The sequence below is a fragment of the Methylobacillus methanolivorans genome (assembly GCF_054588515.1).
Genome location: NZ_BAAILT010000001.1, coordinates 1 through 57,671, shown reverse-complemented (window position 1 = coordinate 57,671; position 57,671 = coordinate 1). Strand labels below are relative to the sequence as shown.

Annotated in this window: 50 protein-coding genes, 1 tRNA gene, 1 pseudogene and 2 riboswitches (1 of these 54 running past the window's edge); of the genes and pseudogenes, 23 read left to right on the top strand and 29 right to left on the bottom strand. The window is 51.6% G+C overall.

Annotated elements, in window-relative coordinates; genetic code table 11:
• The 12 genes and pseudogenes from LG202_RS00260 to LG202_RS00205 all read right to left on the bottom strand — a co-directional run.
• Positions 1-128, bottom strand: the 5' end (the start) of a protein-coding gene (locus LG202_RS00260) for a transglutaminase family protein (RefSeq protein ID WP_230346440.1). It extends 3,163 nt beyond the left edge of the window; 128 of the gene's 3,291 nt are visible here — the first part of the coding sequence; it begins with the start codon at positions 126-128; the stop codon falls past the left edge of the window.
• Positions 129-290: 162 nt separating this feature from the next.
• Entirely contained in the window at positions 291-611 is a 321-nt protein-coding gene (locus tag LG202_RS00255; protein WP_230346439.1) for a hypothetical protein, read from the bottom strand.
• Between the two features lie 59 nt (positions 612-670).
• The gene (locus LG202_RS00250) at positions 671-1,204 is read right to left on the bottom strand and encodes a hypothetical protein (RefSeq protein WP_230346438.1); all 534 of its coding nucleotides are present in this window, start codon (positions 1,202-1,204) and stop codon (positions 671-673) included.
• 68 nt (positions 1,205-1,272) lie between these two features.
• Positions 1,273-1,938, bottom strand: a complete 666-nt coding sequence (locus tag LG202_RS00245; RefSeq protein ID WP_230346437.1) for a hypothetical protein — start codon at positions 1,936-1,938, stop codon at positions 1,273-1,275.
• A 156-nt stretch (positions 1,939-2,094) separates the two neighbouring features.
• A riboswitch (cyclic di-GMP riboswitch) is annotated at positions 2,095-2,186 on the bottom strand.
• Positions 2,187-2,854: 668 nt separating this feature from the next.
• Positions 2,855-3,556: a transposase gene (locus LG202_RS00240; RefSeq protein WP_230346436.1), complete on the bottom strand. Its 702-nt coding sequence runs from the start codon at positions 3,554-3,556 to the stop codon at positions 2,855-2,857.
• Positions 3,557-3,594: 38 nt separating this feature from the next.
• Positions 3,595-4,239, bottom strand: a pseudogene (locus LG202_RS00235) (transglutaminase family protein); the annotation flags it as partial.
• 420 nt (positions 4,240-4,659) lie between these two features.
• Entirely contained in the window at positions 4,660-5,760 is a 1,101-nt protein-coding gene (locus LG202_RS00230; protein ID WP_230346435.1) for a hypothetical protein, read from the bottom strand.
• Between the two features lie 75 nt (positions 5,761-5,835).
• The gene (locus tag LG202_RS00225; RefSeq protein ID WP_230346434.1) at positions 5,836-6,561 is read right to left on the bottom strand and encodes an REP-associated tyrosine transposase; all 726 of its coding nucleotides are present in this window, start codon (positions 6,559-6,561) and stop codon (positions 5,836-5,838) included.
• A 177-nt stretch (positions 6,562-6,738) separates the two neighbouring features.
• A complete protein-coding gene (locus LG202_RS00220; RefSeq protein ID WP_230346433.1) occupies positions 6,739-6,945 on the bottom strand; it encodes a hypothetical protein in 207 nt (68 codons plus the stop codon).
• Between the two features lie 416 nt (positions 6,946-7,361).
• On the bottom strand, positions 7,362-7,721 hold the full coding sequence (locus LG202_RS00215) for a protein kinase family protein (protein WP_230346432.1): 360 nt from the start codon (positions 7,719-7,721) through the stop codon (positions 7,362-7,364).
• Complete coding sequence (locus LG202_RS00210; protein WP_230346431.1) at positions 7,718-13,954, bottom strand: two-partner secretion domain-containing protein; 6,237 nt, start codon at positions 13,952-13,954, stop codon at positions 7,718-7,720. The genes LG202_RS00215 and LG202_RS00210 overlap by 4 nt, the downstream gene beginning before the upstream one ends.
• A gap of 27 nt (positions 13,955-13,981) precedes the next feature.
• Positions 13,982-15,661, bottom strand: coding sequence for a ShlB/FhaC/HecB family hemolysin secretion/activation protein (locus LG202_RS00205; protein ID WP_230346430.1), 1,680 nt, complete (start codon positions 15,659-15,661; stop codon positions 13,982-13,984).
• 193 nt (positions 15,662-15,854) lie between these two features.
• Positions 15,855-15,949, bottom strand: a riboswitch (cyclic di-GMP riboswitch).
• A 213-nt stretch (positions 15,950-16,162) separates the two neighbouring features.
• Between LG202_RS00205 and LG202_RS00200 the strand changes: the two genes are divergently transcribed.
• The gene (locus LG202_RS00200) at positions 16,163-16,489 is read left to right on the top strand and encodes a YnfA family protein (RefSeq protein WP_230346429.1); all 327 of its coding nucleotides are present in this window, start codon (positions 16,163-16,165) and stop codon (positions 16,487-16,489) included.
• 71 nt (positions 16,490-16,560) lie between these two features.
• Positions 16,561-17,541, top strand: a complete 981-nt coding sequence (locus LG202_RS00195) for a trypsin-like serine protease (RefSeq protein WP_230346428.1) — start codon at positions 16,561-16,563, stop codon at positions 17,539-17,541.
• Positions 17,542-17,562: 21 nt separating this feature from the next.
• Here LG202_RS00195 and phoR read toward each other — a convergent pair whose 3' ends face one another.
• Both phoR and phoB read right to left on the bottom strand, forming a co-directional pair.
• Positions 17,563-18,891: a phosphate regulon sensor histidine kinase PhoR gene (gene phoR / locus LG202_RS00190; RefSeq protein ID WP_230346427.1), complete on the bottom strand. Its 1,329-nt coding sequence runs from the start codon at positions 18,889-18,891 to the stop codon at positions 17,563-17,565.
• A 37-nt stretch (positions 18,892-18,928) separates the two neighbouring features.
• Positions 18,929-19,615 (bottom strand): phosphate regulon transcriptional regulator PhoB, encoded by a 687-nt coding sequence (gene phoB / locus LG202_RS00185; RefSeq protein ID WP_230346426.1) that lies wholly within the window; start codon positions 19,613-19,615, stop codon positions 18,929-18,931.
• Positions 19,616-19,798: 183 nt separating this feature from the next.
• Here phoB and LG202_RS00180 point away from each other — a divergent pair, with 183 nt between their 5' ends.
• From LG202_RS00180 to LG202_RS00155, 6 genes are all read left to right on the top strand, one after another.
• Positions 19,799-21,412 (top strand): OFA family MFS transporter, encoded by a 1,614-nt coding sequence (locus LG202_RS00180; protein WP_230346425.1) that lies wholly within the window; start codon positions 19,799-19,801, stop codon positions 21,410-21,412.
• A 21-nt stretch (positions 21,413-21,433) separates the two neighbouring features.
• Positions 21,434-22,024: a DNA-3-methyladenine glycosylase I gene (locus tag LG202_RS00175; RefSeq protein ID WP_230346424.1), complete on the top strand. Its 591-nt coding sequence runs from the start codon at positions 21,434-21,436 to the stop codon at positions 22,022-22,024.
• 70 nt (positions 22,025-22,094) lie between these two features.
• Positions 22,095-22,544 carry a 6,7-dimethyl-8-ribityllumazine synthase gene (gene ribH / locus LG202_RS00170; protein ID WP_230346423.1) on the top strand — a complete coding sequence of 150 codons (450 nt, stop codon included), beginning with the start codon at positions 22,095-22,097 and terminating at the stop codon, positions 22,542-22,544.
• Positions 22,541-23,023, top strand: a complete 483-nt coding sequence (gene nusB / locus LG202_RS00165; RefSeq protein WP_230346422.1) for a transcription antitermination factor NusB — start codon at positions 22,541-22,543, stop codon at positions 23,021-23,023. Before ribH ends, nusB begins: the two co-directional genes overlap by 4 nt.
• 216 nt (positions 23,024-23,239) lie before the next feature.
• Positions 23,240-23,941, top strand: a complete 702-nt coding sequence (locus LG202_RS00160; RefSeq protein WP_230346421.1) for an FHA domain-containing protein — start codon at positions 23,240-23,242, stop codon at positions 23,939-23,941.
• A gap of 32 nt (positions 23,942-23,973) precedes the next feature.
• Positions 23,974-25,599, top strand: coding sequence for an HD domain-containing phosphohydrolase (locus LG202_RS00155; RefSeq protein ID WP_230346420.1), 1,626 nt, complete (start codon positions 23,974-23,976; stop codon positions 25,597-25,599).
• An 18-nt stretch (positions 25,600-25,617) separates the two neighbouring features.
• Here the strand turns inward: LG202_RS00155 and LG202_RS00150 are convergent, their stop codons facing one another.
• The 5 genes from LG202_RS00150 to LG202_RS00130 form a co-directional block, all read right to left on the bottom strand.
• A complete protein-coding gene (locus LG202_RS00150; protein WP_230346419.1) occupies positions 25,618-26,364 on the bottom strand; it encodes a UDP-2,3-diacylglucosamine diphosphatase in 747 nt (248 codons plus the stop codon).
• Positions 26,365-26,377: 13 nt separating this feature from the next.
• A complete protein-coding gene (locus tag LG202_RS00145; protein WP_230346418.1) occupies positions 26,378-26,869 on the bottom strand; it encodes a peptidylprolyl isomerase in 492 nt (163 codons plus the stop codon).
• Positions 26,866-27,501, bottom strand: coding sequence for a peptidylprolyl isomerase (locus LG202_RS00140; protein ID WP_459724176.1), 636 nt, complete (start codon positions 27,499-27,501; stop codon positions 26,866-26,868). Before LG202_RS00140 ends, LG202_RS00145 begins: the two co-directional genes overlap by 4 nt.
• A 77-nt stretch (positions 27,502-27,578) precedes the next feature.
• The gene (locus LG202_RS00135; protein ID WP_230346416.1) at positions 27,579-28,793 is read right to left on the bottom strand and encodes a L,D-transpeptidase family protein; all 1,215 of its coding nucleotides are present in this window, start codon (positions 28,791-28,793) and stop codon (positions 27,579-27,581) included.
• A gap of 10 nt (positions 28,794-28,803) precedes the next feature.
• The gene (locus LG202_RS00130) at positions 28,804-29,889 is read right to left on the bottom strand and encodes a nuclear transport factor 2 family protein (RefSeq protein ID WP_230346415.1); all 1,086 of its coding nucleotides are present in this window, start codon (positions 29,887-29,889) and stop codon (positions 28,804-28,806) included.
• Between the two features lie 145 nt (positions 29,890-30,034).
• On the opposite strand from LG202_RS00130, the gene cysS reads away from it, so the two are divergent.
• The 9 genes from cysS (at position 30,035) to LG202_RS00085 (ending at position 40,448) form a co-directional block, all read left to right on the top strand.
• Positions 30,035-31,402: a cysteine--tRNA ligase gene (gene cysS / locus LG202_RS00125; protein WP_230346414.1), complete on the top strand. Its 1,368-nt coding sequence runs from the start codon at positions 30,035-30,037 to the stop codon at positions 31,400-31,402.
• Positions 31,403-31,458: 56 nt separating this feature from the next.
• The gene (locus LG202_RS00120; protein WP_230346413.1) at positions 31,459-31,743 is read left to right on the top strand and encodes a hypothetical protein; all 285 of its coding nucleotides are present in this window, start codon (positions 31,459-31,461) and stop codon (positions 31,741-31,743) included.
• Positions 31,744-31,999: 256 nt separating this feature from the next.
• Positions 32,000-33,301 carry a TolC family protein gene (locus LG202_RS00115; RefSeq protein WP_230346412.1) on the top strand — a complete coding sequence of 434 codons (1,302 nt, stop codon included), beginning with the start codon at positions 32,000-32,002 and terminating at the stop codon, positions 33,299-33,301.
• A gap of 32 nt (positions 33,302-33,333) precedes the next feature.
• The gene (locus tag LG202_RS00110) at positions 33,334-34,470 is read left to right on the top strand and encodes an efflux RND transporter periplasmic adaptor subunit (protein WP_230346411.1); all 1,137 of its coding nucleotides are present in this window, start codon (positions 33,334-33,336) and stop codon (positions 34,468-34,470) included.
• A gap of 3 nt (positions 34,471-34,473) precedes the next feature.
• The gene (locus LG202_RS00105; RefSeq protein ID WP_230346410.1) at positions 34,474-37,575 is read left to right on the top strand and encodes an efflux RND transporter permease subunit; all 3,102 of its coding nucleotides are present in this window, start codon (positions 34,474-34,476) and stop codon (positions 37,573-37,575) included.
• A 17-nt stretch (positions 37,576-37,592) separates the two neighbouring features.
• Positions 37,593-37,928: a P-II family nitrogen regulator gene (locus LG202_RS00100; protein ID WP_230346409.1), complete on the top strand. Its 336-nt coding sequence runs from the start codon at positions 37,593-37,595 to the stop codon at positions 37,926-37,928.
• A gap of 437 nt (positions 37,929-38,365) precedes the next feature.
• The gene (locus LG202_RS00095; RefSeq protein WP_230346408.1) at positions 38,366-38,776 is read left to right on the top strand and encodes a hypothetical protein; all 411 of its coding nucleotides are present in this window, start codon (positions 38,366-38,368) and stop codon (positions 38,774-38,776) included.
• A 38-nt stretch (positions 38,777-38,814) separates the two neighbouring features.
• The gene (locus LG202_RS00090) at positions 38,815-39,828 is read left to right on the top strand and encodes a quinone-dependent dihydroorotate dehydrogenase (protein WP_230346407.1); all 1,014 of its coding nucleotides are present in this window, start codon (positions 38,815-38,817) and stop codon (positions 39,826-39,828) included.
• Positions 39,829-39,830: 2 nt separating this feature from the next.
• Positions 39,831-40,448, top strand: a complete 618-nt coding sequence (locus tag LG202_RS00085; RefSeq protein ID WP_230346616.1) for a glutathione S-transferase — start codon at positions 39,831-39,833, stop codon at positions 40,446-40,448.
• A 56-nt stretch (positions 40,449-40,504) separates the two neighbouring features.
• Here LG202_RS00085 and clpA read toward each other — a convergent pair whose 3' ends face one another.
• The 7 genes from clpA to tgt form a co-directional block, all read right to left on the bottom strand.
• On the bottom strand, positions 40,505-42,796 hold the full coding sequence (gene clpA / locus LG202_RS00080) for an ATP-dependent Clp protease ATP-binding subunit ClpA (protein WP_230346406.1): 2,292 nt from the start codon (positions 42,794-42,796) through the stop codon (positions 40,505-40,507).
• A gap of 20 nt (positions 42,797-42,816) precedes the next feature.
• Positions 42,817-43,128, bottom strand: coding sequence for an ATP-dependent Clp protease adapter ClpS (gene clpS, locus LG202_RS00075; protein ID WP_230346405.1), 312 nt, complete (start codon positions 43,126-43,128; stop codon positions 42,817-42,819).
• A 108-nt stretch (positions 43,129-43,236) separates the two neighbouring features.
• The gene (locus LG202_RS00070; protein ID WP_459724046.1) at positions 43,237-44,502 is read right to left on the bottom strand and encodes an HlyC/CorC family transporter; all 1,266 of its coding nucleotides are present in this window, start codon (positions 44,500-44,502) and stop codon (positions 43,237-43,239) included.
• A 46-nt stretch (positions 44,503-44,548) separates the two neighbouring features.
• Positions 44,549-45,487, bottom strand: coding sequence for a protein translocase subunit SecF (gene secF / locus LG202_RS00065; protein WP_230346403.1), 939 nt, complete (start codon positions 45,485-45,487; stop codon positions 44,549-44,551).
• A gap of 36 nt (positions 45,488-45,523) precedes the next feature.
• On the bottom strand, positions 45,524-47,353 hold the full coding sequence (gene secD, locus LG202_RS00060) for a protein translocase subunit SecD (RefSeq protein WP_230346402.1): 1,830 nt from the start codon (positions 47,351-47,353) through the stop codon (positions 45,524-45,526).
• 65 nt (positions 47,354-47,418) lie between these two features.
• Positions 47,419-47,739: a preprotein translocase subunit YajC gene (gene yajC, locus LG202_RS00055; RefSeq protein ID WP_230346401.1), complete on the bottom strand. Its 321-nt coding sequence runs from the start codon at positions 47,737-47,739 to the stop codon at positions 47,419-47,421.
• A gap of 89 nt (positions 47,740-47,828) precedes the next feature.
• Positions 47,829-48,941, bottom strand: coding sequence for a tRNA guanosine(34) transglycosylase Tgt (tgt, locus tag LG202_RS00050; RefSeq protein ID WP_230346400.1), 1,113 nt, complete (start codon positions 48,939-48,941; stop codon positions 47,829-47,831).
• 171 nt (positions 48,942-49,112) lie between these two features.
• On the opposite strand from tgt, the gene pssA reads away from it, so the two are divergent.
• Positions 49,113-49,925 carry a CDP-diacylglycerol--serine O-phosphatidyltransferase gene (gene pssA / locus LG202_RS00045; RefSeq protein WP_230346399.1) on the top strand — a complete coding sequence of 271 codons (813 nt, stop codon included), beginning with the start codon at positions 49,113-49,115 and terminating at the stop codon, positions 49,923-49,925.
• A 16-nt stretch (positions 49,926-49,941) separates the two neighbouring features.
• Here pssA and LG202_RS00040 read toward each other — a convergent pair whose 3' ends face one another.
• On the bottom strand, positions 49,942-51,342 hold the full coding sequence (locus tag LG202_RS00040; RefSeq protein WP_230346398.1) for a C13 family peptidase: 1,401 nt from the start codon (positions 51,340-51,342) through the stop codon (positions 49,942-49,944).
• A 244-nt stretch (positions 51,343-51,586) separates the two neighbouring features.
• Between LG202_RS00040 and LG202_RS00035 the strand changes: the two genes are divergently transcribed.
• Positions 51,587-53,119: a 2-isopropylmalate synthase gene (locus LG202_RS00035; protein ID WP_230346397.1), complete on the top strand. Its 1,533-nt coding sequence runs from the start codon at positions 51,587-51,589 to the stop codon at positions 53,117-53,119.
• Between the two features lie 65 nt (positions 53,120-53,184).
• The gene (rnk, locus tag LG202_RS00030) at positions 53,185-53,601 is read left to right on the top strand and encodes a nucleoside diphosphate kinase regulator (protein ID WP_230346396.1); all 417 of its coding nucleotides are present in this window, start codon (positions 53,185-53,187) and stop codon (positions 53,599-53,601) included.
• Between the two features lie 67 nt (positions 53,602-53,668).
• Here rnk and LG202_RS00025 read toward each other — a convergent pair whose 3' ends face one another.
• A complete protein-coding gene (locus tag LG202_RS00025) occupies positions 53,669-54,337 on the bottom strand; it encodes an energy-coupling factor ABC transporter permease (RefSeq protein WP_230346395.1) in 669 nt (222 codons plus the stop codon).
• Between the two features lie 96 nt (positions 54,338-54,433).
• Between LG202_RS00025 and LG202_RS00020 the strand changes: the two genes are divergently transcribed.
• Entirely contained in the window at positions 54,434-55,096 is a 663-nt protein-coding gene (locus tag LG202_RS00020; protein ID WP_230346394.1) for a histidinol-phosphatase, read from the top strand.
• Positions 55,097-55,111: 15 nt separating this feature from the next.
• Here the strand turns inward: LG202_RS00020 and LG202_RS00015 are convergent, their stop codons facing one another.
• On the bottom strand, positions 55,112-55,921 hold the full coding sequence (locus LG202_RS00015) for a cytochrome C assembly family protein (RefSeq protein ID WP_230346393.1): 810 nt from the start codon (positions 55,919-55,921) through the stop codon (positions 55,112-55,114).
• Positions 55,922-56,021: 100 nt separating this feature from the next.
• Here LG202_RS00015 and ffh point away from each other — a divergent pair, with 100 nt between their 5' ends.
• Both ffh and LG202_RS00005 read left to right on the top strand, forming a co-directional pair.
• A complete protein-coding gene (gene ffh / locus LG202_RS00010; protein ID WP_230346392.1) occupies positions 56,022-57,374 on the top strand; it encodes a signal recognition particle protein in 1,353 nt (450 codons plus the stop codon).
• Between the two features lie 149 nt (positions 57,375-57,523).
• Positions 57,524-57,599: transfer RNA gene (locus LG202_RS00005), tRNA-Lys, on the top strand.
• Positions 57,600-57,671 lie beyond the last annotated feature (72 nt).

The following is a 57,671-nucleotide window of genomic DNA, read 5'->3' as shown; positions in this document are numbered from 1 at the left end:
AGCGAGTAAGACAACACCGGCGTACGCGCATGCGCCGCAGGCTTCAGCCTGACCTCGTGCGGTGAGAGATTAACCAGGCGATCGAACTTGTAACTCGTTTTGTGATGCAACGCGACACGAATCGCCATAACGGGAAGGCCTTCAATTCATCGGGGATGAAAAGACTCTAGCACAATCGATACCAGCTGAAATGGCGTGATCAACGGCAGGGCGGCGTTGATCACGCCACCATGAGAAATCGTCAAGATTTGGTGCAGATGGATGCCATGCGTTGATGCATGGGCGCTAGATCAGTGCGGATGAACAGGTTGCCCGGTACATTTTCCTGAATAATCAATGACTTTTCCTTGGCTATCAATATTGACGCGTAATAAATCGCTAGATTCCACTGGCGACTCCTTGTTTTGCCAGCCCAGGATTTTTGCCTCGATTGTTCCGCTCTTGATGGAAAGGCTCTGAAAGTAAGGTTCACCCATCAACTTAACAAGCTCAGTTTCGGTCATGCCAACTCTTAAATCCGGGACTTTATTGCAATTGATGTGGGGGAAGATTCCACAGCCGGTGAGTATCGCTAACGTCGATAAGATGAAATAATTCAGCGGTTTTTTCATGATGAAGTTTCTGGTGATCAAGTGGTGATGAATGGCTGGAAAACACGGAGGTCTAGCGACTAACGGCTCTTGTTACAAGGTGGAAGCGCTTTTACTGGGATGACAGTCTCCTCCCCATGGGTATCGATGCGACTCACGACCAGCCTGCACGATAGGGGAACGCTGCTACCAAATGTAAGCTTGGGAATTACCCCTACATTGGCAAACAAAACCTGGTATTTGGCACCTGGCTCAGGGGTAAATGACGCGATGATAGGCCCACAATTGGCATGATAAGCGGGATCGTTGAAGCGATGCAGGCCCTGCACGGATATTTCCTTGTTCGCCGGTACATTAATCTTGATGGACTTATTCGATTTGTCATACAAGAAAATGGAGTCATCGTAGAGTAAATACCCCACTGTTTTATAGTCGCGGCACACATTTTTTTCTGCATCTTCGATATCGACTGAGAAGTGGGTATGCAATGTAAAGTTTGATGAAAATGACACCTCAGCATGCGGTGTTGATGTGTCAGAAAATCGATAAGTTGGGGCAGGAGTTTTACATGCAGTCAAACTGAATAAAACAAGGAAAATGATATTCCTCTTCATGGTATTGTTGACCTATATTTACATTTTTCGGTAGGCTAATATTGCCCACCTGAGTGAAGAAGACTGGCTTAATATTTGAGGTTGGCACTTGCCATCTTCGTGGAGAGTGGTAGCCCAGAAAATGCAATAAAGTCGTTAAAGCATTTATCCACAATCGTTGTGGCAGCCTCATTCACTTTCGCATAAGCATTGGCTTTCCAAGCATCAAGCTCCATCTTCTCCTTGGCAGAACCTGCGCAATGCATGACAGCCAGTACCTTGAACTTGTCACCCTGTTTTTCTTTGATGAGGAAGTGCATGCCATAGTTCAGCGCATAATCTTGACTGGTGAGCATGGAAATATAGCCTAGCTCCCATAATGATCCAGAGATTGAAATATGAATCTCCTGGCTTTTTTCTGTGGATGATACGTTCTCAGGATTGAAATAATCAGACACTTTCTTTGCCAATGCCAAATCAGCACCATGGCCAGAACCTACTTTGTAGGTTTGTGGTAAGGATTGATATAACTGTTGGCTGAATTGCTGAGAAATTTGCATATTATTCTGCAACTGCTGCATATTCCCCGCATTTCCTCCGCTACCCAATACACTACCTGCGACAGAAGAAACCACAACACGGCTATCCGTTAATTTCTGCCGCAATTGCGAGCTGGAAACAGTCGGTGTTGTTGAGCAAGCGCCCAACAAAATCGTTGATAAAGTAAGCATGCCAAGTAATTGGAAGTCACGCATGATGAGGTATCCCCTTTGATATGAAATAGTAATTAAGCGTTGTTAATTGCTAAGGGGGCAAGTGCCGGGACGGATTGCCCGATCAAGTGCTGGCTCATCACCTGGCCAGTCTGGATGCCTCGGGCCGGATAAAAACCGACGAAGCTGTAGACTTAATATGGCGGTTCCGCTGTCATAGTCGTGTGATGCGACCTTAGACCGGTGACTTTGCGCCCTTAACCTTTCGATTAAGGTTGCCCTTAACATTTGTTAGCTATTTTTATCCTTTAAATGACGACATGTCAATTAGAGAATAGTAGAAAAATAATAGGATGAAGCCCACGTAGAGCGTATTCATAATTAGCATCCTGAAACACTGCAATTAGATATACATCCGCTAAGAATTAATTCAATCATCGTAATGATTAAAAAGAACAATATTTTCATTGCACGTCTTTATTATCTTGACTTGTAGAGAGACTTACTTCCAATATCTGTAAATTGGGAATCTGTAATATAGAAAAGGGTTCAAAACTACCTACCTTCCTTGACCAAATTGCCTAGCACAGCCAATTAGTAAGAAAATGACTATAGCAAACAGAATAACCTTGGAATGTTTTCTCACTAAGTATGTCCCCTACTATTTAAGTTGTATAGGAGCCACGGAAAGATTGGCATGGAATTTGTGCGGAAATTTGAGTGGTTAAATCTTCAATGTCCGCATGATTCAAAAAAACATCTAAATGAGCATCCATTTATTATTATGGTAAGTGTAATGATGGTGAGTAATAATAGAATATTATTTGGTTTCATAGTTGAAATTTTTGAATTTAAGGTTTGTGAAGTGTAAAAATTGTATTCCATATTTCTGGTGGTAGAAGATAATTGGGGTCAGATAATTGGGGTCAGAGTAAAATAACGTATGACTAGGCTTAAATTAGCACTCCTCTCTGCGCCAGCCAATAGGCCTACCTCTTTTCTGAGGACGTTGCCGTCTTCCAGTCAGACGTTCAACTTCTTGTTTAAATCTATCCTGTCCCAAAGCCATGCCTGTATTCGCAGCCAAGCGTATATCATCCAGTAATTGGGTCTCCACGTGGCTTTTAAACAAGCCTCGATAATTCTGCGTTCTTTCAAACTGGTCAGCGCCCAAGCGCATATATATATCATGTGGTGTGCACAGTGAAGAAACTTTTCCCAGTGCATTGATTTGATAACTAGACCATGGATAGCTTGCCGGATCTTCCACCATATTTGCCCTGACTGGATTGATCTCTATGTAGCGATATAACGCTAAAAGATACCTCTCGGCTTCTACAAGGCAGGACTTGTACCGACCCTCCCACAAGGTGCCTGACCGCTTGTATGTGTAGTTAAAATAGCGCACATATTGACGGCCGATTGATTGCATCATTTGGCTAATGCCATTTTCCGCTTTAGGTGTACATAACAAATGTACGTGATTCGTCATTAATACCCAGGCATGGACTGCTACATCAAATTTCTTCGAGTATGCTTTTAGCCAACTTAAATAGGCTGAAAAATCATCCTCACTTGCAAAACAGGTTTGACGATTATTACCTCGCTGAATGATATGTTGTGGGATACCTACTGGACAAACCCTCGGTAGTCTTACCATACTTCCTCCAAATTATTACTCTGACCCCAATTATTATTGATATCCGGTGCGAGCTGGATCAGGTAGCCTGAGACAAAACGCGCTGCCAGCCCGAGATGGCGCAATATCTGCACCAGCAGCCAGGCACTGTCGCGGCAAGAGCCAAGCCGCTTGGTCAATGTTTCCTCTGGTGTCTGTACTCCAGGCTCCATGCGCACCGTATAGCCAATATCAGCCTGCAAGCGCTGATTGAGCGCCACCAGGAAATGCGTGATGTTCATCTGCTGGCTCAACGCCTGCTGTGCCGAGGCTACCCAATCCAGCAGCAGCGCGCAGGCAGGCTCAGGCTTCAGGTAAGCGCCAAGCTCATGTTCCAGTTGCTCGGTATAGCGGAAAGGAAACTGCTCGGCATACTTTTCCACAAAAAAGTCGAACGGATTGATCACCGTCATATCCGCCACAAGATCGACCGTAAACGCCAGTTCGCGCACCTTTTCGGGGAATACATGGCGCGCAATGTAATTGCCGTAAGGGTCTTGCTGCCAATTGATGAAGTGCTTTTCCGGCATTACCGATAGCGAGTAGGACAAAATCGGCGTACGTGCGTGGGCTGCGGGTTTCAGCCTGACTTCATGCGGGGAGAGATTGACCGGGCGATCGAACTTGTAACTCGTTTTGTGATGCAACGCGACACGAATCGCCATAACGGGAAGGCTTTCAATTCATCAGGGATGAAAAGACTCTAGCACAATCAATACCAGCTTGATTTTTCCGAATGCCTGAAGTCGTATCTAGTCTTGATGATAGGCGCTTCATACACGCTAGTGAAGGCACCCCCTTGAAGTTTTATATCAATCGTGTGAATTTCATGCGTTGCAGACAATTTACTATTGAAAATAGATGTCTTTGAGAGCTTATGTACGTCGATAGTCCATTAATGTTAAATATTTTATTTCATGTGGCGTACAGCAAGCGGGTACATCTTACTGTTGGCATGAGGTTAACATTTTATTCCACTTTTATTTTGCACCGCTTATCCAGCCAGGACCAAAGCATGCCGACAATAATATTGTAATTAAGAGTGTCAAAATGATTACGTGTATTTTTCTCATGAATTATCCTAGCTAAGGAGTATTCTTTATTGCTTGAACGATTGTAAGCCAAACCTCAGGTGGCAGTAAAACACTCATGGCTAAAGGAGTGGCGAGGCCAACATTCGTAATATTTGTTACATCTCCAACTTTTCCTACCAAGGTTTTATCAAGATTTTTCCCATTCCCAAGTTTGTCATACCATATAAATGAGTTTAATACGTCATGTGTTCCTGCGTATGCTTCTGCAAGCTGATCTAAAAATGATCCTTGATCATATTCAAATTTTATTCCAGCTAAAACCATGTGTCCTTTATCTCCTTGATGGCTACCCATCGGGCTCTTCCACTCTTGATGTTGCTCTATAAAGGTACTCATACTAACTGTATTTCCATCTTGATCCCGGGGTGTGAAAAGTATTGTTCCATCAGAATTTTCCTTGTATCCACTTTTTGTAGGATTATCATCCGGGGCTTTCTCACATCGCCCATCCGCACACCAATCAGATAAGATAATTCGCCCACCTGCAATTTTATAATTATCCCCATTCACTCCCACACTATTGCCTGAAACATTATTAATACAATTACCTTGCTCATCGCAAAGTCCATTGAATGTCTTTGAATCCTCAATCATCTTCTGCCGCATTACATCAGCAGCCCACGAAAGTGATTCCTTGGTGACGGCGGAGGTGAGCTCTGCAGAGCCGCCACCGATTGCAGCGATGATGATATTGGCAGCTCTTCGATAATTGCCGTTACCATTCCAGTTTTCATAATCAGATTTTGCTTGCGGATTATTCAGTATCGATTGAGCTGATTCCAGTGTCATCCCGGAGGACTCCAAGACTGCTAGCCGATTGAGCTCGTATTCCGTTAGGATATTATTCTCCGCACGATTTTTGATCAGCTCGTAATCTTTGGCATCCTGATATGGTTGCGTCTTGCTAGCTGCATAGGTGGCCAATGCCCGCGGAGCCTCCTGATTGAATGCCTGAGTAATCTTCACCTGAGCTTCAATCTCCTTTTGTACTTTAGCTGCATCAAAGATCGGCGTAATGCTATTGGCCGTACTATTTCCGTCACTGTCTACTGCATTGCCGTTTATATCAACATGCACATCTTGATTGAGCAACGCGATGGTGGTGGCAGCGTCCGTACCAGACTTTGCTTGCTGCCCTGCGTCATCTGTAATAGGAAATCAATAGGGTCAGACTCGATTGATTTTCTTGAATTGTTGTTTAAACGCATCTGATTTCCTATCGCCACCTTTTGCCAGCTTGTCAGTTCTTCGGTTAAGTTGACTCTCAATCTTTTGCTTGAAAGAATCACTCCCTAACACCCACGCCTTGTTCGTCGCCTCTCTAATCTTCTCCAAACTCAGCTCATCTGTTTGCCCTTTAAACAAATCTCGATAGCCTGCCTGTCTTTGTGTGGCATCTTGCCCCAACCCATCGTACAGTGGATGCGGGCTAATCAGTGCATCGTATTGTCCAAGTGCATTCGCACGATAGCTACTCCACGGGTATTCCGAGGGGGAACTCACCATCTGGGCACGTACTGGGTTAAGTTCGATATAACGGTAACAAATCAACGCATATTGTTCACTGTCTATCAGGCTGGCTTTGTAGCGACCTTCCCATAAAGTCCCCGTGCGCTTGTAGGTGTAGTTGAAATACTGCACATAATATCTCCCCAGCATTTGCATCAGTTTGGAGATGCTGTCTTGTTTGTGCGGTGTCAGCAGCAAGTGGATGTGATTGGTCATCAACACATAGGCATGAATGTCACACTGGTGCTTCTTGGCTGCGTCGGCCAGCTTATCTAAAAAGAAGCGATAATCGTCATCCGCCAGAAATACCGGATCACGGTTATTGCCACGAATAATGACATGTTGCGGATGTCCAGACAGCACAAATCGGGGCAAACGAGCCATTTACTAGCAAACCTTCATGAAGATTTAAAATTAAAGCAGAAGTAAAGAAGCTCATAGCATAACAGCAGATAATCAATCGAGTCTGACCCTATTGATTTTGCTATTGATTTTGCGAAGGAAACAATTGGTGTAGATAATTTAGTGAAACTTCAGAACAGAATGGCCGGGTCATTCAGGTTAATCGCAGAATTTCCCATAAGGTGTCCGGTCAGTGATGGATTTTTGATTGGGATGTTCTAAGCGAATTGTTTTGGCTTGTAGTCTGAGTGGCGAAGCATCATTTTGTTGCCCCATCGCCTCTAATGCCATGGCAGTTTCATCCAGAATATCGACATAACTGATCGGCCCGACTTTAGGAATATTATGAAGTGCTAAGTCAGGCATCGCTTTTTGGTAGTAGCTAGCGGCCTCTGAAAATTTCTTCTAATCCAGGTTTAGTCTGGCTAGTTCGACCAAGCTCATATAAAGTGGTCCTCCTGTTTGCTTATCCAAATCGTATGCTTGGTTCAGATAGAAAGTTGCATCATTAAAGAAGCAGGTGGCACCTAAAGAACGGCCATATTCGGAACTCAATACAGCGCGCGTTGACGGTGCAACACCGCCAAGATTAGCATTCACGACAGCACGTGCAAAAACCTTGCGAGCAGTTTGCCAATCGTTATTCGCAATCGCGATAGCACCGTGTCTTGTATAGTGTTCTGCATTCTTTCTATTGATCGGAGATGCTCAAGCAACCCCTGTTGCACCAGCCGTTTGTTGTCCTACGCGAGCTGATCAATCGAGTTTGAGTTTTTGATTTACTATTGTGAGTCGCAAGCTGGCATAGATTTCCAATAGTCATTCCAGCATTTTCCAATATAATGATAGCCTTTGTTGATTAGACAGATTTGCTGTTCAGCAATTTGTCTTTTATAAGCTTGCCGAATTTCTTCCCCATCAAAATTTTCTTTGGGTTTTTTCGAAAAAGTACCATTTGCATTTCCGCCACATGCCTGCCAATCAGCCAGGCGAGTGTCCGCCAAAGTTCCGGGGCGCTCCCAGCTCTCTACTTCTTTGAGAGGTGTGGGGTAATCACCGAGTGGAACAAAGCACCCCCAACAAAAGCACCCGGAAAGACTAGTTGTTAATCCTAGTGCGATACATAATCTGATTATTCTCATTTAGCGCCTTTCAATAAAGCGGAAATGGCAGTCCAAACCTCCGGAGGCAATAGTTCTGCCATTGCAAATGGGGTGGACGGTAAAATTGCTAATTCGGATACTCTATCTCGAATAAATCGCTCTGTGCTATCCATGCCGCGCTTTGTATTGCCCTGTTCGTCATATAAGCCCGTGACCTGCCCTCCGATATAGTCATGGGTTCCACCGAAGGCTTCAATCAATTGATCTTGCCAGCTACCAGGCTGATATTCAGTACCAAACAATGTTCCTATCCAGCCTTGGATACCGCCTGTTGCACCAGCCGCTTGTTGTCCTTCAGGGGATGCCAGGAATTCGGCAAGTGAGATAGTGTTGGTCGCCTTCCATTGCACCATGCCATCTTTTAGATCAAGTACATTATTTCCATTTTCATCTATTCTAGTTTCACATCGTGCATTATCTGTGCCACAGATATTATCCAAATTAACCCGGGTTCCCCCGCCCTTGATACCATCACCACGAACGCCTTCACTTTCGCCAGAGGTGTTATTGAGTACAGTGTTGCCATCAGTGATTCCTTTAAACAGGCTTGAGTTTGCAATGGTGATTTCTCTCATTTTTTCTGCAGCAGCAGATAAAGCCTCCTTGCCAAGTGCTGTATCCAATTGTCCTGTGACGGCCGCAATCAGCACATTCATAACCTGTTCTTGCAGTCGCAAGTCTTTGAGTTGCGACTGAATGATTGATTTCTCCTCAGGTGTTGCTGCTTCTTTGAGTTGTTGCTGCAATGCTTGACGTTTTCCCTGAACATACTGGCCTACAGCATAATGAGCCTGCTGACCAAACGCCTCCGTAATCTGCACCTGGGCCTGAATCTCTTTGGCTACTTTCTCCGCATCAAAGATAGGCGCAATGGTATTGGCAGTACTGTTACCTTGGTTATCCACCGCATTGCCATGTTCATCAACGACGACATCGCGGTTGAGCAGGGCGATAATCGTTGCTTGCGCTGAGTCGTTAGTAATATTGACAACACCTCCACTGACTGCACTGACCGTCGTACTGCTGGCTTGATCGCTATCGGAACCGACGCCAGCGCCAGAGAGCTGCGGCAAGCCAGCCTGGATGCCGCCGCCGATGGTAGCTGATGAGGCCTTGGCATCATACTCTGCTTGGTTCTCAATATTCGAAACCGTCAAGGTTTCTGTAACGAGGCTATTCCTGTTCTCCGTAATTGCGGTTTCAGTGGATGCAATCACTGCTCCCTTGAGATCAGTATGACCATTCACGTTGACTTGGAATCCGCCATCCCCGGCATATATGCCAGCTTGTTCCTTCACTGAAGCGTAGTCGCTATTGATTTTGCTGCTGGACGAACTGAATGAGCCGCCAGCCATACCCGCGCCGATGGGCACACTGATACTAATCCCAGTGCTCTTCTGTTTGCTATCGTAAGTGCTGGTATCTTGAAGACTTTGGATATTGAGGTTGCCTGCCCCTGATGTGCCAACATTGGCAATGACTTGCTCACCTTTTACTTGTGAGCCAATGACGTTGGTATTGGTGCCGCTCTCCAGATTAACCTTATTGCCTGCTTGCACCATACTTTCAGTCCACGTCACATCTGTACCGTTGGCTTTGCCTTTACCTTGTGATGCGCTAGCTGTAATGGCAAGGCCGTTGGAGCCTATGCTGATACCAATACTGGCACTGCTATTTTTATTCTTGTTCTTTAGCGTGTCGGTATTCTGTGCGGCGAGCAGGTTTACCTCATCATCTGCTTTCAGGCTTATATCTCCATCAGCCTTGATCGTACTGCCCACCACATTCATATCCGATTGCTCCCCAGCGCCTGTTGCCTTGATTGAGACATCCCCACCTGCAATCACGCTACTGCCTTGTGCCGTGCTGATGGTTTGCGTAGAGGTGCTGCTGCTCTTGCTGGTGCCGATGGAGAGGCTTAAGTTCACGCCACCTGCCTGGTTTCCAGCATCGGTAATGTTGCTCCCTGACGGGGCCGCATTTAACGCCTGCATCGTACTATCGTAAGCATTGCTTGCCGCCAGCGCAGTTGTGCCTGCTGCCAGGGCTTGCATGCGACCATCGGACGTATTGCTGGCAGCGTCTTTCATCTGGTTGGCAGTCTGAATAGCCGAGATCACCGGGCTGGTGATGGCGAGCGTCAAGCCGCTTTGTTTGTACTTGGTTTCGGTGGTCTGGGTGGAGGTGTTGTTGCCTGCGGTGATGTTGACCTGTTGCGCCTCAATGTCGATATCGCCATTTGGAGTCAAGACATCGCTGGCCGTTTGTGTATAGGTGTGACCAGCCTGAATGCTCACATCGCCTTCTACACTGCCCACGGTACTGCCTGTTTGCGTGACGGTGGTGCCGGTTTGTTTTTGGCTGAGTTTGCTAGTGCCGTAACCAATGCTGGAGCCACCGCCAGAGAAGCCAGATTTCTTTTCTTTCTTGGTGTGGGTTTCGTCATGGATATTGTCAACCGAGGCGATGGTGATGTCTCCTGTCGCCTGTAGTGTGGTGCCGTTGGTCGAGACGACATTGCTGCCTTCAATGGCGAGATTGCCCGTGCTTCCGGTACCCGCCTGCAAGGTGATGTTCTCTGCACTCAGGGTGCTGCCAGTGCGTGTGGTTTCGTTGAGGGTATCGCGGTATTCCTTTTTGCGGCTGGTGGTTTTTACCTTGCGGTAGGCCTCGCTGGTCAGGGTGTTGGTGCCAGCGGTAATGGTGAGGTCACCCCCTGCTGAGGCATTGAGGTTGCCTGCTTCGCTGCTGATGCCGCTGGCTTTGACCTCCAGATTGTTACCTGCCTTGAGGGTGATGTCGCCATTGGTAGCGATGTTGCTACCTACTTCAGTGCTGGATTGTTCTTTGCGCCACGATTTTCTACCTGTGGCGTAGCTGTCTGTCGTGGTCTCTACTGTGCCTATATTGAGGTTGTTGCCAGCCTGTAGCAGGGTTTGACCACTGGCTCCTGTGTTCTGGATGGCTGCCGCCATGAGGTTGAGATCATTGCCTGCGCTGGCAACCAGTACCGCATCGGGGTTGCTGACATAAAGCCCTGCCACACGGTCAATCACCTGGCTTTGCACACGATTAGCGGTCCCTGCCATGCGTACATCCAGAGCAGTGGTGCTGCTTTGTACGGTCAGGTTATTACCCGCTTGGGCAATAAGACTATCGGTGGCGGCTACGCTACCGCCTTCAATATTGATATTGTCGTTGGCAGTGAGGGCAACATGCGTGCCGGTGATGAAGCCGCGGACATTATTGATGTTGTCGGCGGAGATGTTGACAACATTGCGCCCGGCAATGGTGCCGCTGGTGTTGATGTCGCCATGGTCAACATTGAGGTTGACCGAATTGCCTGCGAGTACAGCGCCACTTGGGGCGATGTCGTTATCGTTCAGGCGGACATACACTTGCGGTACCAGGGCCTTGGTGACGGAGCCATCGGGTAGTGTGACTTCCTGCTCTACTAGCCAGACGATATCGGAGGTAAGTTGGGCGATTTGCGCTGGGCTGAGGGCAACGCCGGGAATGAGCTGTAGCTCGTTGACCTGGGTAAGGCCCGCGCTCATAAGCGCTTGGTATTGCGCCTCATCATTGGCGTAGCCCTCCAGGAAGCGCTTTCCCGTGAGTTGTGCCACTTGTTCACGCACTAGGCGTTGTTCGTAAAAGCCATCTCCAAGACGTTTTTGCGTGATGGCAGGGTCAAAAGCAAGCTGCTGCACCATATAGTCTGAGCTCAACCATTGGTGGTAATTGGCAAATGTGGGATCGGTTTCAATCAGGTAATGGCTAGTGATACTTGGTGCCGGGTGGAACAGGCTGCTGGTGAGCGAGGGGGTGATGCTGATGGGAGCTGTCGCTGCCGGTGTGCTGCTGCTGGGGTTGTTGATTGGTGCGGTTTGCTCGCGGATGGTGGTGTTGTCTATGCGGTCAGTAAATGTGCCGGTAAGCGTGCCACCTGCACTGATGATAGATGGGATGGTGTCAATCAATGTACTCGAGCTGCTTGATGTGACCCAAGTGCCATGATCACGGTCACCCCAGTGAATTCTGTTTCTGGTTGTGATCAGGTCAGTCTGGTGGAATAACTCTGCACCCTGATTGAGCAAAATGTTGCCTGTGAGGTTAAGGTTGTTGCCAGCTTCAATATTGCTATAAAAGTTGCTGAGCGTATTGACAGTGAAGTGTGCATTAGCGCCAGCTAGGATAGAAGCTATGGGTGAGTTGCTGGTGATCTGATCCTCATATTCGGTACGTTGATAAGTCATATGGTCAATGTAGGAGCATTTGCCCACATCGACACATACCTGATCTCTGGTTGTTGATGATCCGACATATAACCGCTCCATGCTGAAACTACTGCGTTGATTGGTTAGGTTTTCTGATGTGATGCTGATGTTACCTAATGCTTCAATGCTGGCACTTTCATTGAGTATGGACAGGCTCTTTCCTGTTGCTAAATGATCTGTGTCTAGTCCTGCGCCAATTGCCAGGTCGCCCGCACTAAAGATGGTAGCGCCTTGTTGGTTTGTCAGGGTCTCAATCCCCAGGTCAAGCTGGTCGCGAGCAGCGATGGTGGCCGCAGTGGTTGTGCCATTGATGGTTTCTGCTCGGTTGACTAGATTGTTGGCCTGGAGCGCAATGTGATCTCCATAGAGGCGTGCTGTGCCGATGTTTTGGATGGTATTGGCGTGGATAAATGTATTGCTGCTATCAATCAAGCCACGATTGGTTAATGTGTCTATCAATCGGAGTGATGTATTACCAGCAATGATGGTGCTGTTAGTTTTGTTGTCCAGGCTTTGGGCCGTGATGGCCAGTGCTTGTCCGGCTTCCAGTTGGCTATTGTTGGTGAGATGCCCATCAGTAATGAGTTGCAGATCACCGTTGGCGATCATGTGCCCAATATTGTCGATGTCTCCATAGGTGTTAATGTGCATATTCGCTTGAGATAAGAGGTCACCATCCCCGGTAAGTGATGTGCTGTTTATCATGAGATTGCCTTCTGCCCGCAGGCTCCCATGGGTATTGACCAGGCCTCCCGTATTGATGTTGGCCGCTTGGTGGCTGGTGATGGTGCCGCCGGTATTGTCCAGGGAGCTGCTTTGCAGGGCGAGCGAGTCTTTAGCGGCAAGTGTGCCTTGCGTATTATCCACGGCACCAGTGGCTTGGATGTGCAGTATGGTTTGGGCGCTAATACTACCGCGATTAGTAATGTGCCCATCATGAGTGATGATGACTTCGCCCACACTGGCACCCATGGCGCCTGCATTGCGCACTCCCAGCCCGGCCTCGGTGCCGATCAGATGAATCTTGCCCGCATACATGCCGCCTAGCGCTGCGACATCTACGGCAAAGGCTGGATGAGTGGTAGTGGTTGGTGTAATCGGTGTGATGGAAGTTTGCTGACCAGTGCTATCCACATTGACCTGATTGTTGCCAGTCATGACATTGAGATCGTTAGCCCAGATGCCTGCATTGACCTCAACTGCCTGCGTGATGACATCGGTGTAGTCTGCGTGACTGGCATCCATGCCCTGGCCCAGGAAGCTGATGCTGCCGCCACCCACGCGATATCCCATGAGGTTGCCACTGTTCATGATCGGTGTGCCGGTGGTGAGGGTGGCTCGGTTGGCGTTGATGAAGCCGCAGCCGTTGCAACTGATCCCTGCCGGGTTGGCAATGACAAGCTGGGCGCGACTACCCGCGATTTCGATAAAGCCATTCAGCAGACTGGGGTTGCTGCTATTGACCTCGTTGAGGATCACGCGTGCTGTGCCGTTGGCAAGATAGGGATTGCCTTGTACCCAGCCGCCAAGTTGGGTTTGCACATTGGTATTACTGTTGTTGAGGATGGCGCCATGGGCATTGACGTCGAATTGGCTATACGTGTTACGCGAGACCCCGGCGGCGCTGGGTGTCTGGATATTGACTAAGGGCAGCCCGTTTGCGGTGTTGCTGATCACGGGTTGCTGGCTGGCAGGTGCTGCTGGGTCGGCGATGATGTCTGCACGAGCGGAGGTGGCGATGATGACCGCTGCGCCCAGCATGAACATCAGGGATAAGCGCAAAGTGGAAATGTTTGCCAGCCATTGCATGGGGATTGGGTCTGCATGCCCAGCGAGCGTGCTTGGGGTGTTCCTGCATGCTGAAACATGTTCTGCAACTGCCATCATCAGGCCACGTGAGCAATTGAATATCAGGCGATAGCGATGTTTGTTCATGATGTTCCCCCTTTGAGGTATGGCTGGCTAAAACGACCAGTTGAGGTTGAATCCGGCTGCGTTCTTGGCAGTCTCGAATCCATCTGGTTTCTTGATGGCTTGTCCTAGAAATACGTCGTAGCTGAACCCCTTGTAGCCGCCGCGTAAGCCCAACACGGTTCCAGCTAGTTGCTTGCCCAGCAAAAGCTCGCTGGATGGCCCACTGACTTCGCCATAGTCCAGTCCGAGATACAGGGCCTGACCGCTTTGCCCAAGCATGGCGCTAAAGTCGTTGCGGATGAACCAGCCCCTGTCGGCACTGAGGGTGAGCTGGCCATCAAATCCGCGCACGGTGTAGCGGTTGCCAATTGCAAAGCGGTCTTGCGGTGTGAGCGGGGTGTGATTGGATTGCGCGCGGATATTGGCGGCATAGCGCAGGGGTTGTGTGCCCCAGGGAGCTTGTACGGAAAATGGCGTCATGAAGCTTATATCTGTGGTGACAACCTCCATGCGCGATGTGCCTTCGTCAAAGGCTTCCTCTGGTGCCTTGAGTGCCTGTTGTGCACCCGTGCCACGACGGTAGGCCAGGGAGTAATCGAGTACCGATTGACCGAGATACCAGCTTTGGTTAATGCCTAGTGTCCACCCCGCGGTACGGCGACGTTGCACTTCCACCTCGGTATCATCGACGTAGTTGAAGGATTTACGGAAGAAGCTGCCGATGGATAGCTGCGTTTTATTAATGGCTGAGCGATAGATCATTCGGTTGAGCTTGAAGTCTGCGTTCTGCGTACGGCCGCTATAGATGTAGGATTGATTGAGGCCAGCGACTTCCTGGTGATAGTTGTAACTGGAGCCAGTCGCGCTGAGCAGCCAATGGCCAATAGGAAGTGAGTAGTGCAGGGTTTTGCCACGTGAGCCGCGGCTACCCTTATCGCCACCGCCAAGATCCTGATTGAGGTTGATATAGAACAAATCGCTCAAGCCCAGCAGATTGTCACCGGAGAGTGTCATGCCACCTTGATATTTACCTGTGCTGTCAAACCCTCCGTCATCAGCGCTGAAGGTGAGTCGCAAGGGTAAAGCCTGGCGATAGCGGATGACCAGATCGCTCTCACCCGGCTGGGCATTGCCATCGGCTGGTTCGATCTGGATATCTGCTTCGGATGTCGGCGAGCGCTTGAGGTTTTCCAGGCCTTGCTCAATAGCGCGTAGATTGAGAATGTCGCCAGGGGCGATAGGCAAGGCGTTGCCGTAGCGGATACGCGGGCTGGAATCTGCTGTAAAATGGATATGGCGTACTTTGCCGGGAATCACCGTGAGCTTGAGCACACCGCTGCTTAAGTCTTGTTGGCCTGCGAGGATACGGGTTGTGACAAACCCCTGCGCGACAATGGCGTTCTGCACATGCGACATGATGGTATTGATGCCTTGTGCACCCAGGCAACGGCCCAAGGCAAGGTGCTCACCATGCAGTACATCCTGCAAGGAAAACTGGAACAATGTTGCCTGCTCACCTTCCAGATGGATCTGCTGGATAGTGAAGCAAGGGGATTCATTTTCAGGATAGGACAATAGGGCCGGTGACTGGGCGCCGGGCTGGCGTACGTCTGGCGTGACTTCTTGTTGTTGGCGCAAGACCCGCAGGCGCTCTTGTTGCAAGCGTTGTTCTTGGCCAGAGGTGTCAATTGGCTCGATAGCCGCGCTGGATAAACATGCGTATAGCATGGCTAATGCGCCACATAATCCATGACGAGATCGCAACAAACTTGAGTCCCCTATAAACAATATGCAATATGTTTTTATTGCTAAGGGAAGTGAGCGTTGCGTTGAACCGCCTAATCAAACGCTGACTAATATATATATAGTGAGCGCTTGCGAGCAGCACTGAACATGAAGTCCAGTAGTGCTGTAGCCTCAATATGGCGGTTCCGCTGTCGTAGTAGAAGCGTGTTTCTACCTTAGACCGGTGACTTTGCGCCCTCGACCTTTCGATCAAGGTTGCCCTTAACATTTTTTGACTATTCTGTTCTTTATCTTCGACTAAAGTCAATTGCAGCAGGGCGTGATTTTGTCTGTTTTTTATGTAGGTGCAACACCGCGTGATTTGTAGTTTTTTGTCTGTAGGCAACGCTACTTATCAATATGGATGCGGCTGGCATGATCTACAATCCCAAGCATGGATTTTTCTATCCTCACATAATATGTAATCAATAGCGGGTGCCTTCAATGTTGGTATTAAAAACTTTTTCCTTATTTATCATCACTGCCCTAGCAGAAATTATTGGCTGTTACTTACCTTACCTCTGGTTGAAAAAAGGCGGCTCTGCCTGGTTACTCCTGCCGGCGGCGGTAAGTTTGGCGGTATTTGCCTGGTTGTTGAGTTTGCACCCTACTGCGGCAGGGCGTGTTTATGCGGCTTATGGTGGAGTATATATTTTTGTGGCACTCATTTGGCTGTGGCTGGTGGATGGCATCAGGCCAAGCACCTGGGATATTGTCGGGGTGGGCGTGGCGCTTACTGGCATGGCGATTATCATGTTTGCGCCGCGCTGATCTGGATACTTTCCCTCAGTCTTCTTTCAGGAGTAAAGTAAATACCAGCTTGACGTGTCGGGGAGGTCATCATGGGCAAACCATATGGCGTGACTGGATTATGTTGTCTGGGCTTGCTTTGGCTGGCGTTTCCGGCCATGGCTCTGATGAGTGGCAGCGCTATCAATACGGCGCCCGTTGTGCAATTGGTGTTTGAGCATCGTACTTGGCATGAGTATCGCCAAGAGTGGCGCGTGAGCCATAGTGATTGTAGTGCGGTAGTGGTGGGCCGGACACCGATGACATTGTTGACTGCAGCACACTGCCTGCGAGACGTTAGCCTGGATGAGCAGGCCGGTTTGCCAATGTTGTCTATTTCCCATGCGGCTTCTTCTGTCTTGCAGACTGCCCGTCTTAAGCAAGCCATCTTTCCCGAATTCGACAAAGTGCGTGGCAACCTGATTGATGACCTGGCAGTGCTGGTATTTGATAAGGATTTGCCTGATCAGGTTGCGATTGCGCCTGTTCTGTTGGATGAGCCTGCATCCGTGCTGCTGATTTGTGGTTATGGTTACGGCGCGGCAGATGCCTTACCAGTCAGCTTGCGTTGCGCCAACAAGGCGGTACATCAAGCAACGGAGGGCTTCGCAGCCTTTCTACCTTCTGTCTATGCCAGCCTGGACCCGGTATTTTACGCGCGTTATCAAGTGCAATTTGAAAGTAAGGCGAGTGTGGTCTCTGCCCTGGACACCTTGGTTGCCGTGAATAGATTGACTGAGCAGGGGGATTACGACCCGGCTTTGCCCATGCCAACGTTGGGTGATTCAGGCGGGCCGTGGTTAGAGGTGTTAACTGAAGGAAGCTACGGCGTGGTGGGTATCACGAGTTTTGTCGAGAGTTTTTACGGTAGTTCGCCGCAGTTGCCTTTTTTCCGCAAGAGCAGTGCGCCCATGGCAGATTTTGTCTATGCGGCTTATGGTATCCGGCTGGATTCGATGCGCGCCCGCAAGCTGTTCAACGCTGCGCGCATCAAAGGGGCCGATATTCGCGTTTATAGGCGTAACTGGCAGTAGACCAATACGCAGTAGGTGATGCTAGGCTGCTGCAGTGGGCTGTGCCACAGGCTTGCGGATTAGCCGGCTTTGCGGCAGTACGGCGGTAAAGATGCTGCCCTTGCCAGCCTCTGATTCGATCTCCAAGTGCCCTTGGTGGCGTGTCAGGATATGTTTGACAATGGAAAGCCCTAGGCCAGTACCGCCGGTCTCGCGCGAGCGGCTACGATCTACACGGTAGAAGCGCTCAGTGAGGCGGTCGATATGCTGTTGTTCAATGCCGATACCCGTATCCTGTACGCTGAACAGGACGTCCGTACCACGCAGGAACAGGTGTAACTTGATGGTGCCACCGGCAGGCGTATAGCGCACGGCGTTGCTGACTAGATTACCCAAGGCGCTATGCAATTCTTCCGTGGCTCCCCTGATGAATAGGCCGGGCTCCACTGGTTCTAGCGAAATCTCGTGCTTGCCCTGGCTCAGGCTGGTGCCTTCGTGCAGTAACATGTTCAGCAAGGTACTAAGGTCAATCTCGCTTTCCTGCGGGGCTTCTGGGCTATTTTCCAGTTGCGATAACGTAAGCAAATCCTCGATCAGGCGGCGCATGCGTCCAGTCTGCTCCTGCATCATGGCGAAGTAGCCACGCGTACTTTCCGGTACTGCACCCTCCATGTCGGTCAACGTTTCCAGGAAACCACCTACCACAGTAAGAGGGGTGCGTAGTTCGTGCGACACATTGGCAATAAAGTCACGGCGCATGGTTTCCAGCTTTTCCATCTGGCTGATGTCGCGTGAGATCAGCAGTTTCTGGTTGGCCCCGAATGGGACGAGCTGGATTTCCAGGGTCGCGCCGGTAGTGCGCCACGACTTGAGCTTGATTGGCTCAGAGTAATTCTGCGCCTGCAAATACTGAATGAAATCAATTGGCCGCACCAGGTAGCTAATCGGTTGTCCGGCATCCTGGCGCATGGAGAGGCCTAGCTGGTGTTCTGCGGTGGGGTTGCACCATTCGATCAGGTCGTTACCATTGAGTAGCACCACACCATCAGGCAATGCGCTGGCTGCATGGCGGAAGCGATCCAATGCAGAGCTAATTTGCGCCTGGCTGCGATTGTTGCGGCGTTTTTCATAATAGATGGCAGAAAACACATCCTCCCAGATGCCGCCACCGACTGGCATGGTGTTGAGTTCGGGTTTTCTGAACCACTTCAGCAATTGATGCAGCCAGTAAAGATGGCTGATGAGATACAGCAACACCATGGCGCTGAACGTCAGGAGCGCCGTGATGGCATCTGTCGCTGCCCAGATGATCAGGCAGGTAAATAGAGTGGCTAATCCCAGCCACAGGGCTTTCCAGCGAATATCTTGCACGAAATGCTTCTTGTCTTAAGACGGTTGCTATTATGAGCTACTGCGCCGAGAAACGGTAGCCAACACCACGTACAGTTTGGATGAATTCTTCGTGACCAGATTCTGATAATGCTCGGCGCAGGCGGCGGATGTGGACATCCACGGTTCTATCTTCCACAAACACGCGGTCTCCCCATACGCGATCCAGAACTTGGGTACGGGAGTGCACGCGTTCGGGATTGGACATTAAATAGTGCAATAAGCGAAACTCGGTTGGCCCTAGTTCCAGAGTTTTTCCATTGCCGGAAACACGATGTGTCATGGGGTCAAGACGCAAGCCGCCAACTTCTAGCGGGTCATCTGTCATTTGTGGTGCGCGGCGACGCAATACTGCCTTGATGCGGGCATTCAGCTCGCGCGGGCTGAATGGCTTGGTGACGTAATCATCCGCGCCTACTTCCAGGCCGCGTACCTTGTCGGCCTCTTCCCCACGTGCCGTCAGCATGATGATGGGGATGGATTTCGTGAGTTCGTCGCCCTTGAGCTTGCGTGCAAACTCAATGCCACTCATGCCGGGCAACATCCAGTCGAGCAAGATCAGGTCTGGCAGGGTTTCGCGGATCAGCATCTGAGCCTGCTCCACGCTCAAGGCACGGACAGGGTTATGACCTGCTTGCGTCAAGTTGAGCGCAAGTAACTCTTGAATGGCTGGTTCGTCTTCTACTACCAGAATATTCGCTGGCATTGGGGTTTCCTCACTGTTTGAATGACGAGCAATATATGACGCTAATATGACAGATTGATGAACGTGATTAAAGTACATCTAGGATTGCGGTTTTATTCGACTTGTATAATGATTTGTAACAAAATGTTTCACTTTGTTATTTCGTATTCATTCTAAAAATTCAGATAAAACTCGGGAGTGTGCATGGCTGGCTTTTTTTCCAAGGAACGTATCACCGCAGGGCCGGGTTATAACCGTTGGCTGGTTCCGCCAGCGGCGCTGGCTGTGCATCTTTCTATCGGCATGGCATATGGGTTTAGCGTGTTCTGGCTGCCTTTGTCCAAGGCATTAGGTATCTCCGAGCCGTTGGCTTGTGGCGAGGATGTCAGCTTCTGGATGCGGGCAATCACCACAAGTTGTGACTGGAAAATCAGTGACCTGGGGTGGATGTACACCTTGTTTTTTGTCTTTTTAGGGTCATCTGCGGCGGTGTTTGGTCATTGGCTAGAGCATGCCGGCCCGCGCAAGGCAGGAGCTGTGGCTGCCGTATGCTGGGGTGGTGGACTGCTGATTTCCGCGATTGGCGTATATACGCACCAGCTATGGATGATGTGGCTGGGCTCGGGCGTGATTGGCGGCATTGGGCTGGGGCTGGGATATATTTCTCCAGTCTCCACATTGATTAAGTGGTTCCCGGATCGGCGCGGGATGGCCACCGGCATGGCCATCATGGGTTTTGGCGGTGGTGCCATGATTGGCGCGCCATTGGCGAATACCTTGATGAACTACTTTGCTACCGAGACGTCGGTGGGTGTGTGGGAAACCTTTGCCACCATGGGGGTGCTGTATTTCGTGGCCATGATGATAGGTTCGCTGGGTTATCGTGTGCCTGCCCATGATTGGAAGCCTGAGGGTTGGACGCCACCTGCAAACAAGGGCAAGGCGATGATTACGCCACATCATGTGCATGTGAACCAGGCACACAAGACGCCACAGTTCTGGTTGCTGTGGTGGGTGTTATGCTTGAACGTCAGCGCTGGGATTGGTGTGATTGGCATGGCTTCGCCGATGTTGCAAGAGGTGTTTGGCGGTCTGTTGATTGATGTGCCGCAGAAATTGGCTGAGTTAAGTGGTGATCAGAAGTTGCAGGTGGCAGCCATCGGTGCAGGGTTTGCTGGCCTGTTATCTTTCTTCAATATCTTGGGGCGTATTGGCTGGGCTTCTTGCTCCGACTTTCTCGGGCGTAAACGTACTTATATTATTTTCTTTGCACTGGGGTTCGTGCTGTATGTGCTGTCGCCTTGGGCAGGCAATATGGGAAGCGTAGCCTTGTTTGCGGGCTTGTTCTGCGTGATTCTCACCATGTACGGCGGTGGTTTTTCCACAATTCCCGCTTATCTTGCGGATATCTTTGGAACCCAGCATGTAGGGGCAATCCATGGGCGTCTGTTGACAGCCTGGGCAACGGCTGGTGTATTGGGGCCTGTGATCGTGAATTATTTGCGTGACTATCAGCTTGATCGAGGCGTTGCGCCTGATCATGCCTATAACATGATCATGTATGTGCTAGCCGGACTGTTGCTGCTTGGCCTGATATGCAACTTGCTAGTGCGCCCAGTAGCAGAGAAACACTACATGACTGCTGAACAGCTTGCCGCAGAGAAAAAAGTATCCCACGAGCAAGCGAAAAAGATCAGCCAAGTGGCGGTGCATAAGAGCAGTACTGTTCTGACAGCAGTTGTGTGGATTGCGGTTGGCATTCCTATTACCTATGGCATCTGGAACACTTTGCAGAAAGCAGTTATCTTGTTCCATTGATTGTTAATTGATGGGAATGTCGTGACTGAACGTTGCCGGTGTGGATGGGCTAAGGGTGAGTTGGATGTGGTTTATCATGACACGGAGTGGGGCGTGCCCGTGCATGATGACAGGCAGCTTTTTGAGTTCCTGATTCTGGAAGGTGCACAAGCGGGCCTGAGCTGGAGCACCGTACTGAAAAAGCGGGCGCATTATCGCGAGGTGTTTGATCAATTCGATATTGCGAAGATAGCCACTTATGATGCGAGCAGGGTTGAGGCCTTGCTCGCAGACCCTGGCATCATCCGTAATCGCCTCAAGGTACAGGCGGCGATCGGCAACGCCCGGGCCACATTGGAGGTGCAGGCGAAATATGGCAGCCTGGATGCGTTTCTCTGGCAATTTGTGCAAGGTACGCCGCAGATTAACCACCGTGTGAGCCTGGCAGAGGTGCCAGCAAAAACAGCGCTGTCTGACCAAATGTCCAAGACCTTGCTCAAGCATGGATTCAAGTTTGTTGGTTCTACCATCTGTTATGCCTTTATGCAGGCGGTTGGCATGGTCAATGACCATGTTGTCGATTGTTTTCGCTATGCCGAACTGCTGTCTGATTCCCCTAACGTGGTAAAATAGCAAGATTCGCCAGCAACTTGGCTGGTTCATTTCAATGGCGCACGTGGTTGCGCCTAGTTCGGACGAAATCATGAAAAAAATCGCAGTAGATTTGAATGGCAAGGATTTGCGCATCGGCATCGTGCTGTCACGGTTCAACAGCAATATCGGCGATGGTCTGCTCAAGGCTTGTGTTGACCAGTTGCAGAGGCTGGGCGTGGCCGATGACGACATTACCTTGGCAACTGTGCCTGGCGCCCTGGAAACCCCTGCGATTTTGTTGCAGATGGCTGATAGCGAGCAATTCGATGGCTTGATTGCTTTAGGCGCCATTATCCGTGGTGAGACTTACCATTTCGAAGTGGTATCCAACGAGTCTGCACGCGGTATTTCCGATGTGCAGTTAAGCACTGGTATCCCGGTTGCCAATGCTATCCTGACGACTGAAAATGACGAGCAGGCAGAAGCACGTATGGCGATCAAAGGTGCTGAGGCAGCGGATGTAGTCGTTGAAATGATCAATCTGCTCAAGCAACTATGAGTGACAGCGACAACAAGCCTGTAGAGGCAAAAAAGGCACCACCGAAGGCAGGCCGTAGCCGCCGTAAATCGCGGGAGTTGGTGCTAAAAGGTATCTACTTGGGCCTGATGAACCAGAAGGATGTGTCTGTCATCATCCGTGAGTTGGCTGATGACCCTGATTTTGACCGGGCCGATTACGAGTATTTCCGTCAATTGCTTGAAGGTGTGGCGGAAAATATCAATGAGCTGGATGCTCGCCTGGTGGGCTTGATAGATCGCCAGCTCTCCGAACTCAGCCCGATTGAGCATGCCATTCTCTGTATTTCTGCCTATGAGTTGATTCATGATGTGACGATTCCTTATCGTGTGGCGATCAATGAAGGGGTGGAGCTGGCCAAGCTCTATGGTGGCACCGATGGGCATAAATACGTCAACGGTGTACTGGACAAGGTGGCAGCTGAAGCTCGCCCGGATGAGTTCCAGCGTGGACGCAGATAAATTCTCGCTAGCCCAAAACCGAATAGCCAGCTTTTTAGCTGGCTATTTTTTTGCCTGATGCAGGAAAGTTTCATTGTGTGATGCTCTACTTGTAATCTTGTATTGTCTTTGTAAGGATGACATTTACAATCATATAAGCAAATTAAAGTCAGTTGACCAAGTCTCACTGGTAATAAACAACTGTGGTGGTCGATCAGGCTATAAGGGAGTTTCGTCATGGCAAAACTGGTACTTATGCTGGAGGGGGATTTTCTGGCAGAGTTTCCATTGGATAAGTCGCGCTTGACCATAGGGCGGCGGCCGAATTGTGATATCAGGCTGGAGAACCTTGCGATCAGTGGAGAGCATGCTGCTGTAGTCCAGCAGGATGGCGTGTTCTATATCGAGGATAATGATAGTACCAATGGTACTCTGGTGAATGGACAGTCGATAATCAGACATCAGTTGCAGGATGGTGACAGGATAGGTTTAGGCCGTCATCAGATTGAATATCGCGAAGAGGATCTGGCGGCAGCGCGTGGTTTTGAAAAAACGATGCTGGTGATGCCACTCGTCCAGGAAATCATGGCGGAAGCTGCTGCGAAGCAAGTAAGTGCTCCGCAATCTGCCCATCAATCAGTAGCAGCCTCTCAGGCAGTGGGCTTGGTGCTTAACCCATTGGCAGCGCGCCAGGCCAAGGTGAAGTTGTTGGATGGTGGACGTGAAATGGTCATCAAGAAAACCCTGACAACGTTGGGTCGTAGCGGGGTGCAGGTGGCAGTTATCACCAAGCGCCCCCATGGTTATTTTCTTTCTCATGTGGAGGGGGATGGTCGCCCGGTACTGAATGGACATGCGGTTGGATTGCAGGCACAACAGCTGGAAAATGGCGATATTATTGAGTTGGCTGGCGTCAGCATGTTATTTTCACTGGAGTAGCTAGCGTCGTTTTTGGTCTTGGCGGAGGAGTGATGACTGCGCGCAATGCATTGATCAAACAACTGGAAGACCTGAATGCAATAGGCATTGCCTTATCTGCTGAGCATGATCACCAACGCTTGCTTGAAATGATCGTCATGAGCGCCAAGCGGCTGACTAATGCCGATGCTGGCACACTCTATACCGTTACTCCCGACAAGACCTTGCAATTCGAGATCGTGCGCACCAGCTCACTGGGGATTGCCATGGGTGGCACTACTGGCAAGGACATTCCCTTCCCGCCCTTGCCACTGTATCTCGACGATGGTCAGCCCAATCAGCATATGGTCGCTGCTTATGCGGTGCTTAACGATTGCACGGTAAATATTGATGATGCTTACGCGGCGGAAGGTTTTGACTTTTCTGGCACGCGGCAGTTTGATCAGACCACAGGCTATCGTTCGTGTTCATTCCTTACCGTGCCGATGAAGAACCATGATGGAGATATCATCGGGGTATTGCAATTGATCAATGCCAAGGATGAGCGGACTGGCGACATTGTTTCTTTCTCTGCTTCCAACCAGCAACTGGTGGAGTCATTGGCTTCACAAGCGGCAATTGCGCTGACTAACCGGCAATTGATCGAGGGGTTGAGAGGCTTGTTCGAAGCGTTTATTCGCCTGATTGCTGGTGCGATTGATGCCAAGTCACCTTACACTGGTGGTCATTGTCGGCGTGTGCCAGAGCTTGCCATGATGCTGGCTGAGGCAGTGAATCGTGCTTCCGCTGGTCCGCTTAAGGACTTTCAGATGAGTGGCAATCAGCTGGATGAGCTGCGAATCGCTGCCTGGCTGCATGATTGTGGCAAGATTGCGACGCCAGAAGCCTTAATGGATAAGCCCACCAAGCTATCCGCGATTGTTGACCGGATTGGCGTGATTGAGCAGAGGTTTGCCTTGCTGAAAAAACAGGCCGAATGCCGTTTTCTACAACAGCAAGTACAGGCGATACGGGACAAGCGAGAGCAAGTACTGGATGCCGTGGCGCAAGAGTATGCTGGCTGGGTCCAGCAGCTTGATGATGACCTAATATTCTTGCGCAAGGTGAATGAGGGGTGTGAGTCCATGCCAACTGAGGATCAAGATCGCGTGCGGCAGATTGCTCAATATCCGTTAGAAGATGCGCAGGGTAATAGAGTCAACTTCCTGACTGAGGATGAAGTCTACAATTTGACGATTGCCTCCGGCACATTGACGCCAGAAGAGCGCCAAGTCGTGAACCAGCATATCGTGGTGACGATAGACATGCTGGAATCCTTGCCTTACCCACCGGGGTTGCAACGAGTGCCTGAATATGCGGGTGGACATCATGAGCGGCTGGATGGCCGTGGTTACCCGCGCGGATTGACCAAGGAGCAGCTTTCCATACCGGCGCGCCTGATGTGCATTGCTGATATTTTCGAGGCATTGACTTCGGGTGATCGCCCTTATAAAAAGGCCAAGACCTTGTCAGAGTCCTTGCATATCTTGGGTGAAATGAAGCTGGACCAACATATCGACCCAGATTTGTTTGATATTTTTATTCGCGAGAAAGTCTATCTGCAATATGCCCGGCAATATTTGCAGCCCGAGCAAATTGATGAGGTGAATGAAGCCGCGATCCCCGGCTATCGCTTATAAAGCTGGCCAGATCCGCATTCAAGCTAACGGCTGGTTGCGGATGCCTTGCAGGTCGGCCACCAGGCAGCTGCCCTGGTCATACCAATCTCCCAATACCCAGCGATCTATCTTGTGCCCATCGACCTCCAGCGGATGTCGAGCAGGGCGGTGGGTATGCCCGTGGATCAATAGTTCGGGGTAGTCATGCTCGCGTAACAAGCTGGCTACTGCCTGGTCATTGACATCCATGATGCTCTCCTGCTTGCCGGATTTCTCCTGTTCGCTGCGTTGGCGCAGTGCTTCGATCTGCGCCTTACGTGTACTCAACGGTTGTTGCAGGAAGGTTTGCTGCCAAGTGGGTGTGCGCACTTGCTGGCGGAAGGTCTGGTAGGCGACATCGTCGGTGCAGAGCGCATCGCCATGGCTCAGTAAGGCGCGTTTGCCGTAGAGGGTGATCAGGGTAGGATCTGCGAGTAATGTCAGCCCTGCAGCTTCTGCAAATGTCTCGCCAATCAGGAAGTCACGATTGCCATGCATGAAGTAGACACGGGTACCGTGATGCGCAAGCATGCGCAGTGCTTGGATGATGGGTTGATGTTGTGCAAGGTCATCATCACCTGCCCAATATTCAAAAAAATCCCCCAGTATATACAGAGCCTCGGCATGAATAGCCTGATCTTGGAGAAACCCAAGGAACTGGGCTGTGATGGCTGGTCTGGAGGAGCACAGGTGCAGGTCAGAAATAAACAGGCTGAATGCCGCTGGTTTCTGGCCTGCTGGTCCCATGCTGTTTGCTGCTTTAAACGATTTCAGCGCGTTCGATGATCACAGGCTCAAGAGGCACATCCTGGTGACCATTCTTGCTGCCAGTCTTGACCTTCTTGATTTGGTCGACCACTTCTGTACCAGCCACAACCTTGCCAAAGACCGCATAGCCCCAGCCTTGGGAAGTTGGCGCAGTGAAGTTGAGGAAATCGTTGTCTGATACGTTGATGAAGAACTGGCTGCTGGCAGAGTCAGGTGCAGGTGTACGTGCCATGGCAATGGTGTATGTCTTGTTCTGCAGGCCGTTATTTGCCTCGTTCTTGATCGTGGCATTGGTTGGCTTTTGCTGCATGTCTGCCGTAAAGCCACCGCCTTGGATCATGAATCCATCAATTACGCGATGGAAGATGGTGTTGTCGTAAAAGCCATCTTTTACATATTCAATGAAATTGGCAGCAGTGATCGGTGCCTTTTCTTCATCGAGTTCCAGAGTGATTTCACCGAAATTGGTATGTAGCTTAATCAAGGTTTCTTTCCTTTGGTTTTGGTTGGAGCTTCTGTCTGCGCGATGGTCTTGACCTTCTTGTAGTCAATGCGCTCAGCGATATTGATGGGTTGGTCGAGTAAGGCAACGCGTTCAATCACAACGGGTTCTACCGGAACATTGAGGTGAGCGCCTACTACCTTTGTTGGGCTCTTGCCGATGCGTTCCACTACGTCGATACCCTTGATGACCTTACCGAATACGCAATAACCGATATAGGCAGCTTCTGGTTTGTGGAAGTTGAGGAATTTATTGTCGGCCAAATTGATGAAGAACTGCGAAGTGGCTGAATGCGGGCTGAACGCGCGTGCCATGGCGACGGCACCATATTCATTCTTCAAGCCATTGCTGGATTCATTCTCAATGGGGGAGTAAGTCGACTTCTCGCGCATATCCGTTGTTAGGCCGCCACCTTGAATCATGAAGCGGTCAACAGTGCGGTGGAAGGTCGTGCCAGTATAAAAGTCACTGGTGACGTACTGGATAAAATTGGCGACGGTTTTAGGTGCCTTGTCGGGGTATAGCTCAATGACGAAACTACCTTGGTTGGTCTGAATTTCCAGTTGCTGTGGCGCATTGTCAGCCGCAAGTGCGGTCAAGCTTGCGCACAGCATGTAAAAGTATAGGAATGGGGTGAATAAAGCACGTTTGTTTGCGCGCATTAGCTGTCCTCCAATGTCAAAAGTCTGCATCATGCGGGACCCTCATACATGATTTTCCAGCGTTGATTGTCCCACACCCAGTACTGCTGCTTTTTCATGCGGTTGGCGATTGCGTCGCTCTTGTAATCCTGATCAAAGCTTACTTGGACCATGGATGCTGGGCCATTAGGATAACGGAACATGCTGATGTTGGATAGGCTGATCTGCACTTTTGCCTTGGTCGCCTGGATGCGGCGCTTGTTCTGGCTCCAGTTCTCCAGATTGCCACTCTCACTGAAAAAGTCCTTGGCATAGTGGGAGAGATAGCGTTCCGTGTTCTGTGTTTCCCAGTCGTGGCGCCATTGCTCCACTGCCTGGTTTAATGCTTGCTGGCGGTGCTTCGTTTCGCTGGGCGAAATCCATTGCAGGTTATTGCTGATGATGACGGGCGTTGTGCCTTGTTGTAATACCGGGGTGAGCGCCTTGAGGTCCGGATTGGTCACGACCACGCAGCCATCACTGGCCTTGGGTGGGCGGCTGTAGACATCCTTGGGTGTGCCATGTAGCCAGATGCCATGGCCTTTCTTGCCTTGTTGCTTGTCTAATGGGTTGGGGTAATTCAAGGGATAGGCAGCCTCCCCATAAAAGTCAGGCAGCTTGCGATCCAGCTTTTTCCCTGCGATATAGACGCCCAACGGTGTGCGTTTGTCGCCTTCCACAAACTTTTCGCTGCCGTTCTTGCCCATGGTGATGTAGTAGTCGACGACATGCTGGGGACTGTTGTCACGGTTCTGGTAGACGTAAAGCCGTGACTTTGTTGTGTCCACCACAATGGCATAGCGTTGCTCTGGTGACATGCGCCAGAGGACGTCGGGAATCTTGCCATCTTGCGCGGCCGATAAGTGGCGCTCAATACGCACCTTGGCTTCTTCTTGGAAATCTGAGACTGCGGCGTTTTGATAATCGCCAAACTTGGTCGATTGCTGCGCAAACGCCATGAGTAAATCACCGCGCACCAAGTGAGCTAAGCGGAAATTGGGCACTGCCTGTAGCAGTTGGTCTATCGTACTCAGGGCTTCGCGTAATTGGCCTTCATTGATTTCGAGCAGGCTTTGCACCAATAGGTTTTCGGCCTGGTTACTGCTAAATGCAGGCAGGACATTGCTGGTGGGCGAGCCGGATCTATCGGCTGTGGCATTCCAAGGTAGCAGGCTGCTGGATATGAGCAGTGCTGTAGCGACGAGTTTAATAAAACGCTTGATCATGGCTGTGGGATTATCGGTTGGTCAGTTCCTGTTGGATTAGCCATTTACCTTGTTGTTGAACCAATACCAATTGTTTGCCAGTGCGTTGAGATAAATGATCGGCTTGGTAGGACTGCTGGAACACTGCGCGCGCCGAGTGCTCATTGTCGAGCGTGACGCGGAGATTGTTCAGCTTAACCTCAATGCGTGCAGGTTTGCTGATACGCGCTTTGCGTGTAGCTTCCCAGTTTGAACGGCTTTCACCGTTAGGTGTCTTGAAATCCTTTGCGTAGCTGGCGAGATATTGATCCACATTCTGGTTAGACCAAGCTTTTGCCCAAGATTCTACGGCATTGCGAATTGCTTGTGTCGGATCAGCTTTTTTTTGCTCAGGGACGGTTGCTGGAGCGGTGGCGACGACAGGGGTTGCAGGTTTCGCACTTGCGGGCGTGGGCACTGGTGTTGGCTCGGGAGCAGGTTTGGTTTCTACAGGCTTTGTAGGTGCAGGAGGCTGGGGTTTAGGTTCTGCTTTGACCGGTGCCGGGCTGATTGCCAAGGTGGGTTTTGGTGTTTCTTTGGTGGCCTGTTTGGTTGTCGTGTCGCCTGGTGGAGGGAGCAAGTCCTTGATCAGGGCCAGCTTGCTTTTTGCTCGACTATTATTAGTGTCCAGTTGCAGTGCGCGGCTGTATGACTCGGATGCCATGCGAGCATAAATATCGCCCAGGTTCTCATGGGCGGTAGCATAGCTCGGATGAGTGCGGATGGCGGATTCGAGAGCGGCCTTGGCTTTTTCGTAATTGCCTTGGTAGGCATAAAGTACTGCTAGGTTGTTGTAAGGCGCGGGGAGCTGTGGGTATTTTTCTGTCAATTCGGTAAATACCTTGATCGCTTCTTCTTGCTTGTCACTTTCTGCAAGGAGCACGCCCTTGAGAAACAAGGCCTTGGCATCCATGGGTTGCTTGCCCAGATAGCCATTCAGGCGCTGCAGCGCTTGCGCGGTTTTTCCTTGCTCTGCCAACTGATTGATTTCATCCAGCTCCGTGGATGCCCATCCATTGAGCGAGAGCAGAAGAGCAGCTAGCAACAGGCTATGGCTCAGCGCGCGTGAAACAGGCATATGTTATACTTTCCAGCGATTATTTATGAGCGCAATTCTATCAATAAGCGCATGTCAGCACTACTGCCAGCGCAACAGGTATGATGCTCACTCCAATTTTTTGTATAACGAACCCTCCACCAACGCCTACCTCGCAATTTAGACCATGCTGAAAATCTACAATACCCTTGCGCGTGCGAAACAGACTTTTTCCCCAATTGTGGCGGGCAAGGTCAGCATGTATGTCTGTGGCATGACTGTCTATGACTACTGTCACCTGGGGCATGCACGCGTGATGGTGGTGTTTGATATGGTGAATCGCTGGTTACGTAGTTCTGGCTATGACGTGACCTACGTGCGCAACATCACGGATATTGACGATAAAATCATTGCGCGTGCCAATGAGAATGGCGAGACCATCACGGCCCTTACTAGTCGTTTCATTGATGCGATGAATGAGGATGCAGCACGGCTGGGTGTCTGGCGTCCCGACCAGGAGCCGCGGGCGACAGACTATATCCACGAGATGATCACTATGATCAATACCTTGATCGAGCGCCACCATGCCTATGCCGCAGATAACGGTGATGTCTATTATGCGGTTTCCAGTTTTGCCAATTACGGGCAATTGTCAGGCAAGTCACTCGAGGATTTGCGGGCAGGGGAGCGTGTAGAGGTTGACGTACACAAGCGTGACCCCATGGATTTTGTCTTGTGGAAGGCTGCCAAACCAGGTGAGCCCAGCTGGGATTCTCCGTGGGGGTCGGGCCGCCCTGGCTGGCATATCGAATGTTCGGCGATGGGCGAGCGCCACTTGGGCAAGCATTTTGACATCCATGGTGGTGGGCAGGATTTGCAGTTTCCCCATCATGAAAATGAGATCGCCCAAAGCGAGGGAGCCCATGGGTGCACCTTCGTCAATTACTGGATGCACAATGGTTTTATCCGCGTAGATGACGAGAAGATGTCAAAGTCGCTTGGCAACTTTTTCACGATTCGCGAGGTACTCGACAAGTACGATGCAGAAGTGGTGCGCTTTTTCATCCTACGTGCGCACTACCGTAGCCCGCTGAATTATTCCGACCATCACTTGAATGATGCGAAGCAGGCGTTGACCAGGTTATATAACGCCTTGCGCGGGCGTGAAATTCCTCAAGTGGATATCGACTGGAAGCAGCCTGAGGCCGCCCGCTTCAAGCTGGCACTGGACGATGATTTCAATACGCCAGAAGCTTTTGCCGTGCTGTTTGAACTTGCGAACGAGGTTAACCGTACCGGTTCATTGGCTCAGGCAGGGTTGCTCAAGGTGCTTGCCGGGCAATTGGGTTTACTGCAGCGTGACCCTGATGAGTTCCTCAAGGGTGATGCTGGGGCAGGTTTGGCCGCGGAAGATATTGAGCGCTTGATTGAAGAGCGCTTGGCTGCGCGTCGAGGCAAGAACTTCGCCGAAGCGGACCGCATTCGCGATACATTGACTGCCCAAGGCATTATTCTTGAAGACACAGCGCAGGGCACAAGCTGGCGTCGTAGCTGAGTGAGGCTGAGGTAAGCCGGTTCTCAGCAGTAGCGGTTCTGGTCTATAATCGCTACATGTCTTTTGCAAAACGCTTATTTGCGTTACTCAGCGTCATTGTGTGCCTATGTTTGTTTGCCCAGCAAGCGGAGCAGTCCTACGCAATGGAATATGACGATCCCATGTTCAGTCATGTGCAGCAGATGGAAATGGATAATGACCGCGAACTCAGCGAGCCTATCCTCGTCATGCACATGCCTTTAGTGCGCCCTTCTTTTATTTTCGATCTTAAGCTTGCCATTCTGGCAGTGACTTATCGCCAGCCTGATATATTCCTTACCACCCGCCCTCCGATTGCCTGATCACGCGTGAAGTCCGCCTTGGTGCTGGTTTATCCCTATTGGGAAAGACTGTGTTTTCAGGTGAGATCATCGCGTAATTATCCCTGAAGTATGAATTGGCCCGGGGTTTGCTAAAGAACTGCCGTAAGGCGGTATCAAATCCCGGTAACCAAAAGTATTCGAGGTCTGCCCCCGGGCAACCTAGTACGCTCTGCATAGGTTCGCCACAGGCTGTGCCGTATTGCAGAAAAAGTTGATCAATCGGTTCAAGAGTGACATGAAAATAAATCTAGATACACGCATGCGCCGCCATGGTGCATCGCTGATCCAGCAAGTTGGCCTGCGTACTTTTTTTGTGCGCATATCCGTCTTGCTGGTATGTGGGTATATGGCACCAGCATCGGCAGCCTATACGCTACCAGAGATGATAGATACGGCGATGCAATATAACCCTGCGTTGGGTATTGCAGCTGCACGACGCGATGCGGCCCAGGCGGCCGTTACCACGGCTTCGACGTATAGTAACCCCCAGGTGGAAGCGGTCATGGGGCCTAGCCGTTACCTGACGCCTGGCGGACAAGGAGACAACCGCAACTGGAACGTCGGCTTGTCACAGCCACTGGATTACCCATGGGTGCGTGATGCCAGGATTGCTGCCGCGGAGTCTGGCACCAAGGTGGCTGATGCTGGTACGGAATTGATCCGTATTGAGTTACGCTCCCGCGTCAAGAATGCTTTTTATGATGTATTGCAGCGTAAGGCAGTGCTCAAGTTGGTCGAAGGTGACCGCAACTTGTTGCAGCAGATCCGCGAGCGGGTCAAGTTGCGCGTGGAGGTCGGTGAAGCGCCCAGGTATGAGCTGATCAAGGCCGATACCGAGGCCTTGGCGGCAGAGCGTGATTATCAGGCAGCCCTGGTGCGCATTAGTGAGGGCAAGGCTTATCTACGGGGGTTGCTGGGTTCCAGCATTCCTTTGGATTACGACGTGGAGGGCGAATTGCCTATGGGCTATGGCTTGCCATCGCTGGACAAACTGCGCGATCAAGTGGTGCAAAGCCCGCAACTCTCGCAACTACGTGCTGAGACTGAAACGGCAGAGGCCAAGCTCAAGCTGGAAGAGCGCTTACGCAATCCTGGCCTGACCCTCAAGGCTAGCGTCGAGGAAGACCCCGACTTGAGGCAGATGCGATTTGGTGTGGCGATCCCACTGCCATTATGGGATAGGCGCCAGGGGCCAATTGCCGCAGCCTCTGCTGATGTGCGTCAATCCCAGGCTAGCCTGCATGATCGCGAGCTTGGTTTGCGCCGCGATATGGAAGCGGCCTATCAGCGCTACCTGATTGCGCAGCAGCAATTGGCAGCATTCGAGAATGGCTTGCTGAGCCAAGCTGAGTCAGTGCTCAAGGTGGCAGAAGCCGCCTATCGTTACGGCGAACGCGGCATTCTTGAATATATGGATGCTCAGCGTACTTTCCGCGTCGTACGCAAGGATTACCTTGCTGCAAAATTCGATTATGTCAGCAGCATGCTGGAAATAGAGCGCCTGCTCGGTACAGAACTTCTGGAGGTTAAGCCGTAATGTTCCCCAATTTATTGATGAAATCCCATTCCATGCTGACTAAAAGTAGCCTGTTGGTGCTGGCGATGATGCTTGCTGCCTGTAAACCTGCCGATACGCCGGATGAGGCCGTGAGCGAGCCTCAGGATCCTAATGTAGTCGAGCTTTCTCCCTTGTTACAAAGCCAGGTCAAGCTGGCACCTGCTGGTAAGGCTGATATTCGCGAGGTGTTGCGCGTGCCTGGCAGCATTCAGGTGGATGATCAGCGTGTGGCGCGTATTGGCGCTTCCGTGACCGGGCGTATTACTGATATTAATGTCATCCTGGGGCAAGACGTCAAGCAGGGTGAGGTGCTGGCGACATTGAACAGCACCGAGCTTGCACAGAACCAGTTGCTATATATCAAGGCATCGCAACAAATCGCGTTGCAGACTAAAGCGGTGGAGCGTGCGCGCCAACTGCTGGAGGCTGATGTGATTGGTGCAGCTGAATTGCAACGCCGTGAAGCCGAGTTGAGCGCTGCCAAGGCTGATTTGTATACCGCCAAGGAGCAGTTACAGGTGTTGGGCATGTCGGAGAAGTCGATTGCGCAAATCGCCAGTTCTGGCCAGTTGCGCTCTTACAGCAATGTCGATGCGCGCCTTTCTGGCACGGTGATTAGCCGTAAGGTCAACTTGGGCCAGGTGGTGCAGCCCGCAGAGGAGCTGTTCATCGTGGCTGATCTGTCGCGTGTCTGGGCCGTGGCCGAGGTGCCAGAGCAACAAGTGGAATTGGTGCAGGAGGGGGAGGATGTCGAGATCGAGATTCCGGCGCTGAGCAATCGCAAGTTCACTGGCAAGCTGATTTTTGTTGGTGATGTGGTGAATCCGCTGACGCGAACCGTGACGGTGCGTACCGACCTGGAAAACAAGGATGAGGCGATTAAGCCAGACATGCTGGTTTCCATGCTGGTGCAATCCAAGCCAACGGCACAACTGGCCGTGCCGAGGCGTGCCGTGGTGCGCGAGAATGACAAGGACTATGTCTATGTCGAGATCGCACCGAATAAATTCCGCCTAAGAGAGGTGGAGTTGGGCAATGAGTACAATGAGATGGCGGCTGTGGTGTCTGGCCTGGAAGAAGGTGAAACCATCATTATCGAGGGTGCTTTCCATGTGAATAATGAGCGTAAGCGCAAGGAACTGGAATAAGCCATGATTGAATCCCTCATTAGAGCTGCCCTCAAGCAGCGCCTGATCGTCGTGGTCGTGGCACTGGCCTTGATGGCTGCCGGGGCCTTTGCCCTGAAAAAGTTATCTGTCGATGCATTTCCTGACGTCACCAACGTCCAGGTGCTGATTGCCACCCAAGCCACGGGCCGCTCTCCAGAAGAGGTGGAGCGATTTATTGCCGTACCGCTGGAAATCGCCATGACAGGCTTGCCTGGCTTGGAAGAAATGCGTTCGATGAACCGCAATGGCTTATCGCTGATTACCCTGGTATTCACCGACAAGACTGATGTCTATTTTGCCCGCCAGCTTGTGATGGAGCGCCTGATGGAGGTGATGGACCGCATGCCGGAAGGTGTGACGCCCATCCTTGGGCCGGTAGCGACTGGCCTGGGCGAGGTGTATCAATTTACCTTGGAGAAACCCTCTGACGGTAACAAATCATTGTCGCAGGAGGAGTTGACCGAACGTCGTTCTATCCAGGATTGGGTGGTGCGCCCTTTATTGCGTGGGATACCTGGCATTGCCGAGATCAACTCCCAGGGAGGCTATGTCAAGCAGTACCAGGCGCTGGTTAACCCAGATCGCATGAGCCACTATGGCCTCAAGCTGCAAGATGTCTACATGGCACTGGCACGCAATAATGCCAATAGTGGCGGTGGAGTGTTGCCGCATTTTGCCGAGCAATACTTAATCCGCGGCGTGGGCTTGATTGAGAATCTCGACGATATCCGCAATATCGTGCTTAAAGAGCAGAATGGCGTACCGGTATACATCCGCGATGTGGCCGATGTACAGATCGGCCATGAGGTGCGCGATGGCGCGGTAGTCAAGAATGGTTATACCGAGTCTGTCGGCGGTATTGTCATCATGATGCGTGGCGGTAATGCCAAGGAAGTGGTGAGTCGCGTCAAGGCCAGGGTCAAGGAAATTAACGAGCAAGGCATGTTGCCCGGCGGCTTGCAGATCGTGCCTTACTACGATCGCAGCGAGCTGGTGGATGCGGCCTTGCATACGGTGACCAAGGTGCTGATCGAGGGCATTATTCTCGTCATCATCATCCTGTTCCTGTTCCTCGGCGATGTGCGTTCCAGCCTGATTGTGGTGTCCACGCTTATCCTTACGCCATTGATTACCTTCATGGCGATGAATCATTACGGCATTTCGGCCAACTTGATGTCGCTGGGCGGCCTGGCCATTGCGATTGGTCTGATGGTAGATGGTTCAGTGGTGGTGGTTGAGAATGCATTTCACCATCTTGGACACCGTCCAGGTGAGAGCAAGATTCGTGTCGTGCTGGAAGCTGCGGCTGAGGTAGGTACGCCGGTGCTGTTCGGGGTCGGCGTCATTATCTTGGTGTTCCTGCCCTTGATGACCTTGCAGGGCATGGAGGGCAAGATGTTCGCTCCTCTTGCCATGACAATTGCCATTGCCTTGTTTATTTCACTGGTGATTTCCCTGACCTTGTCTCCGGTCTTGTGCTCTTACATTCTCAAAGGCGGGAGCGGTGAGGACACCAAGTTTATCCAGGTGATCAAGCGTCCTTACCTGAGGATGCTGGATTGGGCGTTGAATCACGACAAGACCACCATCCTTGCGGCAACGGCCTTGTTTATCGTCACGATCTTGTTGGTACCTTTCCTCGGGACTTCCTTTATCCCTGAAATGAAGGAAGGCTCAATCGTGCCGGGCATCAATCGCGTACCCAACATCTCGCTCGAGGAATCGATCAAGATGGAAAACGATGCCATGCGCCTGATCATGGAAAAAGTCCCGGGTGTGAAATCTGCCGTTTCCGGAGTGGGCCGTGGTGAGAGTCCTGCTGACCCACAGGCGCAGAACGAATCCACGCCCATTATTAGCCTGAAGCCACGCGATGAATGGCCTGATGGCTGGACTCAGGACGACATTGCAGAAAAAATGCGTACTGTGCTGGAGGAGTCCCTGCCTGGCGTGCAGATCGTCATGGCGCAGCCGATTTCTGACCGTGTGGATGAGCTATTGACCGGAGTGCGTGCCGATGTTGCGGTCAAGATATTTGGGGAAGACATGGTCTTGCTCAAGGCCAAGGCAGATGAAATTTCACGCATTGCTGGTGGGGTACGTGGTGCCACCGAGATCAAGGTCGAGAAGGTATCTGGTCAGCAATATCTCAATATCACGGTGGATCGGCATGCCATAGCGCGTCATGGTATTAATGCAGCTGATGTGCATGATGTGATCGAGACGGCGATTGGTGGCAAGATTGCTACCGAAATCTATGAGGGCCAGCGACGCTACAGTGCTGCGGTACGCTTCCCTGCTGGTTTTCGCAATAATATCGAGGCCATTAGCAATATCTTGATCACTTCGCCCAATGGTTCGCGAGTGGCCTTGCGTGACCTCGCGAAAGTTGAGGTTCGCGATGGCCCGGCACAAATCAGTCGTGAGCTGGCCAAGCGCCGCGTGGTGGTTGGCATCAACGTCAAGGATAGAGATCTCGGTGGTTTTGTTGCTGAGCTGCAGCAGGTGCTGAACCAGAAGCTCAAGCTGCCTGATGGCTATTATCTCGAGTTTGGCGGCCAGTTCCAGAACATGGAGCGTGCCATGGGCCATTTGATGGTGATTATTCCTGTCACTGTCGGGGCGATTTTCTTCTTGCTGTTCCTGCTGTTCAATTCAGTGCGCTATGCCACCATGATCATCATGGTGCTACCATTCGCGTCGATTGGCGGCATCATCGCCCTATTCCTGACAGGTGAATATCTTTCAGTGCCTGCCTCAGTTGGGTTTATTGCATTGTGGGGGATTGCGGTCTTGAATGGCGTGGTGTTGGTGTCTTATATCCGCAGTCTGCGGGATGAAGGGCTAAGCCAGAGCGAAGCTATCCTCAAAGGCTGTACACAGCGTTTCCGCCCTGTGATGATGACGGCAACCGTGGCGATGTTGGCCTTGGTGCCTTTCCTGTTTGCAACGGGGCCAGGTTCGGAAATCCAGCGTCCGTTGGCTATCGTAGTGATTGGCGGCTTGATTACATCCACCTTGCTGACATTGGTGGTGGTGCCGACGTTATATCGTAAATTTGAAGAGCAGCGTGTAGAAGCATGATGATAAGGAGCTGAGCAATGAAAGAGATTAAAGCAATTATCCCGCCGCAGCGCCTGCCTAAAATCCGCTCTGGGTTACGCAATATCAAGGGCTTTCCGGGAATGACGGTGAGCAAGGTAGAAGGGTGTGGCCATCATGTGGCACGCCCGACCTTGGGCATTCGTGAAGAGTTGACCGACTACAGTCCCAAAGTGCGTATTGAAATGGTTTGCCCCGATGAGTTGGTCGAGGGCATCCTGCAGGTGCTGGTCGAGGTTGGGCATACTGGCCATGTCGGTGATGGCATTGTCTGGGTGACGTCCGTGGAGCGCATGGTGAGGCTCTCGGAGCAAGTGTTGGTGCTCGACTGTTAGACACATAAGCGAGTGGTATTGCACAAAAGGCACCTGAGGGTGCCTTTTTTATTGCCTGTTATTTCCAGTAAGAATGAACAATCAATATAGGTATTGATATTTAATATACAGATCTGTATATTAAATTGCATGAGCAAATTACAAGTGTGTGTCATGCATAGGCACGGTCCGGGTGAAAGCTGCGGCGCAAAAGGCAGTGTGCTATTACTGCATTACTTGCAACAGCTAGTGATTGATTCAGGTGAAGATTCTACTGTGGAGCCGATTAACTGCCTGCTTTATTGCCAGAAAGGCCCAAATGTCAGGTGGTTGGAGAAAGGCAAGGTTTGGCACCAGGTTGATGAGCATCGTTGTGACGAGATTGTGCAGTGTTTGAAGAGTAATAGTTGAGTTTGTGTACAGATGTGTATATTGAAAATTAAAAAGAGGAGAAAGTCATGGAAGTGTTGTTAGTAGCTGCTGGTGGGATGATCGTTGCAGTATTAAGCATGGCGTGGCTGGGTACTTTTGCACGCTGGTTCGTTGTGCCGGGCGTTGATGGTGGCTTGGTGAAGGATTATGGGGTGCTGATCAAGGCGCATATTGATTTTGTTTTGATGTCGCTGTATTGCCTGGCCATTTATGCCGCAGCCAAGGCGGTAGGTGCGGAAATCCCAGTCTTGGCCTGTTGGTTGATTGCGATTGGTGGTTTCACAAATCCCGGCGTATTCGTGATTGCGGCATTCAAGCCTGATTTCTGGCAGGCATTGTGGGTCAAGATTTATACTGGCCTGAGCTTTATCATTACTACCGTAGGCTTTATCTGGGCAGCCCTTGTATTGATCTGTACGGCATTATCGGTTGCATAGGCCGTGAGCATGTGTGGGTTTTCCGGTAAAATCCACACATGCTTTATTCAATCGCCCAACCTTGGCTGTTCCGTCTGGATGCGGAACGCGCCCATGATTTCACCCTGAAAAACCTGAAACGCCTGGAGCGTTCAGGCTTGCTTAATCTTTACCCCCGGCCTGCCAAGTGCAAGCCACGTCACGTGATGGGAATCGACTTCCCAAATCCTGTTGGACTGGCCGCAGGACTGGATAAGAATGGTGCCTATATTGATGCACTGGCTGCTCTCGGATTTGGTTTTATCGAGATCGGCACCATTACGCCGCGCCCACAGCCGGGTAATCCCAAGCCGCGTATGTTCCGCCTGCCTGAAGTGCAGGGGGTGATCAACCGTTTTGGTTTCAACAATCTAGGTGTCGACGCCTTGTTGCGTAATGTCGCTGCGGCAAAATACAAGGGTGTGCTGGGTATCAATATTGGCAAGAACTTTGATACCCCCAACGAGCGGGCTGTGGATGATTACCTGCATTGTCTGCGCAAGGTCTATGCGCAAGCGCACTATGTCACTGTCAACATTTCCTCTCCCAATACCAAGAACCTGCGTGCCTTGCAGGAGAAGGAAGCCTTGGGCCAATTGCTGCATGCCTTGAAGCTTGAGCAGCAAGTGCTGGCTGACCAACATGGCAAATATGTGCCGATTGCGCTCAAGATAGCGCCAGACCTGGATGTCATGCAAATCGCCGATATTGCCAGCTTGTTGAGGGAGTATCGTTTTGATGGCGTGATTGCCACGAATACTACGCTAGCGCGCGATGCAATACAGGGTTTGCCGCATGCCGAGGAAGCTGGTGGCTTGTCTGGCGCACCAGTGCGTGATCGCTCTACTGCGGTCATCAAAGCCTTATCTACCCATCTGGCAGGAGAGCTTCCTATCATTGGGGTGGGGGGCATTCTGAGCGGCGATGATGCAGAGCAAAAGATGGCGGCAGGTGCGAGCTTGGTGCAGGTATACAGCGGTCTCGTTTATCGTGGCCCAGTGCTGGTGGATGAGGTTTGCCGCAAGCTGGGGTGATGGTGGTGTTGCCTGTACTCTATTCCTACCGGCGTTGTCCATATGCCATGCGTGCCCGCATGGCACTGCATTACGCTGGAATTTCTGTAGAAATTCGTGAAATAGTCCTCAAGGCCAAGCCTGCGCATATGTTGCAGGTGTCGCCCAAGGGCACTGTGCCTGTGTTGGTATTGCCGGATGGTTCAGTGATTGATGAAAGCCTGGACATTATGCGCTGGGCACTGCAACAGCATGATCCGGAAGATTGGCTTGATAGTCAGGCACATCAAGCTCAAGCAGAAATCTTGATTACGGAGAATGATGGCCCATTCAAGCGGGGGCTTGATCAATATAAATACGCGATACGTTTCCCTGAGCAGCCCCCCGAGATATATCGTGCGCAGGGCGAAGAGTTTCTGAAGCAACTAGAGGCGCGCTTGCATCAGCATATATATCTGCTATCTGATCAAGCAAACCTGGCTGATATCGCCATATTTCCTTTTGTGAGGCAATTCTCCATGGTGGATCAGGCCTGGTTTGAGGCTACGTCTTATCATAGGGTAAAGGCCTGGTTGCAGGCTTGGCTGGAGAGCGAGCGCTTTAGCGCCATTATGCAGAAATACCCAACTTATGTGGATTAGCAACTAATAAAAAACGCCGCATTTAGCGGCGTTTTTTATTGGTTGATATGGGTCGATTAACCCGCGACATCAGCTTCCAGCGCAGGTTTGTCTTTTGATATACCGGCGTTGCCAAAGTCCAGCTTGATATTGTCAGTATGGTCAATATCGACATGCACATGGCCACCATTGGCGAGTTTGCCGAAGAGCAGTTCATCAGCCAAGGCGCGGCGGATTGTGTCCTGAATCAGGCGTGACATTGGACGCGCACCCATCAATGGATCAAAGCCCTTCTTGCCTAGGTACGCCTTGAGGGCATCGCTGAAGGTTGCGTCGACTTTCTTTTCGTGTAGTTGATCTTCCAACTGCATGAGGAATTTGTCGACTACGCGCATGATGATATCTTCCGACAGCGGGGCAAACGAGACGATAGCATCCAGGCGGTTACGGAATTCTGGGCTGAACAGGCGTTTGATGTCGCCCATCTCGTCACCAGAGTTACTGCCCAGAGTGAAGCCGATACTGGTTTTGCTGATCGCTTCTGCACCTGCATTGGTGGTCATGATGATGGTGACGTTGCGGAAATCAGCCTTGCGACCATTGTTGTCGGTCAGCGTGCCGTGATCCATCACCTGCAACAGGATGTTGAAGATATCAGGATGTGCCTTCTCGATTTCATCCAGCAGCAACACGCAATAAGGCGTCTTGTTGATAGCTTCCGTGAGCAAACCACCCTGCTCGAAACCAACGTAGCCCGGAGGTGCGCCGATCAGGCGTGACACAGCATGGCGCTCCATGTATTCCGACATGTCGAAGCGGATCAGTTCCACACCCAGGGTGTAAGCGAGTTGCTTGGCTACTTCGGTTTTGCCAACCCCTGTAGGGCCGGAGAACAGGAAGGAGCCAATTGGCTTATTCAAGCTGCCCAGGCCGCTGCGTGCCATCTTGATTGCGGCAGATAAGGCTTCAATCGCTTTGTCCTGGCCAAACACAGTGGCCTTGAGGTCACGCTCCAGCGTTTTCAACGCATTGCGGTCATCGCTGGAGATGTTCTTGGGCGGAATGCGCGCTACCTTGGCGATAATGTCTTCAATCTCTTTATTGCCGATGACCTTCTTTTGCTTGGATTTCGGCAGGATGCGCTGCGCTGCACCCGCTTCGTCAATGACATCAATTGCCTTGTCAGGCAGGTGGCGGTCGTTGATGTAGCGCGCGGATAGCTCAGCAGCGGTATTCAGCGCTGATGCAGTGTACTTGACGCTATGGTGCTTCTCGAAGCGCGACTTGAGACCCTTGAGAATCTCTACGGTTTCCGAAACGCTGGGCTCAATCACGTCCACTTTCTGGAAGCGGCGGGATAGGGCATGGTCTTTCTCGAAAATGCCGCGGAATTCCTGATAAGTGGTCGCACCTATGCATTTGAGCGAGCCATTGGAGAGTGCCGGCTTCAACAAGTTGGAGGCGTCCAGCGTACCGCCGCTAGCAGCTCCGGCCCCTATCAAGGTATGGATCTCGTCGATGAACAAAATGGCATCAGGCTGGTCTGCCAGTTTTTTCATCACGGCCTTGAGGCGTTGCTCAAAGTCACCGCGGTATTTGGTACCAGCCAGTAAGGCTCCCATATCCAGGGAGTAAATCACTGCGTTTTCCAGTACTTCGGGTACATTACCTTCGACGATACGACGTGCCAGGCCTTCGGCAATAGCGGTTTTGCCCACACCAGCTTCACCTACCAGCAGGGGGTTGTTTTTGCGACGGCGGCACAAGGTCTGGATCACACGCTCCAGTTCCTGGGCGCGCCCGATCAGCGGGTCTATCTTGCCTGCCAATACTTGCTGGTTGAGGTTTTGTGTATAGCTTTCCAGTGCGCTTGATGGAGATGCCTCGGTTTCGGCTTCCTGTTCTGTTTCAGGGCGCTTGGCATTGCTGCCATCGGCGACCTTGGCCACGCCGTGGGAGATGTAGTTGACGACATCCAGGCGGGTGACACCTTGTTGGTGCAGGAAGAACACGGCATGCGAGTCCTTTTCGCCATAAATGGCGACTAGGACGTTGGCCCCGGTGACTTCTTTCTTGCCGGACGATTGCACATGCAGGATCGCACGCTGTATCACACGCTGGAAGCCCAAGGTCGGTTGCGTATCAACTTCCTCGTTGCCTTCGACGGTGGGGGTGTGCTCTTCAATATAGTTATTGAGCTCGCTGCGCAAGTTATCAAGATTGGCCCCGCATGAACGCAATACGTCCGCAGCAGTTGGGTTGTCTATCATGGCCAGCAACAGGTGTTCCACGGTGATAAGCTCGTGGCGCTTCTGCCGGGCATCCATGAATGCCATGTGTAGGGATACTTCAAGTTCTTGCGCAATCATTTAAGCTTCCTCAGCTTTCTTCAGGCTTCTTCCATGGTGCATTGCAGCGGGTGCTGGTGCTCACGGGCATAACTAATGACTTGGTTGACCTTGGTCTCGGCGATGCCGTGTGGATACACACCACATACGCCAGCGCCCTCGGTATGTACTTGGAGCATGATTTGCGTTGCTTGTTCACGGTTTTTCTGGAAAAAGCGTTGCATGACATCCACCACGAATTCCATGGGCGTGTAGTCATCATTCAGCAGAATGACTTTGTACATCGAGGGCGGCTTGATATTGGCCTTGCCCGTTTTCTCGACGATGTTGTCCTGATGTTTGATGCTAGCCATACGTTTGATCTATTTTGAGCCGAATGCAGAAATTTTCAAGTCTGAAATGAGTAGGGTTATTACTGATGCCATGTTTATGTATGCAAGATATTTGCCATACTGTATTGATTACGGATGAATTCTGACAGTTTTTACAGTGCGATCCTGGGTTTTAAGGATTTCCAGTTTGTAATCGCCAATTTTTAATCCGATACCAGGCTCGGGAATATCCTCGAAATGTTCCACAATCAGCCCATTCAAGGTGCGCGGGCCATCCAGTGGTAAGGTAATGCCTAATTTGTTGTTGATGTCGCGCAAACTATTGCTGGCATCAACCAGCCAACTGCCTTTTTCTTCCTGGCGATAGTTGAGTTGTTGCTGCGTGGATTCATGTGCGAAATCGCCAATGATGGCCTTGATGATGTCTTCGAGCGTAACCAGTCCCTTGAGTTCACCGTATTCGTCTACGACTAGTGCAATGCGCTGCTGGCATTGCTTGAACTCCTGCATCTGGGTATAGACCGGGGTGCCAGAGGGAATGAAGTAAGGGGCTTCCATATGCTGTGTCAGCAAGTGCTGGCTGAGGTTTTGTGTCCGCAAGGCATTCATGATGGCACGTATGCGCAGCATGCCGATGATTTCCTCGTTTGGCCCCTTGCGTAGGGGCAGGCGCGAATGCTGGCTTGCAGTGACTTGAGCCAATATGTCTTCCATTGGTGCTTCAATATCGATGATCTCCAGTTGCGTGTGCACAGTCATGATCTCATCAACAGTGGTTTGCTCTAGTTCCAACAGGTTGAGCAATACTTCGCGATGCTTCTGCGGAATCGGGCTGGTGGTTTCGCTGAAAATGCTGCGTAGTTCTTCAATGCTGGTGGTGTGGTTATTCTGGGTAAAGCTGACTTTCATGCCCAGCAGGCGTAACAGGCTGTTAGCACATAGATTGGCAAGCCAGATCAAGGGGTAGCCGATCTTGACCAAGGGTAACAAGACATAGCTGAACGAGAGAGCCAATGGCTCCGCATGGCGTGCAGCAATCACTTTTGGCGTGATTTCGCTGAACACCAGGATGGCAAAAGTGATGAGTACGGTAGAGACTGGCATCAGCAGCTCACCCAGATTGAACAGGCGAATGCTGATAAAGGCTGCGAGTGTCGCGGCTGCGGCATTGGCCAAGGTGTTGCCTAACAGGATGGCACCGAGAAACTGCTCACGCTCATTGAGGAGCCGGGTGGCGAATTCAGCGCTACGCAGACCTTCTTTAGCGAGGATGGTGAGCCGGTGCCGGTTGAGCATCAACAAGCTGGTTTCGGCCATGGAGAAAAAAGCTGAAGCGAATAGCAGCAGGGCAAGAATGCCCAGCTGCCATAATAAGGAACTGTCCAACGGTATCAATCGGTGAATGAGATACCACTAGTGTCGGCGCTTCGCGCCAACTTTGTCAAGGTAAGGCTTCTTCTGCCTCGGGTTTCTTCTCGCTACTACCGATCAGGTTTTCACGTGATACGCCCAAGTACATGGCGATCGGGCTGGCCACCAGGACGGAGGAGTAGATACCGAACAAGATGCCGATAGTCAGGGCCAGGGCGAAGTTGTGCAATACCTCGCCACCGAAGAACAGCATGGACAATACCATCAGCTCGGTAGAGAAGTGGGTGATGATAGTACGTGACATAGTGCGGGTGATCGCGTTATTGATCACGTCCGGCACGCTGGCCTTGCGCATTTTGCGGAAGTTTTCGCGCACCCGGTCAAACACCACTACGGATTCGTTCACTGAGTAACCTAGCACCGCAAGCACCGCTGCCAATACCGTGAGATTGAACTCCCACTGGAAGAAAGCAAAGAAACCGAGAATGATGATGACGTCGTGCATGTTGGCGATGACAGCAGCTACGGCAAAGCGCCATTCAAAACGCATGGCGAGATAAGCCATGATGCCTACACAAACGAACAGCATCGCCAGTGCGCCCTTGTCATAAAGCTCCTGGCCAACCTGCGGGCCGACAAACTCGACGCGGTGCAGCTTCACCTCGGCATTGTCGGTAGACAGGGCGGTCAGTACTTTTTCGGAAAGCTGCGCGGTGGACAAACCAGGCTTGACCGGCAGGCGGATCAGTACATCTTGGCTGGTGCCGAAGTTCTGCACGGTAGCATCCTTGAGGCCGATTTCATCGACGGCCTTACGGATGCTTTCGAGGTTTGCGGCTTGCGGATAGCTGACTTCCATCATTGTGCCGCCAGTGAAATCTACACCCAGGTGCAAGCCTCTGGTGGCCAGGAAGAATACCGACAACAGGAAGGTCAGGAGCGAAATAGTCGTCGTTAGACGGCCATAGCTCATGAACGGTATATCTTTTTTGATTCTGAAAAATTCCATGATATTTACTCTAGTGTATGACCTGTTGATCGACGGTTAACCTATGGACAGCTTGCTGATCTTGCGACGATAGCCATAGATCAGGTTGATCACTGCACGGGAAACCAGCACTGCCGAGAACATGGAGGTCAGGATGCCCAATACGTGAACAACGGCAAAGCCCTTCACTGGGCCGGTGCCGAACATGAACAGCGCCAAACCAGCGATCATGGTAGTGACGTTGGCATCAAGAATGGTGCCAAACGCACGGTCATAACCCGCATGGATAGAGGCTTGCGGCGTGTTGCCGTTACGCAGCTCCTCGCGTATGCGTTCATTGATCAGCACGTTGGCGTCAATCGCCATACCCAGGGTCAGTGCAACCGCTGCGATACCCGGCAATGTCAGGGTCGCTTGTAGCATGGAGAGCAGGGCAACCAGCAGCAGCAGGTTGATACTCAGTGCGAGCACGGAAACGCTGCCGAAGAGCATGTAATAGACGATCATGAAGGCGGAGATGGCAACAAAGCCCCACAAGGTAGAGTGCATGCCGCGCTCGATATTCGCTTCACCCATGCTTGGGCCCACGGTGCGCTCTTCAATGATTTCCATGGGGGCTGCCAATGCACCAGCACGCAGCAGCAGAGCGACGTCGGTGGCTTCTTGCGTATTGGCCATGCCAGAGATTTGTACGCGACCACCGCCGATTTCCTCGCGGATGACGGGAGCGGTAATGACTTCTGCCTGGCCTTTCTCAATCAGCAGGATAGCCATGCGCTTGCCGACGTTTTCACGGGTGGCTTGCTTGAAGATACGCGCGCCACGCCCGTCAAGAGTGACATGCACGACTGCGCCGCCACCTTGAGAATCCATGCCGGGGCCAGCATCGGTGATGTAGTCACCGGTCAGAATGACATTCTTTTTGACCAGCATGGGAATGCCGTTACGGTCAGTAAAGAACTCGGTCCCAAATGGTACTTGGCCCTTGGACGCATTTTCCAGGCTGATGGCATTGCTCTTGTCTTCATCCACCATGCGGATTTCCAGGGTGGCAGTACGGCCCAGGATTTCCTTGGCCTTGGCAGTGTCCTGCACACCAGGTAATTGCACGACAACGCGATCCAGGCCTTGTTGCTGGATCACAGGCTCGGCAACACCTAGTTCGTTGATTCGGTTGTGCAGGGTCTGGATATTCTGCTTGATGGCAAATTCCTGAATGCGTTTTTTCGCGGGTTCGCTCAATACTGCAGTCAGTACTTTATCTTCGCCGCGATCGGAGGTGCGGAAGGTGAGGTCCGGGTATTCTTTTTCCAGGGTACGTTGACCCTTGTTGAGTTCGGCCAAGTCCTTGAAGCGGATATTGACGGCTTGTCCATCACGGGAAACACCGAGGTAGTTGAGGCGGGCAGTACGCAGTGCACTGCGGAAGTCGCCGACATAGCGCTCTGCTGCCTGATCCAGTGCCGCCTTCATGTCAACCTGAAGCAGGAAGTGCACGCCACCGCGCAAATCCAGGCCCAGGTACATCGGGCGAGCCCCTATGCTACGCAGCCACTCAGGGGAGCGCGAAAGCAGGTTGAGTGCAATGACGTAGTCCTTGCCCAAGCGTGCTTGCAGTGCATCCTTGGCGTGTAGCTGGACATCAGTGCTAGGGAAGCGCACCTTGACGCCAGTGGCATCAAGGAACAGGGCTTCAAACGGAATATTTTCCTGCTTGAGGATGTTTTCCGTACTTTCCAGCAAGGCCGAATCCACCTTGGTATTGGCTTTGGCGGCAGTAATTTGCACAGCCGGAGATTCGCCAAACAGATTGGGGGCAGCGTAAAGCAGGCCCACCAGGACGACAGCCAGTACCATGAGGTACTTCCATAAAGGGTAGCGGTTCATGAAGCAGCTCGCATTTCAGTGTTTCAGTGATGTTAAAGATCGTGATTCAAGTCAGGGTAAGCAGGTTACAGTGCCTTGATCGTGCCCTTGGGCAGCAAAGTTTGCACAGTGTGCTTTTGCACGGTAATGACAGTTTCTGGTGCAATTTCCAGGCTGACATATCCTTCGCCTACCTTGGTAATACGGCCAACAATACCGGAGCTGGTGGTGACTTCGTCACCCTTTTGCAGGGCTTCGATTAGTTTGCGTTGCTCCTTGGCTTGCTTCATTTGCGGGCGGATCAGCATGAACCAGAAGAGCACGAAAATGACGATCAAGGGCAGGAAGCTAGTCCAGTCTGGAGTGGCCTGAGCTGCATCAGCAGCGTACGCAGAGGCAATTAACACGGGTAAACCTTTCTTCTATCTAAGGGTGAAATACTTGAAGCGCAAAATATTAGCCGAAAATTGTAACATAATGTGACACTTGCACTGGATTATGCAGCTTGCTGCAGTGTTTGCCTATCTTGCCGGAACTGGGTGACAAATGCAGCGAATCGTCCCTGCTCAATCGCCTCGCGCATGCCGGCCATCAGTTCCTGGTAATAGTGCAGGTTGTGGATGGTGTTGAGGCGGGCGCCGAGGATCTCACCGGTGCGATGCAGGTGGTGCAGGTAGGCGCGACTGAAGTTGCGGCAGGTGTAGCAGCTACAGTCTGCATCCAGCGGGCGGGTATCCTTGCGATGGCGCGCATTTTTTAGCTTGATGTCGCCGTAGCGCGTAAACAGCCAGCCATTGCGGGCGTTACGCGTTGGCATCACGCAGTCGAACATATCCACGCCATGCGATACCGCAGCCACCAGATCTTCCGGCGTGCCTACACCCATGAGGTAGCGCGGCTTGTCTTGTGGCATCTTGGGGGCGGTATGGTCGAGAATGCGCAGCATGTCTTCTTTCGGCTCCCCCACGGAAAGCCCACCAATCGCGTAGCCATCAAAACCAATATCGGTGAGCCCGGCCAGCGATTCATCGCGTAGGTCTTCGTACATGCCGCCCTGGATAATGCCGAATAACGCATTGGGGTTGCCCTGGTGCGCGGCCTTGCTGCGAGCGGCCCAGCGCAAGCTGAGGCGCATGGAGTCGCGAGCCTCAATATGCGTGGCAGGGTAGGGGGTGCATTCGTCGAAGATCATGACGATGTCCGAGTTCAGCACTTTTTGGATGCGCATCGACTCTTCTGGCGTCAGGAAACAGCTATCACCATTAATTGGTGAGCGGAAACGCACGCCTTCTTCGGTGATCTTGCGTAGGTCGCCCAGGCTCCAGACCTGGAAGCCGCCGGAGTCGGTGAGGATGGGACCATCCCAGCCCATGAATTGATGCAGGCCGCCGAATTCGCCAATCACTTCCAGCCCTGGGCGTAACCATAAGTGGAAGGTGTTGCCGAGCAAGATATGAGCGCCGGTTTCCCTGACTTCTACAGGGGACAGTGATTTGACTGAGCCATAAGTGCCTACCGGCATGAAGGCCGGTGTTTGTACATCACCGTGGGCGAGGCTGACGGTGCCACGGCGTGCGGCACCGTCTTGCTTGATAAGGGTAAATTCCATGATGCTTAACCAAAATACAAGTCGCGATACTATCATGGACTGAGGGGTGGCATGGGATGAAAGCGTGATCGTGGTTGTTAGGCATGGAGTGCAACCTGCGCGCTTTGTTATACTGTGCGGACTTTGCTGGCAGATATCCTGCCAGCTCTATATATCGAGGACACTCTAGGAATGGCTGATCTTCCCAACCGCCCGCGCCGCCGTGGTTCGTTCATGGAATCAGGCTTGCGTGAGCGCAGTATTTACTTGTTGCCCAATCTGTTCACCAGTGCGGCCTTGTTCGCGGGTTTTTACGCCATCGTGCAGGCAATGAATGGCAATTTTGAGCATTCTGCCGTGGCGATTTTTATTGCCATGGTGCTTGATGGTCTGGATGGTCGCGTGGCACGCATGACCAATACGCAGAGTGCTTTTGGCGCTGAATACGATAGCTTGTCTGACATGGTCTCGTTTGGCGTCGCTCCCGCCTTGGTAATGTATGTCTGGGCGCTCAAGCCGCTAGGCAAACTGGGTTGGATCGCAGCCTTCATTTATTGTGCCGGGGCAGCCTTGCGCCTGGCGCGCTTCAATACCAAGCTCGATGAGAGCGATAAGCGTTACTTCCAGGGCCTGCCTAGCCCCGCAGCTGCGGCGTTGCTGGCTGGCCTGGTGTGGGTGTCGTATGAAAATCAAGTGAGCGGCACCGAGGTGTTTTTCGATGCGGTGAAGATGCAGTGGGTGGCATGGGCCATCACGCTGTTTGCCGGGCTGTCCATGGTGAGTGACCTGCGCTATTACAGTGGCAAGGATATCAATCTGCGTCGCAGTGTGCCTTTTGTTGTCATTTTGCTGATCGTGCTGGCTTTTGTGCTGATTTCATACAGCCCGCCCGAGGTACTGTTTGCCGTATTCCTCGTGTATGGGGTTTCTGGCTATGTGATGTGGTTATGGAGCAAGCGCACATCCAAGATCGCATCCGTCGACCATTCGCCGCCTTCCACATAATCTCAGGATTGCCTGTTTAATACCCGTGTTGCAAGGCTTGCAGCACGGGTTTTATTTTGTCTCCGATATAGATTTGCGGGTTGGAATAGCCATCTGTTTTTCCGGCTTGCTGCTCGCGTTCGCGGATGATGGGCAATGCATGCTGGAAAGCTTCTTCGAAAGAGCCGGTGTCGCGTAATGCTTCGTTGAATACGGCGCGACCAAAGAATGTCAGCTCAGAGCCGCTGCCGCAGCCAAAGGATGTGTGTGTTGCATCGGCTGCCGTCATGATCAGGGTGTTGTCATTCTGCAATGGTGCGATCCAGCTACCGGAATAACAGGCAGAAACGACGATGATGCGGTGCTTGATGCCAGCTTTGTCCAGCCAGAGGTTCAGGGCCTGCGGAGTCAGTGCATCCATTTCCAGCGGCCACAAGGATGCGCTGAGTTCGCCATTCTGTGCGCCATGCGAGGTGAGGTAAACCAGCAGTACATCCTCTTCGGGGTTCATGAGGTCGGCGACGCGGTTGATGGCTCGCTCCAGGTTTTCCAGGCTGGCCCAGGGCAGGCTTTCCAAGGTGGCAGGATGGTTGACGAGTTCCTGCATATGCCCGCTCGCATCGAAGCGCTCTTCGAGCACAGCATTGACCATGCTACTCTCACGCAAGAACACTTCATCATCGCCATAAGGGGCATAGCTGATGCTGAATAGATCAACCACGCCAGGACGTTGTGGCTTGATGGCAGCCCGTTGCTTGTTGGCGAGTTGTAGCTGTGTTTCAAGATTCTCTTGCGTCAGTTGCAGGATGTTTTCTGCCACGGTACTTTCTTCCTCATAGGGCTGCCAATACATCGGTGGCTGGGAAAGATGGACGATGACAGGCGCACCAAAGGAAAACAGGCCAGCCAGCAGGATCAGCTTGACTGGTACTTGCGTGCTGCGCGTGAGCAGCAGCCAGAACGCCAGGGCTGCCCAGCTAGTCATGGCGATGTATAGTGCCCAATGCCAGCTGCTGCTTTCCAGGCCTAGTGGCTGGATCACCCCCATGTAAAGAACGGTGCTGAGCACATCCAGCACCAACGCCTGGGTGGTGCCGATGGCAAATAATGCGGCAGCCTGTGTCTTGAGGCCTCGTTCACGCGCATGGTCGCTGAGATACCAACACAGCCAGAGCATAAGTAGTGTGATCATCCAGCCCCAGAGCAATGCCTTGGGGAAGAATTCCGCCGGGCCGGGTACGACCAGTCGCCCCATGAGAATACTGGCGGCAGTGGTGATGAGTAACAGCCACAATAGTTGTACCGGCGTAATGCGTAGGTTGCGGACATGAATGCGGTGGAAAAATGCGCTGTGAAATCCAAGCCGGAAAAAGGTACGCAATGGAGTGGTCGGTTGAGACATGCTGGCCTGTGACTGATTGGGGGAGATGTTTGTCATCCTGCCTCAAATTTGCCTGCGCGCCAAGGCGTTGGCTTGCCTTGCGTGGAGAAAAGAATTATATTCAATCACCTATGCAAACCTTCAGGCAAAATCCAGATTTTCCTGTTGCTTGGGCCTTCCTGGCCCTGGCAAGCCTAATGCTGCGCGGCCCGCGCTAGTATTTCCTCCTACCCAGCTTAGCCATACCTATTGAGACGCTGAACTCTCATTTAACTCCCCAAACCTTGATGGAATCCAGGCCATGACACAGAACCAGCTCATCATTTTTGATACCACCTTGCGCGACGGCGAGCAAAGCCCAGGCGCGGCCATGACCAAGGAAGAGAAGCTGCGCATTGCCCGTCAACTGGAGAAGTTGGGCGTCAATGTCATCGAGGCCGGGTTTGCGGCGGCGAGCCCAGGAGACTTCGATGCCATTCGCGCTATTGCCGAGGCGATTACCGAATCTACCGTCTGTTCGCTCGCGCGTGCCAACGAAAATGATATTCGCCGTGCAGGTGAGGCTATCCAGCCTGCCAAGAAACGCCGCATCCATACCTTTATCGCAACCAGCCCCATTCACATGCAGAACAAGCTGCGTATGACGCCAGAGCAAGTGTTGGAGCGTGCCGTGCAAGCGGTGAAGTGGGCGCTGGAATATACCGATGACGTTGAGTTCTCAGCCGAGGATGCCGTGCGTTCCGACATGGATTTCCTGGTGCAGGTGTTCGATGCCGTGGTCGCGGCTGGCGCCAAGACCATCAATGTGCCGGATACCGTAGGTTATTCCGTACCGCAACAATGGGGTGAGCGCATGGCACAACTCATTGCCCGCGTGAAGGATGCTGACAAAGTAGTATGGTCTACCCATTGCCATAACGACCTCGGCATGGCCGTGGCCAACTCACTTTCTGCGGTATTGGCTGGTGCGCGGCAGGTGGAGTGCACTATTAACGGCCTGGGCGAGCGCGCGGGTAATGCCAGCCTGGAAGAGGTCGTAATGGCCGTGAAGACACGTCGTGACGTGTTCCAGCTTGATACCACAATCGATACTACGCAGATTGTCACTGCATCCAAGCTGGTATCCACCATCACTGGCTACCCTGTGCAACCCAATAAAGCGATTGTAGGCGCAAATGCTTTTGCTCATGAGTCCGGCATCCATCAGGATGGCGTACTCAAGCATCGCGAGACCTACGAGATTATGCGTGCCGAAGATGTAGGCTGGGGCGCTAACAAGCTGACGCTGGGTAAACTCTCCGGGCGTAATGCTTTCCGTACCCGCCTGACCGAGCTGGGTATTACCCTGGAAAGTGATGATGCACTTAACGCAGCATTTGCGCGCTTTAAGGAGTTGGCAGACAAGAAGTCCGAGATATTCGACGAGGATATTCAGGCACTTGTCAGCGATAACGTGGTCAATGAGGAAAGCTTCAAGCTGAGTTATCTGCATGTCGCATCGCAGACTGGGGAAACTCCGCATGCTGAAGTGACTGTGGCAGAAAATGGTATTGAGCGTCGAGCTGATGCAGTGGGCGGTGGCCCCGTGGATGCTGCCTTCAAGGCGATTGAGAAGATCGTCAATAGTGGTGCCGAGTTGCTGCTTTATTCCGTCAACAATATTACTAGCGGTACTGATGCACAGGGTGAGGTGACGGTGCGCTTGTCGAAGGGGGGGCGCATTGTCAACGGCCAGGGTGCTGATACCGATATCGTGATCGCCTCGGCCAAAGCCTATCTCAATGGCCTTAACAAGCTGCATGCCAATGCTGAGCGGGCGCACCCGCAGGTATAGCAAGCAGAACAATGCGGTATTAACTCAATAATTGATGTCATCAAGGTAAAAGTAAAGGAATCCTCATGTTGCAAGGTGCAATCCAGGTCACAAGTTTTGATATGGACCGGCTGTTTTCCATGATTGAGCAATTGCGCAAGAACGGTTTTCCAGAGGTGGGTAACCTGGCCCGCCTTGAGGATGAACTAGCGCGTAGTGAGGAGGTCGCCTCCGAGCAGGTCGGCGCAGATGTAGTGACCATGAATTCGCGCGTGTTGCTACGTGACGAGGCGAATGGGCATGAAATGCATTGCACGCTGGTGTTTCCTGTCGATGCAGATGCTTCGGCAAACCGTATTTCAGTAGTCGCCCCGCTAGGGACGGCTATTCTGGGGTACCGTGTTGGGGATGTGATTGATTGGCCAATGCCAGGTGGTGTACGTCAATACAAGATTCTGGAGATTGATTACCAGCCAGAAGCCGCGGGCGATTTTCATTTGTAAAAGTGGAATAAGATGTGAAAAAGGCGCCTTGGAGGCGCCTTTTTTATTGCTGGTGTATCAGTGATGATTAGTGCTTGGTCTTCAGGTAACGCTTGTCACTGAACGTGGCAAGCCAGTGAGGTCGAAACGCAGTCATCAAGGTGACGGCCATACCGGTGAGAAACGCTTCGGACCAGGCAATCAGGATGAAGTAAGGCAGATAATTGCTGAATAAGTAGTTTGCTGGATAAACCTGCATGGCACTTAAAGCCAAGACTGCGACCAAGCCAGACAGGCTAATGGTGAGGCCTGCGCAAGCAAAGCCGCAGGCAAAGATGTAAATGACCAAGTGGTTGGGGAGCTTGCTGTCGATCAACCTAAACAAGTTGTAGCTAAAGGCTACCGGGATAGCCGCCATGATCAGAAAATTGAGCCCCAAGGATTGCCAACCTGCCATGCCGAAAGTGGTGACACTAGCGAGAATCAGGGCCAGTGCTATCAGTGCCAGTTGCCAGCGGAACATCAGACATAAAGCTGTGGCGCCAAGGAGATGAATGTTGAGGCCTGGGCGTATGCCCGCCTTGACGCTCCAGATCAGCATCAACACCACGATAGAGCCCAGGAAAACGTGTTGTAACGGGGAGGTGCTTAAATGCTTCCAGGGTGCCGTGATGAAGGCATAAGCGAGCAGCGCCAGCGCCAACGCGTGGGCGATCCACTGCCATGCTGTCGGTACCAGGTAATCAGGTAAGTTCATGACCCACTGAGGCTGGTGGTATTGGCTGGTTTAAGGTCGCGTACTTAAGTGTCATAAGCTAAACTCTAGCAATTTTGCCGTAGATGGAGAAACATTTTGCAACTCGCATTGTTTGATCTCGATAACACGCTGTTGGCTGGTGATAGCGATTTTCAGTGGGGCCAGTTCCTCATCAGCAAAGGATTGCTCAACGAACAAGAGCATCTTGCCAAAAATCTGGCTTTCTACGAGGACTACAAAGCCGGTCGGCTGGATATTTATGCTTTCCTGGATTTCCAGCTTAAGCCCTTGAGCGAGCATCCGCGTAGTGAGCTGGATGCCTTGCATCGCGAATACATGCAAGAGAAAATCCAGCCCATGATCACCGAAAAGGCGCGTGCGCTGGTGGAGAAACATCGCCAGAACGGTGACTTGTTAATGATTATTACCGCGACTAATAGCTTTGTGACAGGCCCGATTGCAAAGACGTTTGGCATCGACAACCTGATTGGCACTACGCCTGAAGAGGTGAATGGAGAGTTCACCGGCAAGGTGGTTGGCACGCCCAGTTTCCAGGCTGGCAAGATCACTAGACTCAAGGAGTGGTTGGCTGCCCGCGGACAATCGTTGAGTGATTTTGACACTACCTGGTTCTATAGTGATTCCCACAATGACTTACCGCTTATGGAGTTGGTGGACAATCCCGTGGCTGTAGATCCTGATGCCACATTGAAAGCGCACGCTGAACAGGCTGGCTGGCCTATTATCAGCCTACGTTGAGCCGATAAGGGCGTGTTAGCGGTGCAGCAGGATTTCGAGTACAAACTTGCTGCCCGCATATGCCAGCAACAATAATACAAACCCGCTTAGTGTCCAGCGCACGGCTGTCTTGCCGCGCCAGCCGTAGCGATAGCGCCCAAACAGCAGCCCACCGAAGATCAGCCATGAGAGCATGGTGAACACATTTTTGTGGTTGAACTGGAACGGTTGGTCAAACAACAGTTCAGAGAACATCATGCCGCTGATCAAGGTTAACGTCAGCAGGATAAATCCCAGCGTAATGATGCGGAACAGCAGGTTCTCCATGGTCATGAGCGGCGGGAAATCAGGCAGTTTGAGCCAGCTTGATTTCTGGTGCAGCTTGCGCTCGGCGGCTGTCATCAGCAAGGCATGCAGTGCGGCAAAAGTGAGCAAGCTATAAGCCAGCATTGCAATGACCAAGTGGGCTACAAACAAGGGCTGGTCAGCATAAGGAATCACATGTGACTCAGGCTGCCATGCCTGTAACAGCACGAAGAACGCAGCTGGAGGTAGTACAAAAGCTTGCAGGCTATGTAAGTGGTGCTTGAGGTTGGTGACCCAGTAAATCAATACCGTGAGCCATAGAATGGTTGAGAGGGCGTTGGTCAGGCTAAGATTCAGGCCCTGTGAAAATAGGGTGCAATATAGCGAGAGCGCATGCAACACCAACCCAACGGCAATCAAGCCGGAAGGCCAAAGTGGGCTGGAGGGTGCCGATGTGCCATTGTTTTTGCTCTGGCGCCAGTAATTGGTAGCCACCAAGAGGTAAATCAATGCGGTAATAAAAGGCAGAAACGCAATCATACGGGATGAGTTGGGTTAGAATTCATATATTCACAACACTATAACATGCAGCCGCACTCCACATACGCTAATCCATGTGCGGTAGCTATCGGTAGCCATCATGCTTGAAAACCTCAGTAGCAGATTACAACAAGTCGTCAAAACCCTGCGTGGGCATGCACGACTTTCCGAAGACAACATTACCGATGCCATGCGCGAAGTTCGCATGGCCTTACTTGAGGCCGATGTTGCCTTGCCAGTGGTCAAGGATTTCGTCAACCAAGTCAAGGAGCGCGCCGTAGGCCGTGAAGTGCTGCAAAGCCTCTCGCCAGGCCAGGCTGTCATCCAGGTGGTGCACGAAGAGCTTACCCGCCTCATGGGTGAGCAGAATGTTGGCCTCAACCTGGCAACCAATCCTCCCGCGATTGTATTGATGGCTGGCTTGCAGGGGTCTGGTAAAACCACTACCTCAGCCAAGCTGGCGCGCTTGCTGAAAAGCGAGAAAAAGAAAGTACTGCTGGCCAGTGCCGACGTTTACCGACCAGCCGCGATCGAGCAGTTGAAAACCCTGGCCAAGAGCCTGGAAGTAGACTGTTTTGATTCCAATGCCACGCAAAAGCCCGCCGACATTGCTGCGCAAGCACTAGATTTCGCCAAACGCCATTTTTATGATGTGCTGATCTTCGATACAGCGGGACGCCTGGGTATTGATGAAGCCATGATGGCCGAGATCAAGCAGTTACATGAATTGCTTAACCCAATTGAAACCCTGTTCGTGGTCGATGCCATGCAGGGCCAGGATGCAGTCAATACTGCACGCGCTTTTGGTGAAACCCTGCCGTTGACAGGTGTGGTGCTCACCAAGCTTGACGGTGATGCACGCGGTGGTGCGGCATTGTCCGTACGTCACGTGACAGGCAAACCGATCAAGTACATCGGTGTCAGCGAAAAAGTGGATGGTATTGAATTGTTCCACCCCGAACGCATGGCCTCTCGTGTGCTGGGCATGGGCGATGTGCTTTCGTTGATTGAGCAGGCGCAGAAGAATGTCGACCTGGAAGAAGCCAAGAAACTGGCAGACAAGGTCAAGTCGGGCAAGAATTTCGATCTTGAGGATTTTAAGGCGCAAATGCTGCAAATGCGCAAAATGGGTGGCATGGGCTCCTTGATGGACAAAATGCCTGCGCAGATTTCCGGCATGATGGGCCAGGTCAATAGTGAGGCTGGCGATAAAGCTTTACGTCGCATCGAAGGCATCATCAATGCCATGACGCCACTAGAGCGCCGCAAGCCCGAGATCATCAAGGCGACACGCAAGCGCCGTATTGCCGCTGGCTCTGGGGTACAGGTGCAGGAAGTTAATCGCTTGCTCAACCAGTTCGAGGAAGTGCAGAAGATGATGAAAATGTTCTCCAAGGGGGGTATGAGCAAAATCATGCGGAGCATGCAGGGCCGTTTTCCAGGCATGAGGTAACCAGCAGGAAATGCTTTTTCGTCCATGGGCTTGCATACACCGATCCCTTTCTTTAGGCCTGAAACTAAGAGAATTTACAATCCAGCATTGACGTCAGCAGCACTTTTCTTCATAATTGCGCGCTTTCCGAGATGAGAGTCTCATCTCACGGGCCGTTAGCTCAGTTGGTAGAGCAGCGGACTTTTAATCCGTTTGTCGCAGGTTCGAGTCCCGCACGGCCCACCAAAAGAATCAAAGGGTTAGCTAAAAAGCTAACCCTTTTTCATTTCAAAAGTGTCAACCTGCTGACGACCTAGC

What these genes read in the sequence shown, in the direction of transcription:
- LG202_RS00255 (WP_230346439.1), bottom strand. Translation starts at nt 611, where the DNA reads ATGAAAAAACCGCTGAATTATTTCATCTTATCGACGTTAGCGATACTC.
- LG202_RS00250 (WP_230346438.1), bottom strand. Translation starts at nt 1,204, where the DNA reads ATGAAGAGGAATATCATTTTCCTTGTTTTATTCAGTTTGACTGCATGT.
- LG202_RS00245 (WP_230346437.1), bottom strand. Translation starts at nt 1,938, where the DNA reads ATGCGTGACTTCCAATTACTTGGCATGCTTACTTTATCAACGATTTTG.
- LG202_RS00240 (WP_230346436.1), bottom strand. Translation starts at nt 3,556, where the DNA reads ATGGTAAGACTACCGAGGGTTTGTCCAGTAGGTATCCCACAACATATC.
- LG202_RS00225 (WP_230346434.1), bottom strand. Translation starts at nt 6,561, where the DNA reads ATGGCTCGTTTGCCCCGATTTGTGCTGTCTGGACATCCGCAACATGTC.
- LG202_RS00220 (WP_230346433.1), bottom strand. Translation starts at nt 6,945, where the DNA reads ATGCCTGACTTAGCACTTCATAATATTCCTAAAGTCGGGCCGATCAGT.
- LG202_RS00215 (WP_230346432.1), bottom strand. Translation starts at nt 7,721, where the DNA reads ATGAGAATAATCAGATTATGTATCGCACTAGGATTAACAACTAGTCTT.
- LG202_RS00210 (WP_230346431.1), bottom strand. Translation starts at nt 13,954, where the DNA reads ATGAACAAACATCGCTATCGCCTGATATTCAATTGCTCACGTGGCCTG.
- LG202_RS00205 (WP_230346430.1), bottom strand. Translation starts at nt 15,661, where the DNA reads ATGCTATACGCATGTTTATCCAGCGCGGCTATCGAGCCAATTGACACC.
- LG202_RS00200 (WP_230346429.1), top strand. Translation starts at nt 16,163, where the DNA reads ATGTTGGTATTAAAAACTTTTTCCTTATTTATCATCACTGCCCTAGCA.
- LG202_RS00195 (WP_230346428.1), top strand. Translation starts at nt 16,561, where the DNA reads ATGGGCAAACCATATGGCGTGACTGGATTATGTTGTCTGGGCTTGCTT.
- phoB (WP_230346426.1), bottom strand. Translation starts at nt 19,615, where the DNA reads ATGCCAGCGAATATTCTGGTAGTAGAAGACGAACCAGCCATTCAAGAG.
- LG202_RS00180 (WP_230346425.1), top strand. Translation starts at nt 19,799, where the DNA reads ATGGCTGGCTTTTTTTCCAAGGAACGTATCACCGCAGGGCCGGGTTAT.
- ribH (WP_230346423.1), top strand. Translation starts at nt 22,095, where the DNA reads ATGAAAAAAATCGCAGTAGATTTGAATGGCAAGGATTTGCGCATCGGC.
- nusB (WP_230346422.1), top strand. Translation starts at nt 22,541, where the DNA reads ATGAGTGACAGCGACAACAAGCCTGTAGAGGCAAAAAAGGCACCACCG.
- LG202_RS00160 (WP_230346421.1), top strand. Translation starts at nt 23,240, where the DNA reads ATGGCAAAACTGGTACTTATGCTGGAGGGGGATTTTCTGGCAGAGTTT.
- LG202_RS00155 (WP_230346420.1), top strand. Translation starts at nt 23,974, where the DNA reads ATGACTGCGCGCAATGCATTGATCAAACAACTGGAAGACCTGAATGCA.
- LG202_RS00150 (WP_230346419.1), bottom strand. Translation starts at nt 26,364, where the DNA reads ATGGGACCAGCAGGCCAGAAACCAGCGGCATTCAGCCTGTTTATTTCT.
- LG202_RS00140 (WP_459724176.1), bottom strand. Translation starts at nt 27,501, where the DNA reads ATGCTGTGCGCAAGCTTGACCGCACTTGCGGCTGACAATGCGCCACAG.
- LG202_RS00135 (WP_230346416.1), bottom strand. Translation starts at nt 28,793, where the DNA reads ATGATCAAGCGTTTTATTAAACTCGTCGCTACAGCACTGCTCATATCC.
- LG202_RS00130 (WP_230346415.1), bottom strand. Translation starts at nt 29,889, where the DNA reads ATGCCTGTTTCACGCGCGCTGAGCCATAGCCTGTTGCTAGCTGCTCTT.
- cysS (WP_230346414.1), top strand. Translation starts at nt 30,035, where the DNA reads ATGCTGAAAATCTACAATACCCTTGCGCGTGCGAAACAGACTTTTTCC.
- LG202_RS00120 (WP_230346413.1), top strand. Translation starts at nt 31,459, where the DNA reads ATGTCTTTTGCAAAACGCTTATTTGCGTTACTCAGCGTCATTGTGTGC.
- LG202_RS00115 (WP_230346412.1), top strand. Translation starts at nt 32,000, where the DNA reads ATGAAAATAAATCTAGATACACGCATGCGCCGCCATGGTGCATCGCTG.
- LG202_RS00110 (WP_230346411.1), top strand. Translation starts at nt 33,334, where the DNA reads ATGCTGACTAAAAGTAGCCTGTTGGTGCTGGCGATGATGCTTGCTGCC.
- LG202_RS00105 (WP_230346410.1), top strand. Translation starts at nt 34,474, where the DNA reads ATGATTGAATCCCTCATTAGAGCTGCCCTCAAGCAGCGCCTGATCGTC.
- LG202_RS00100 (WP_230346409.1), top strand. Translation starts at nt 37,593, where the DNA reads ATGAAAGAGATTAAAGCAATTATCCCGCCGCAGCGCCTGCCTAAAATC.
- LG202_RS00095 (WP_230346408.1), top strand. Translation starts at nt 38,366, where the DNA reads ATGGAAGTGTTGTTAGTAGCTGCTGGTGGGATGATCGTTGCAGTATTA.
- LG202_RS00090 (WP_230346407.1), top strand. Translation starts at nt 38,815, where the DNA reads ATGCTTTATTCAATCGCCCAACCTTGGCTGTTCCGTCTGGATGCGGAA.
- clpA (WP_230346406.1), bottom strand. Translation starts at nt 42,796, where the DNA reads ATGATTGCGCAAGAACTTGAAGTATCCCTACACATGGCATTCATGGAT.
- clpS (WP_230346405.1), bottom strand. Translation starts at nt 43,128, where the DNA reads ATGGCTAGCATCAAACATCAGGACAACATCGTCGAGAAAACGGGCAAG.
- secF (WP_230346403.1), bottom strand. Translation starts at nt 45,487, where the DNA reads ATGGAATTTTTCAGAATCAAAAAAGATATACCGTTCATGAGCTATGGC.
- secD (WP_230346402.1), bottom strand. Translation starts at nt 47,353, where the DNA reads ATGAACCGCTACCCTTTATGGAAGTACCTCATGGTACTGGCTGTCGTC.
- tgt (WP_230346400.1), bottom strand. Translation starts at nt 48,941, where the DNA reads ATGGAATTTACCCTTATCAAGCAAGACGGTGCCGCACGCCGTGGCACC.
- pssA (WP_230346399.1), top strand. Translation starts at nt 49,113, where the DNA reads ATGGCTGATCTTCCCAACCGCCCGCGCCGCCGTGGTTCGTTCATGGAA.
- LG202_RS00040 (WP_230346398.1), bottom strand. Translation starts at nt 51,342, where the DNA reads ATGACAAACATCTCCCCCAATCAGTCACAGGCCAGCATGTCTCAACCG.
- LG202_RS00035 (WP_230346397.1), top strand. Translation starts at nt 51,587, where the DNA reads ATGACACAGAACCAGCTCATCATTTTTGATACCACCTTGCGCGACGGC.
- rnk (WP_230346396.1), top strand. Translation starts at nt 53,185, where the DNA reads ATGTTGCAAGGTGCAATCCAGGTCACAAGTTTTGATATGGACCGGCTG.
- LG202_RS00025 (WP_230346395.1), bottom strand. Translation starts at nt 54,337, where the DNA reads ATGAACTTACCTGATTACCTGGTACCGACAGCATGGCAGTGGATCGCC.
- LG202_RS00015 (WP_230346393.1), bottom strand. Translation starts at nt 55,921, where the DNA reads ATGATTGCGTTTCTGCCTTTTATTACCGCATTGATTTACCTCTTGGTG.
- ffh (WP_230346392.1), top strand. Translation starts at nt 56,022, where the DNA reads ATGCTTGAAAACCTCAGTAGCAGATTACAACAAGTCGTCAAAACCCTG.